A 56,962-nucleotide genomic window follows, 5' to 3' on the forward strand; every position below is an offset into this window, starting at 1 on the left:
GCGGATGATCGGCATGGCCTCGGGCTGGCGGGCCATGGCCTCGATGGAGTGGCCGAAGACGACACCGATACCGATGCCGGGGCCGATCGCGGCGAGACCATAGGCGATGGCACCCATGCGGCCGGGGACGGTGGAGGCGGCGAGGTTGACGAGGTCGGCAGACATTTTCCTGTCTTCCTATGTGAAACGGTCCGCTTGGGGGGATTCCCAGTCGGAAGTGCGGTGGGCTGGGCAGGGTCAGTGACCCTCTTGCAGCGCTCCCTGGATGTAGATCGAGGCGAGGAGCGTGAAGATGTACGCCTGGAGGAACTGGATCAGGACTTCCAGGGTGGTCATGGCGAGTGCCAGGGCGAACGACCCGCCGGCGACGGCCGTCATGATCGACGGGGTCAGCAGGTACCAGCTCGCCACGCTGAACATCACGATCAGCATGTGGCCGGCGAACATGTTGGCCCACAGCCGCACCGCGAGGGTGAACGGACGCAGGATCACGTTCGAGAAGAACTCCAGCACGACGATCAGCGGAACCAGCGGCTTCGGCAGACCGTCCATCCAGACGAGGTTCTTGACGCCGCCCTTCAGCCCGTGCGTCTTGAACGTGAGGAACATGTACGTGATCCACACCAGCGCGGCGAGCACGGCCGGGTACGCGAAGCGTGCCGTCGACGGGAACTGCGCCAGCGGGATGATGGACATGATGTTCATGATCCACACGAAGAAGAAGATCGACGTGAGGAAGGGGACGTACTTGCTTCCCTTCTTGCCGATCACTTCGAGGGCGATGCTGCGCGCGACGAAGTTGTAGCCGATCTCGCCGACGAGCTGGAGCTTCCCGGGGACCAGCTTCGGCTTGCGGAACGCCGCGAAGAAGAAGCCGATCACGACCACCATGCAGATGATCGTGAGGAGCATCGGCTTGGTGAAGTCGAAGCTGCCGATGCTGAAGATCGGCTTGAAGTCGAACGAGTGGAGGCCCGGCGCGGGGAAGGCACAGTCAGCATTGATGTGGCAGCCGCTTTCAGCGAGCAGCATGTGGGCACTCACCCGTGACTCCTTCGTCGTGACGCATCAGTTACGGCAACCTTGTGTCTCAGTGCGGCTGGTGAGGCCGCTGATCGGCACTGGGGACATGGTGGTGTGACGGTGTCACCGCAGTCCGTGGGGCGCATCCGCCGCGGGCCCGGCCGCTCGGACTCCGTGTGGTGGCCACACGCGCCGGTCCGAGTCCGCCGTAGACCGTGGAGGCGATACTCTCCCCCGCCCGAGAAGCGGCGGGATCCTCCACCGGAAACGCTCCCGGACGATAGCAGATCGGGATGTATCGCCTTTACGCGCCCCCTACGCCGCATCGCGGGACTCCGCCTTGACCGGGTCCGCCTCCTTGGCAGGTACGGACGGCTCGGGATTCACGTAGAGCATCCGGCTGGTGAGGCTGTGCTTCACCTGGCCGCCGACCCAGGCCAGGGCGGTGGCCAGCAGACTCAGGGCGAAGGCACGGCCGTTGAAGAGCGTGGTGTCACTGAAGGCCACGATGAAGACGCCGATGAGCAGCATCTGCACCGTGTAGACGAGCAGGCCGGCCATCATGGCGACCTGCGGCTTGTCCTGCGTGATGCGCATCAGTGCGGCGGAGCCGAGGCCGAAGAAACAACCGACCACGGCGATGGCCACCAGCGCGCCGATCAGACCCTTCTCACCGGCGACGAGCGCGCTGACAACGGCGCTGACGAGACCCACGGGGGCAGCGATGAGCGCTGCGCCCTTCAGGATCCGGACGTCGTTCGACTGCATGCGGACGGCTCCAACGAAGTGGGGGTGTGACTGGCGCGGTGACCCGGTGTCACCGACCGGTGCTCCGGTGTGGTGCAGAGGTTAACGCGGGGAGATGGGGGCGCTTCCCGGCCTGGAGGACCGTTCCATCGGGCCTTTCAGTGCATCACCCATCTGGTAGTGAACGCTATCACAAACTATTTGATGAGGTCTTTACCCAGTTGGTGTGCTGGCTGTCACACATGAGAGTGACCGTGCGCGTCTGTGCAGAAACTGGGGTGGTTTGCCTGGTATTAGGGAACTTTATTCCACCACGAGTTGGCAATGCTCTAGTCAGATTCTTACCTTGCGGCCCTTGGCCGTGCGCGAACGGGGGCCGATCGCCGTCGCCCCGTTGACGCCTGCCGTCCCGGCCGCCACAGCAGGCCGCTCCACGGCGTCGCCCGACTCGCTCCCGGACTCCCCGGCGGACTCGCCGGCGGCCTCCCGCGCGGGTGCCTGGACCGCGTCCGCCCCGGCGTTCCGGCGGCGCCGGCGGTAGCGCGGCGGCACGAAGCCCTCGGCCCACCCGGGCGTACGGGGCTTGAAGCGCGGGAGCAGCAGCAGGACGAGTCCGATCGCGCTGAGGAAGACCACGCCGAGCACGATCCACATCGACGCGGAGTTCACCGAGTACGCCAGCGCCCCGAAGCCGATCAGCGCCGACCAGAAGTACATGATCAGCACGGCCCGGCTGTGCGAGTGGCCGATCTCCAGCAGGCGGTGGTGCAGGTGGCCCCGGTCCGCGGCGAACGGGGACTGGCCGCGCCAGGTGCGGCGGACGATCGCCAGGACCAGGTCGGCGGCGGGCACGGCGATGATCGTCAGGGGCAGCAGCAGCGGGATGTAGACCGGGACCGTCTGGTGCACCGCCGCCTTCTCCGACCCCGTGAACAGGGCCAGGGCGTCCGGGTCGAGCTGACCGGTGATGGAGATCGCGCCGGCCGCCAGCACCAGGCCGATCAGCATGGAGCCGGAGTCGCCCATGAAGATCCGGGCCGGGTGCATGTTGTGCGGCAGGAAGCCCAGGCACATGCCCATCAGGATCACCGCGAACAGCGTGGCGGGGGCGGCGGCCTCGATGCCGTACGAGTACCAGATCCGGTAGGCGTAGAGGAAGAACGCGGCGGCGGCGATGCACACCATGCCGGCCGCGAGTCCGTCGAGGCCGTCCACGAAGTTCACCGCGTTGATGGTGATGACGACCAGCGCCACGGTGAGCAGGGTGCCCTGCCACTGGGTGAGCGCCACGTTGCCGACGCCGGGGATGGGCAGCCACAGGATGGTCAGACCCTGCATGACCATCACGCCGGCGGCGATCATCTGGCCGCCCAGCTTGATCAGCGCGTCGATCTCGAACTTGTCGTCGAGGACACCGATCAGCCAGATCAGGGCGGCCCCGGAGAGCAGGGCACGCGGCTCGTTGGACTTCTCGAAGACCTGGTGCAGGTTGGTCAGGTGGTCCGCGACCAGCAGACCCGCGCACAGGCCGAAGAACATGGCGATACCGCCGAGGCGCGGAGTGGGCTCACGGTGCACGTCACGCGCCCGGATCTCCGGCATCGCTCCGGCCACGATCGCGAACTTCCGCACCGGCCCTGTCAGCAGATACGTCACCGCGGCCGTGATGCAGAGCGTCAGCAGGTATTCACGCACGGGCTTCCCCACAGGTCTCGCTGGCCATCTCAGCCCCACACCCTAGCGACGGACGCATATGGATGAGGACTTCCGGGTAGCGATGATGGTTGCATGTGTGGCTGTGCACGACGTCCCGACGGGGTGCACCCGGATGCGCCTACCCCCGAGCGGCCGGGTTACGACGCCTGCGCGCGGCCGGAAAGCGCCGGTACGGGTGCGGTGCCGGTGCAGGTGCGGTGCCGGTGCGGGTGCGGTGCCGGTCAGTCGGGGTAGGGCGGGAAGGCGGCGGTCAGGCCGCGAACCTCGGCGCGGGCCGTGGTGGCGTCCGTCTCGTCCCGCAGGACCCCGGCCAGCAGGGCGGCGATCCGCACCATCTCCGTCTCCCCCATGCCCTGGGTGGTCGCCGCGGCCGTGCCCAGGCGCAGGCCGCGTCCGTCGCCGTGCGGCAGCACACAGCAGTCCAGGACGATGCCGGCGGCGGCGAGCCGGCCGCGCGCCGCGCGCCCGTCGACGCCGAGGGGGGCGGGGTCCGCGATGATCAGATGGGTGTCCGTGCCGCCGGTGGTGACGGCGAGGCCCTCGGCGGCCAGGTGACCGGCGAGGACGCGTGCGTTCGCGACCACCTGATGGGCGTACACGGAGAACGCCGGGGTTGCCGCCTCGCCGAACGCGACCGCCTTCGCCGCGATGGTGTGCATCTGCGCGCCGCCCTGGGTGAAGGGGAACACGGCCCGGTCGACGCGCTCGGCCAGTTCCGCGCCGCAGAGGATCATCCCGCCGCGCGGGCCGCGCAGCACCTTGTGCGTGGTGGCGCACACGATGTCGGCGTACGGCACCGGGTTCGGCGCCGCTCCCCCGGCGACCAGGCCGATGGGGTGCGCCGCGTCAGCGATCAGGCTGGCGCCCACCTCGTCGGCGACCTCGCGGAAGAAGGCGTGGTCGATGTGGCGGGGATACGCGATCGACCCGCACACGATGGCCTTGGGGCGGTGGGTGCGGGCCAGGGTGCGGACCTGTTCGTGGTCGATGAGGCCGCTCTCGGCGTCGACGCCGTAGCCGACGAAGTCGAACCAGCGGCCGGAGAAGTTCGCCGGGGAGCCGTGCGTGAGGTGGCCGCCGTGCGGCAGGCCGAGGGCGAGGACGGTGTCGCCGGGGCGGAGGAGGGCCGCGTACGCGGCGAGGACGGCCGACGAGCCGGAATGGGACTGCACGTTGGCGTGCTCGGCGCCGAACAGCGCCTTCGCGCGCTCAACCGCCAGGCGCTCGGCCACGTCCACGATCTCGCAGCCGCCGTGGTGGCGGGCGCCGGGATAGCCCTCGGCGTACTTGTTGGCGAGGGGTGAGCCGAGGGCCGCGAGCACGGCCGGTGAGGTGAAGTTCTCGGCGGCGATGAGCTGGAGCGTCGTCGCCTGCCGGTCGCGCTCCCCGAGCAGGATCTCGGCCAGCTCCGGGTCCCGCCGGCGCAGGACATCGGCCTCCTGGGCAACGCTGACCGACATGACGCACTCCGGACACTCGGAGGATGAGGTACGTCCAATGTATGCCGGGTCCTGGCGGACTGCCTGGCGCCGGTACGCCCCCGGGCGGGGGGTGCTGGTTCGCCGGCGACTACGGCCCGCCGTGGCCGCTCGCGCAGTTCCCCGCGCCCCTGACGGGGCACGCTGCAGCCGGCCGGCAGCACCCCCGGCCCCGGAGCTCGGGAGGTGCTCGTTCGCCGGCGACTGCGGACTTTCGTGGCCGATCCCGCAGTTCCCCGCGCCCCTGACGGGGCACGCTGTGCCCGGTCGGCAGCGCCCCGCCCCAGAGCTCGGGAGGTGCTCGTTCGCCGGCGACTGCGGACCTTCGTGGCCGATCCCGCAGTTCCCCGCGCCCCTGACGGGGCACGCTGTGCCCGGTCGGCAGCGCCCCGCCCCAGAGCTCGGGAGGTGCTGGTTCGCCGGCGACTGCGGGCCCGGCCCGCCGTGGCCGATCGCGCAGTTCCCCGCGCCCCTAGCGGGGCGTGCTGTGCCTGGCCGGGGCTGCGCCCGCGCCCCTGTCCGCCCGGGGTCGCGCCACCGCTCTCGGCGTGCGCGAGGCTCGCCGCCCACCGCCGTGGGCAGGCGTTCCGCGGGGCGGGACGGGTGGGCACGGCCTGCGGTGCCGGGTGCCGGTTCGACGCCGGGTAAGGGGAGCCGGGCAGTCGCCCAAGCGCCGCTAGGCCCTTGCTGAGACGCCGGTCAGGGCTGTTACCACCGGGTCCAGGGACTGGTGTATTTCCTCCCCTATGGAGCGGAAGAAGGGCAGGGGCGCGCCGTAGGGGTCGTAGACCTCGTCCGCCTCGGCCGTAGGCGCCAGCAGCCACCCGCGTAGAGCGGCCGCCGCACGGACGAGCGCGCGGGCGCGCATGACCACGCCCTCGTCCAGCGGCGGCAGCGTCGCGGGGTCGATGGCCCGCACCAGCCGGGTGAACTCCTTCAGCGTGAAGGTGCGCAGCCCCGCCGAGTGCCCCATGGAGATGACCTGCGCCCGATGGTCACGCGTCGCCGTCAGCACCAGGTCCGCCATGATGACGTGCTCGTCCAGCAGCTCCCGCCCCGTGAACCCGGAGGCGTCCGCGCCGAATTCCGTCAGCACCGTCTCCGCGTGGGACTCCATCGGCGCGCCCTCGTGCCCCCAGGTGCCCGCGCTCTCCACGACCAGCCCACCGCCGAGCACCCCGAGGCGCTGGGCGACGAAATGCCGGGTCAGCCGCTCGGTGATCGGCGAGCGGCACACGTTTCCGGTGCTGACATGGAGGATGCGGAAGCTGTCGCGCGGAAACCCGAACGTGGTCGTCTGTTCGGCCGCGCGTTCCCCGTCGCCTATGCCACGCCCCGCGTCAGGGGCCGTCAATTCGCCACCTCGAGGTCGGGTACGACCTTGCGCAGCTCGTCCGGCGACAGCGCGCCCTCGCGCAGCAGCACCGGCACCTCGCCGGTGACGTCGACGATGGACGACGGCACGTTCCCGGGGGTCGGGCCGCCGTCGAGGTAGACGGAGACCGAGTCGCCGAGCATGTCCTGCGCGGCGTCGCAGTTCTCCGGCGCCGGGTGCCCGGTCAGGTTCGCGGAGGAGACGGCCATCGGGCCGAACTCGGTGAGCAGTTCGATGGCGACCGGGTGCAGCGGCATCCGGATGGCGACCGTGCCCCGGCTGTCCCCGAGGTCCCATTGCAGGGACGGCTGGTGCCGGGCGACGAGCGTGAGGGCGCCCGGCCAGAACGCGTCGACGAGCTCCCAGGCCATCTCGGAGAAGTCCGTGACGAGCCCGTGGAGGGTGTTCGGGGAGCCGATGAGGACAGGGGTGGGCATGTTGCGGCCCCGCCCCTTGGCGGCCAGCAGGTCGCTCACGCCCTCGGAGGAGAACGCGTCGGCGCCGATGCCGTACACGGTGTCGGTCGGGAGGACCACCAGCTCGCCCCGGCGGACGGCGGACGCGGCCTCGCGCAGACCGGTCACACGGTCGGTCGCGTCGTTGGTGTCGTATCGCCGTGCCATGTCTAGCGGGCCTCCTCATACGCGTACTGCGGGACATACCGGTGCTGCGGGAACGACGACGTCCCGGCCGTACTCACGGCAGCGCCTTGCGGGCCGTCGCGAAGCGGGGCCGGTTGTTCAGGTCGGGGTGGTCGGCCGCGTCCGCCCAGCCGCGTTCCTCGGTGAAGATCCACGGCACCTGTCCGCCCTGGGTGTCGGCGTGCTCGATGACGACGACCCCGCCCGGGCGCAGCAGCCGGTGCGCGGTGCGTTCGATGCCGCGGATCAGGTCGAGGCCGTCCTCACCGGAGAACAGCGCGAGCTCCGGGTCGTAGTCGCGGGCCTCGGGGGCGACGTACTCCCATTCGGTGAGCGGGATGTACGGCGGGTTGGACACGACGAGGTCGACCTGGCCGTCCAGGTCGGGGAAGGCGGTGAGCGCGTCGCCCTGGCGCAGGTCGACCCTGGACCCGGCGACGTTCTTGCGGGTCCACACCAGGGCGTCCTCGGACAGCTCGACGGCGTGCACGCGCGAGCGCGGGACCTCCTGGGCGAGGGCGAGCGCGATGGCGCCCGAGCCGGTGCACAGGTCGACGATGCAGGGCTCGACGACGTCCATGGCGCGTACGGCGTCTATGGCCCAGCCGACCACGGACTCGGTCTCCGGCCGCGGCACGAAGACACCCGGGCCGACCTGGAGCTCCAGATAGCGGAAGTAGGCCCGTCCGGTGATGTGCTGGAGCGGCTCGCGCTGCTCGCGGCGGGCGATGACCTCCCAGTACCGGGCGTCGAAGTCGGCGTCCTTGACCGAGTGCAGCGCGCCCCGCTTCACGCCGTGCACGAACGCGGCCAGCTCCTCCGCGTCGGTGCGCGGCGAGGGCACGCCCGCGTCGGCGAGTCGCTGGGTGGCCTGGGCCACCTCCGCGAGCAGCACGCTCCGGGGGCCTGGGGGTCGCTCCCCAAAATGTTGCTGCACGCTGGTCCTCCGTTGGTACTCGTACGTCCGTTACGCGGCCGCGAGCTTCGCCGCCGAGTCCGCGTCGACGCAGGCCTGGATCACGGCGGCGAGGTCGCCGTCGAGGACCTGGTCGAGGTTGTACGCCTTGAAGCCGACGCGGTGGTCGGAGATGCGGTTCTCCGGGAAGTTGTAGGTGCGGATCTTCTCGGAGCGGTCGACGGTGCGGACCTGGCTGCGGCGGGCGTCGGCGGCCTCCCGCTCGGCCTCCTCCTGCGCGGCCGCGAGGAGCCTGGAGCGCAGGATACGCAGCGCCTGCTCCTTGTTCTGCAGCTGGCTCTTCTCGTTCTGGCAGGAGGCGACGACCCCGGTCGGCAGGTGCGTGATGCGCACGGCGGAGTCGGTGGTGTTGACGGACTGGCCGCCGGGGCCGGAGGAGCGGTAGACGTCGATGCGCAGGTCGTTCGGGTTGATCTCGACGTCGACCTCCTCGGCCTCGGGGGTCACGAGGACGCCCGCCGCGGAGGTGTGGATACGGCCCTGGGACTCGGTCGCCGGGACGCGCTGCACGCGGTGCACGCCGCCCTCGTACTTCAGCCGGGCCCAGACGCCCTGGCCGGGCTCGGTCGCGCCGTTGCCGCCCTTGGTCTTCACGGCGACCTGGACGTCCTTGTAGCCGCCCAGCTCGGACTCGGTGGCGTCGATGATCTCGGTCTTCCAGCCGACGCGCTCGGCGTAGCGCAGGTACATGCGCAGCAGGTCGCCCGCGAACAGCGCGGACTCGTCGCCGCCGGCGCCGGCCTTGATCTCCAGGATGACGTCCTTGTCGTCGCTGGGGTCGCGCGGGACGAGCAGCAGGCGCAGCTTCTCGGTCAGCTCCTCGCGCTGCTTCTCCAGCTCCTTGATCTCCGCGGCGAACTCAGCAGCGTAGTCGGGGTCGTCGGCGGCCAGCTCGCGTGCGGTCTCGATGTCGTCGCCGGTCTGCTTCCAGGAGCGGTACGTGGCGACGATCGGGGTCAGCTCGGCGTAGCGCTTGTTCAGCTTGCGCGCGTTGGCCTGGTCGGCGTGGACCGACGGGTCGGCGAGCTGCTTCTCCAGGTCGGCGTGCTCGGCGACGAGTTCCTCGACGGCCTCGAACATCTTTCGGCTCCTGATACTGCGGGTGTGGTGAAGGGGCGGGCGACCAAAAACGCCGGTCCCGGACGCACCCGGCGAGGGGCGCGGCCGGGGACCGGCGAAGAGGGGCTCGCTACTTCTTGGAGCCGGCGGCAGCCTTGCCGAAGCGGGCCTCGAAGCGGGCCACGCGGCCACCGGTGTCGAGGATCTTCTGCTTGCCCGTGTAGAACGGGTGGCACTCGGAGCAGACCTCGGCACGGATGGTGCCGGAACCGATGGTGCTGCGGGTGGTGAACGACGCGCCACAGGTGCAGCTGACCTGCGTCTCGACGTACTCGGGGTGGATGTCGCGCTTCAAGGTGTCTCCTAGGTATCGGGAGGGCGCCGGGTCGCTGCCGCGGGGCTGCGGGAGCGTGAACCGGGGCCGACGTACCAGTCTGCCAGGACTGGTGCCATCCCCCAAAACCGGGGGGCGGTGTTCTTTATTCCGGGCGGGCGTCCGTGCGGGTCTCCGCCCCTTAGGAGGCGCTCACCACGCCCTTGGCCTCCCCGGTGGCCGTACCCGCCGTGGCCGCCTTGGGGATGGGCTTGTCGTGCTTCAGGGCCGTCCAGACCAGGCGGGCCTGGGCCGGGGCCATGATCACGCGGTTGGGGTTGGCCGGGTCGTACTGGACCGGCATGGTGATCATCTTCATGTGGGAGGAGCTGATGCCCTTGAGGCCGCCCGCGAAGTCCATGAGGGAGTTCACCGAGCCGAGGTCGGAGTCGGTGGTGACGGCCTTGGTGGCGGTGTCGGCGAGGTCGTACAGCTTCTTGGGGTTGCTGAACACGCCGACGTGCTTGACCTGGTTGATCAGGGCCTTGATGAAGGCCTGCTGGAGCTGGATGCGGCCCAGGTCGGAGCCGTCGCCGACGCCGTGCCGGGTGCGGACGAGACCGAGGGCCTGCTTGCCGGTCAGCGTGTGCGCGCCGGCTTTCAGGTCCAGGTGGCTCTGGGGGTCGTCGATGTTCTTGGTCGTGGTGACCTGGACCCCGCCGAGGTCGTCGATCAGCTTCTGGAAGCCGGCGAAGTCGACCTCCAGGTAGTGGTCCATGCGGATGCCGGTGAGGGACTCGACGGTCTTCACCGCGCAGGCCGCGCCGCCCGTGGAGTACGCGGAGTTGAACATCACCCCGGACGCGGCCGGATACGTCGTGCCCTTGGTGTCCGTGCAGGCGGGGCGGTCGATCAGGGTGTCCCGGGGCACGGAGACCACGGCGGCCTTCTTGTGGCCCTTGTACACGTGCACGATCATCGCCGTGTCGGAGCGGGCGCTGCCGTCGTCGGTGCCCCCGCCGAGCTTCTTGTTGGCGCCCGAACGGGTGTCCGAGCCGAGGACCAGGATGTTCTCGGAGCCGTTGTCGACCTTCGCGGGCCGGTGCGTGCCGAGCGCCCCGTTGATGTCGACGCTCTTGAGGTTGCCGTTGAGCTTGAAGTACAGGTACCCGGCGCCGGTGCCGCCCAGCACGACCACGCCCGCGGCCGCCCAGGCCGTGACGAGCAGGGCCTTGTGGCGTTTGCTGCTCGCCTTGCGGCGGCGGCCCTTGCCCCGGTGGCGGGGGCCGGTCGAGGCCGGCTCCGTTATGCCGGGTTCCGGCGTGCTCTCGGCGGACACGTGACTCCTCGGGTTGTGATCCGGTCGGTTACCCCCTGCTTTCAGGGACAGGCATTGGCCGCGAAACGACGCGTACCCCACCATCGTGACCCCGCCAGGTCAGACGGAGAAACTCGGGCAAGGGTTGCACGACGCAAAGTGCCCGGCAGTGCGGCCAGAGTCACCAAGCGTAACCATCCGCTACCGCCCCAGCCGCACTCACCTGCACTTTCCCCCGGTGAACCCGCGCGACCACCGCCGGCCCCCTGTGGCAAACGTCTCTCCGGCCGCAAAAAAAAAGCTCGCCTCCTGCCCCAAAGGACAGAAGGCGAGCTTTTAAAACTCCCCGAGGCGCAGCGCCCCCGAAGGGGCGCGGGGCCCTATTGATGTGCGGCTCCGCCGCGTGGGCGCGATCAGCCACACCCGACCGGCAGCCGCCCGACGACAGTCACCTCAACGGCGCTCAGTCGCCATTGCCCGGCGCAGGCGTCGTCTTCTGAATCTGCATCAGAAACTCGACATTCGACTTCGTCTGCTTCATCTTGTCCAGCAACAACTCGATCGCCTGCTGCTGATCCAGCGCGTGCAGCACCCGCCGCAGCTTCCAGACGACCGCCAACTCCTCGCTGCCCAGCAGAATCTCTTCCTTACGGGTACCGGACGCGTCCACGTCCACCGCCGGGAAGATCCGCTTGTCGGCCAGCTTGCGGTCGAGCTTGAGCTCCATGTTGCCCGTGCCCTTGAACTCCTCGAAGATCACCTCGTCCATGCGGGACCCGGTGTCCACGAGAGCCGTGGCCAGGATGGTGAGCGAGCCGCCGTCCTCGATGTTCCGCGCCGCACCGAAGAACCGCTTCGGCGGGTACAGGGCCGTCGAGTCGACACCACCGGACAGGATGCGGCCGGAGGCCGGCGCCGCCAGGTTGTAGGCGCGGCCCAGACGGGTGATGGAGTCGAGCAGCACGACCACGTCGTGGCCCAGCTCGACGAGCCGCTTGGCGCGCTCGATGGCCAGCTCGGCGACCGTGGTGTGGTCCTCGGCCGGGCGGTCGAAGGTCGAGGAGATGACCTCGCCCTTCACCGACCGCTGCATGTCGGTGACCTCTTCCGGACGCTCGTCGACGAGGACGACCATCAGGTGGCACTCGGGGTTGTTGTGCGTGATCGCGTTGGCGATCGCCTGCATGATCATGGTCTTGCCGGTCTTCGGCGGGGCCACGATCAGACCGCGCTGGCCCTTACCGATGGGCGAGACGAGGTCGATGATGCGGGTGGTGAGCACGCCCGGGTCGGTCTCCAGGCGGAGCCGGTCCTGCGGGTAGAGCGGGGTCAGCTTGTTGAACTCCGGCCGTCCGCGGCCGTGTTCGGGCGCCATGCCGTTGACGGAGTCGAGGCGGACCAGCGCGTTGAACTTCTCGCGCCGCTCGCCTTCCTTGGGCTGACGGACCGCACCGGTGACGTGGTCGCCCTTGCGCAGGCCGTTCTTGCGGACCTGGGCGAGGGAGACGTACACGTCGTTCGGACCCGGGAGGTAGCCGGACGTCCGGATGAAGGCGTAGTTGTCGAGGATGTCCAGGATGCCCGCGACGGGGATCAGGACGTCGTCCTCGGCGACCTGCGGCTCGGCGATGTCGTCACGGCCCCGACGGCCACGGCGGTCCCGGTAGCGGCCGCGACGGCCCCGGCGGCCACCGTCGAAGTCGTCCCCGTCCTCGTCGGCCCGACGGTCCTGGCGGTCCTGCCGGCCGCCGCCCTGCTGGCCCTGCTGGCGCTGACCGCCGCCGCCCTGCTGGTCGTCGCCCTTGTTGCGGCGGTCGCGGTCACGGTCACGGTCACGGCCGCGCTCACGGCGGTCACGGCGGCTGCGGCCCTCGCCGTCACCGGCGTCGCCCTTGGCCTCGCCCTGCGGCTGCTGGCCCTGGGACTCGTTCTTCTGCTCGCCGCGCGTCTCGCTCCTGGACTCGCCCTTCGCCTCGGCGACGACCGTCTCCGTGGCGTTCCCGGCGGGGCTGCCGGCCTCGGCGGTGGCGCGGCGACGGCGGCGCTCGGCCGGCGCGTCGGCGGCGGGGGCCGCCTGCTCCTGCGCGGCGGCGGCCTTCGGGGAGCCCTGGCCGGGGATCTCGATCTGCTGCTGCGCGGCGGTCTTCTCGGCGGGGGCCGCGGTGGCCTTCTCCGCCTTCTTGCCGTCGGCGTCCTCACCCGTACGGGCCTTGGAGGTGGCCCGGCGCTTGGGCTTGGTCTCGGTGGCGGCCTCGGCCTTGGGGGCGCCGCCCCCGGCCTGGGCCTCCTTGATGACCTCGATCAGCTGGCTCTTGCGCATCCGCGCCGTGCCCCTGATGCCGAGGCCCGAGGCGACCTGCTGCAGCTCGGCCAGCACCATGCCCTCAAGGCCGGTACCGCGGCGCCGCCGGGAGCCGGCACCGGTGGCAGGCGCGGAGGCGTCCGTGGCGGGCGCGGCAGCGGTCTCCTCGACACGTGCGCCCATCAGATCGGTGGTGTCGCTCACGAAGGGTCCTTCCCTGGAGCGGACGTCGGCCTGTCTGGCTCGGCGACCGGTTGTGCTGTCCGGCTTCGGTCCTGTCTTCGAGTGGTCCGAGCCGGGGCGGTGGTCCGCCAAAGCGGCGGAAGAGATTTGCTGGTGATGGCGCTTCCGCGTGGCACCCAGTGTCACGCGGCGTGGTAGCACCGATTCCGGAGCTCCCCCAGAGGGGGTACCCCCACCGGCGGCTCGCTCAGTGCCCGCATGCGACGTACTGCCCAGGTACGGCGCACGGAACACGGAGTGGCTTGGGAGGCTCCCGGAAGAATGTCTGTCCCGGACGGGGACACGAAGCACCTCGCCATGGTGAGGTCGGGTGCAGACTTGAGGTTAACACTACCGGATCCAACAAACATTCCCCCTCTCCAAAACATCCGGCATCCGAGCTACCGCGTTTCAGGTCGCGAGCGGCAGCACGCTCGCTCCCTGTACGTCGAGGTCGAGCCGGTTGGCGGCCCATTCGGCGCCCGCCAGGGCCTGGACCTTGTCGGCCGTCCCGGCGTCGGCCAGGGCCATGACGGTGGGCCCGGCGCCCGAGATGACGGCCGGGACGCCCTCGGCGCGCAGCCGCTCCACCAGGGCGGTGCTCTCCGGCATGGCCGGGGCGCGGTACTCCTGGTGCAGGCGGTCCTCGGTGGCGGGCAGCAGCAGCTCGGGGCGCCTGGTCAGGGCCTCGACGAGCAGGGCGGCGCGGCCAGCGTTGGCGGCGGCGTCGACGTGCGGCACGGTGCGCGGGAGGAGACCGCGGGCGGTCTCGGTCAGTACCGGCTTTCCGGGTACGAAAACCACCGGAACGATGGAATGGTGCGGCTCCATCCTGATCGCCCGGGCGGCCCCCGATTCCATCCAGGACAGGGAGAAACCGCCGAGCAGGCAGGCCGCCACGTTGTCCGGGTGGCCCTCGATCTCGGTGGCGAGCTCCAGCAGGGCGGCGTCGTCGAGCCGGGCCTCGCCGCCTATGGTCACCGCGCGCGCGGCGACGATGCCGGCGCAGATGGCGGCGGAGGAGGAGCCCAGGCCACGGCCGTGCGGGATGCGGTTGGCGCAGACGATCTCCAGGCCGCGGGGCTGTCCGCCCAGCAGGTCGAAGGCGGTGCGCAGGGAGCGGACCAGGAGGTGGCTCTCGTCGCGCGGGAGGGTCTCGCTGCCCTCGCCCGCGATGTCGACGTCCAGTCCGGAATCGGCCACCCGGACGACGACGTCGTCGTAGAGCCCCAGCGCGAGGCCGAGGGCGTCGAAGCCCGGGCCGAGGTTGGCGCTGGTGGCGGGAACGCGCACCCGTACGGCGGCGGCGCGGAACGCTGGACCGGCCATCGCTCGTTGACTCTCCTTGAACTCGAACTCGAACTCGAAGTGCGTGCCGCCGGATGACGCGAAAGGTCTTCGGCGGACATTCGGTGGGGACATTCGACGGATGGGGAAACCGGGGCCGGCCGCGGACGTGGGCCGCGGACACGACGCGGCCCGTGCCACACGCGGAGGCATATGCGGTAGGCGGGTTCACCACAGCCTATCGAAGGAAGGTTCCGTGGCGACATAGGGCGCACCGGGGGCGCACGATGCGTGTCATAAGCCCCCTGTGCACCCCTGTCAGGGATTCTCCCGGTGTCGGGGAATCCCTGGAATTCCCCCTGTCAGGGACTCCCGGGGATTCCCCGCGGCTCAGGCCAGGCCGAGGCGCTCGGCCGCGGTGGCCGCGTCGACCGGGACGGTGACCGGCTGCGGCGCGCCGGCGACGGCCCAGTCGGGGTCCTTCAGGCCGTTGCCGGTGACCGTGCAGACGATCCGCTGGCCCGGGTCCACCTTGCCCTGTTCGGCGGCCTTGAGCAGACCGGCCACGGACGCGGCGGACGCGGGCTCCACGAAGACGCCCTCCTGCGCGGCCAACAGGCGGTAGGCGCGCAGGATCTCACGGTCCGTCACCTCGTCGATGGCGCCGCCGGACTCGTCGCGGGCGGCGAGGGCGAACTGCCAGGAGGCGGGGTTGCCGATGCGGATGGCGGTGGCGATGGTCGAGGGGTCCTTGACGACCTCGCCGCGCACGATCGGCGCGCTGCCGGAGGCCTGGAATCCCCACATGCGAGGGGTCCGCGTGGCGATGCCGTCGGCGGCGTACTCCCGGTAGCCCTTCCAGTAGGCGGTGATGTTGCCCGCGTTGCCCACCGGGAGGACGTGGATGTCGGGCGCGTCGCCGAGCATGTCGACGATCTCGAAGGCGGCCGTCTTCTGGCCCTCGATCCGCACCGGGTTGACCGAATTGACCAGCGCCACCGGGTAGTTCTCGCTCAGCGAGCGGGCGAGGGTGAGGCAGTCGTCGAAGTTGCCGTCGACCTGGAGGATCTTCGCGCCGTGCACGAGGGCCTGGCCCATCTTGCCGAGCGCGATCTTCCCCTGCGGGACGAGCACGGCGGAGACCATGCCCGCGCGTACGGCGTAGGCGGCGGCGGAGGCGGAGGTGTTGCCGGTGGAGGCGCAGATGACCGCCTTCGCCCCCTCCTCCTTCGCCTTGCTGATGGCCATGGTCATGCCGCGGTCCTTGAAGGAACCGGTGGGGTTGGCCCCCTCCACCTTCAGGTGGACCTCACAGCCCGTGCGCTCGGAGAGCACCTGCGCGGGCACGAGGGGCGTGCCGCCCTCGCGGAGCGTCACGACCGGCGTGGTGTCGGATACCGGCAGCCTGTCCCGGTACTCCTCGATGATTCCGCGCCACTGGTGGGTCATTGCTGGTTACTCTCCTTCAACCCGCATGATGCTGGCGACACCCCGCACGGTGTCGAGCTTGCGCAGCGCCTCGACGGTCCCGCTGAGGGAGGCGTCGGACGCGCGATGGGTGACGACGACGAGGGAGGCCTCGCCGTCCTTGCCCGACTGGCGCACCGTATCGATCGACACGCCGTGCTCCGCGAACACGGTCGCGACCTGGGCGAGGACACCCGGTTTGTCGGCGACGTCGAGGCTGATGTGGTAGCGCGTCACGACCTCGCCCATGGGCGAGACGGTCAGGGCGGCGTACGCCGACTCTCCGGGCCCCGTTGCACCGTTGAGCCGGTTGCGGCAGACGGCGACGAGGTCGCCGAGCACGGCCGAGGCGGTCGGCGAACCGCCGGCGCCGGGGCCGTAGAACATGAGCTGTCCGGCCGCGTCGGACTCCACGAAGACGGCGTTGTACGCGCCGCGCACGGAGGCGAGCGGATGGGTCAGCGGGATCATCGCGGGGTGTACGCGCGCGGTGACGGAGGCGCCGTCGGCCGCCCGCTCGCAGATGGCCAGCAGCTTGATGGTGCAGCCCATCTCCTTCGCCGAGCGGAAGTCGGCGGCGGTGACCTCGGCCATGCCCTCGCGGTAGACGTCGTCGAGGCGCACGCGCGTGTGGAAGGCGATCCCGGCGAGGATGGCGGCCTTGGCGGCGGCGTCGAAGCCCTCGACGTCGGCGGTGGGGTCGGCTTCCGCGTATCCCAGGGCGGTGGCCTCGTCGAGCGCCTCCTGGTACCCGGCGCCGGTGGAGTCCATCTTGTCGAGGATGAAGTTGGTCGTGCCGTTGACGATCCCCAGCACCCGGTTGACCTTGTCGCCGGCGAGGGACTCGCGCAGCGGCCGGATCAGCGGGATGGCACCGGCGACGGCGGCCTCGTAGTAGAGGTCCTTCTTGTTCTCGATCGCCGCCGCGTGCAGGGCGGCCCCGTCCTGGGCGAGCAGGGCCTTGTTCGCGGAGACGACGGACGCGCCGTGCTCGAACGCGGTGGTGATGAGGGTCCGGGCCGGCTCGATGCCGCCGATCACCTCGACGACGACGTCGATGTCGCCGCGTTTGACGAGGGCGGTGGCGTCGGTGGTGACGAGGGCCGGGTCGATGCCCTCGCGCACCTTGCCGGTCCGCCGGACCGCGACCCCGGCGAGCTCGACCGGGGCCCCGATCCGGGCCGTGAGGTCGTCGGCGTGCGTCGTCATGATGCGCGCCACCTCTGAGCCGACGACCCCACAGCCCAGCAGCGCCACCTTCAGCGGACGCGTACGCATCATCCGACCTCGTTTCCTCATACCGTCTACGGTTGGACCAGTCTCACTCACCGGACGGGAGTTTCTACCCTTCGTCCGGATCGTGAGACATCTATTTCATTTCCACGGACCCGCCGGACAGGAGATCTTCCGGACCCCTTGTCGGCTTCCGGGCCCCTTATGGGCTTCCGGAACTCACCCCACGTCGAGGCGCAGCAGATCCTCCTCCGTCTCACGCCGGACGATGACCCGGGCCTCGCCGTCCTTCACCGCGACGACGGGCGGCCGGAGAGCGTGGTTGTAGTTGCTGGCCATGGACCGGCAGTACGCACCGGTGGCGGGTACGGCGATCAGGTCGCCCGGCGCCAGGTCCCCCGGCAGGAACGCGTCCTTGACCACGATGTCCCCGCTCTCGCAGTGCTTGCCGACGACCCGCGTGAGCATCGGCTCGGCGCTGGAGGTCCGGGACACGAGGGCGACGCTGTACTCGGCGTCGTACAGGGCGGTCCGGATGTTGTCGGACATGCCGCCGTCGACGGAGACGTACGTCCGCAGCCCCTCCAGCGGCTTGACCGTGCCGACCTCGTACAGCGTGAAGGCGGTGGGCCCGACGATGGCGCGGCCGGGCTCGACGGAGATCCGGGGGGTCCGCAGCCCGGCGCCCTCGCACTCGCGGGTGACGATCTCGGTCAGCGCCTTGGCGATCTCGTGCGGCTCACGCGGGTCGTCGTCACTGGTGTAGGCGATCCCGAGGCCGCCGCCGAGGTCGATCTCGGGCAGCTCGACCCCGTGCTCGTCCCTGATGTCCTTCAGCAGCCGCACCACCCGGTGCGCGGCGACCTCGAACCCGGACATGTCGAAGATCTGCGAGCCGATGTGGCTGTGGATCCCGATGAGCTCCAGCCCGTCGAGCTGCAGCGCCCGCCGTACGGCCTCGGCGGCCTGGCCGCCCGCCAGCGGAATCCCGAACTTCTGGTCCTCGTGGGCGGTGGCGATGAACTCGTGCGTGTGCGCCTCGACGCCCACCGTGATCCGGATCTGGACCTTCTGCCGCTGCCCCAGCGACTGGGCGATGTGCGCGACCCGCACGATCTCCTGGAACGAGTCGAGTACGATCCGCCCGACCCCGGCCTCTACGGCCCGCCGGATCTCGTCGCCGGACTTGTTGTTCCCGTGGAAGGCGATGCGCTCGGCGGGCATCCCGGCGGACAGCGCGGTCGCCAGCTCGCCACCCGAGCACACGTCCAGATTCAGCCCCTCCTCCGCGAGCCACCGTACGACGGCGCGCGAGAGGAAGGCCTTGCCGGCGTAGAACACGTCGGCGTCGGCCCCGAAGGCGGTACGCCAGGCCCGCGCCCGGGCCCGGAAGTCGGCCTCGTCGAGGATGTAGGCGGGAGTACCGAACTCCTCGGCCAGCCGGGTCGCGCTGACGCCTCCGACAGTCAGCACCCCACCCTCGTCCCGCCCCACGGTCTGGGCCCACACCTTGTGGTCGAGGACGTTGAGGTCGGCGGGCGGGGCGGAGTAGTGCCCCTCGGGCAGGACATCGGCGTGGCGGGGCCCGGCGGGGTGGGCGGAACGGCTCATGACGTGACTCTCAGACTCTCTGTCTCTCTCCGCGGCGGCCCGGGGCCGCCTCAGAGGTGTTCGGGTGCGTCGATGCCGAGCAGGGACAGGCCACCGGCCAGCACCGTCCCGGCGGCTTCGGCGAGGGCGAGCCGGGCACGGTGGGCGGCCGAGGGTTTCTCCTCGCCACTCGGCAGCACGGTCGGTACGAACGGCAGCACGGCATCGGCGACGGTGACGAGATGCCGGGCGACCCGGTCCGGGGCGCGATGGGTGGCGGCCGCGGCGAGGATGCGGGGGTGGGCGGCGAGGGCGGCGACGAGGGGGCGTACGAGGGCGACGTCACCGGTGCCGGTGGGGTTGGCGTCGGTGTCGGCGAGCGGGCCGGCGTCGGCGTCGAACCCCAGGCGGGCGGCGTTGCGGCTGACGGACCTGACGCGGGCGTGGGCGTACCGCACCCGGAACAGCGGATTGCTCTCGCGCTGCACGAGGTGGTCGGCGGTGATCCGGGGCCGGTCGTGCGCGGCCGGGTACAGCAGGGCCCACTGCGCGGCGTCGGCCCCGAGCGGGGCGGGGTCCTCGGCCGCCGGAACGGGCCGCAGATTGACGGGCTCCCCGTGCTCGACCTCGGCCCGCCCGCCCTGGGTGGCCACGATCCGCGCCACCGCGTCGGCGACGACCTCGGCACGGACGTCGTACGGCACACGCAGCACGACGACTTGCCCGGCGAGCTCCTCACCGCACCCGTAGCCGGCGCCGAGCTCGCGAATCTCACGGACGACCCCCGGCGCGGGATCGGCGCTCCGACTGAGGCTGATGTTGAGGAACCCGGGTCCGGTGATGACGACGTCCCGGATCCCGTCCACCTCGACAAGCCGCGCACGCAGCACCTCGGCGACCTCAAGAGGCTTCCGTCCGGCGGCACCGGCGATCCGCAGCGCGACGTTGGTGGCGTAGTCCCCGCACCCACCGGGCCCGGGCTCCCCCACCACGACCCGCTCCGGCACAGTCACCTTCAGCTCCCCCGCGTCCACAGCACGACGCACCGCGTGCAACACGGTGCGGGAGAGCTCGACGGGGGTCACGGGACAAGCGTAGGGGAGGAGGGGGGTGGGTATGCGAACCGGTTTCGGGTGGTGGGACGGCGGGGCCGAGGGAGCTACACAACAGGAGGGGAGGAGCTAGGCAACAGAACCGGCGGACACGGACTAGGCAACAGGCCCGGAAACGGGCCCGGAAACGGGCCCGGAAACGGGCCCGGAAACCTCCCCGATCACTTCCCCGTCCTCACCACCGTCTTCTCCCTCACCCTCATCACCCTGCCCACCATCACGAGGCCGAGACCCCTCACAGGCCCCTCCCCCTCCCCGCCCCCGTCCCCCACTGCCACGCTCAAGCAGCTGCTTCACGAGGCGGACGAGCTCGGCCGGCTCGAAGGGCTTGGCCAGAAAGGCGTCGACACCGACGCCGATCCCGGCCTCGACCTCGTACTGCGTGCAGGCGCTGATGATGGCGAGGGGAAGATGACGGGTCCGGGGATCCTCACGCAGCCGCTCCGCGGTACGCAGCCCGTCCAGTCGCGGCATGACGACATCAAGAGTGACGACGTCGGGGCGCACCTCGTGCACCACATCCAGACACTCGGCACCATCGGCCGCGGTCACGACCTCAAGCCCCTCAAGCTCAAGGTTGACCCTGATCAGCTGCCGGATGACCTTGTTGTCGTCCACAACAAGCACCCGGCCCGACGCCCCTGGCACAACTCGAGACTAGGTCCGGACCGGCCACCGCGTCCGGGTTTTCCCCACTTCCACCCCGTCCGGGGGACCCACCCCGCCTGCCCGTGGAAACCCGTTCCTGATCACCCCGCGGAACCTGCTAGGGTTCTACCCGTCGCCACCGAGCACCAGCTCAAAGCCTGACACGCCCCCGTAGCTCAGGGGATAGAGCAACGGCCTCCGGAGCCGTGTGCGCAGGTTCGAATCCTGCCGGGGGCACTCGCCAGTCAGCCAGCAAGAATCATGCTCTGACCAGTGCGGATGCCGACATGAGAGAGCGGGAGTCAGTCTCACTGACTCCCGCTCTTTCTCGTTGTCTCTCACCGTTCGCGCACCATCTGCGATACACGCGACACAGCTCCGATACACCCACGCGCTCCTCACGCGGAGGGCACCCCTGACGACGTCAGGGACTGTACGGAAGGATGTCGACATGCCCACAGCAAAGAGCTTCACAGCGTGGTTGAAGACCCAAACCGATCGGGAGAGTGGCATCGGCGACCTCGCCCGCGACGTCTCCAATGATCCCGACTGGCCTTCACGGAAGGGGCAGTCGGGGCAGCGGGCCTACCTCGAAGAGCGAGGCGCCATCCCAGCCGCCATCGAGATGTTCGAAGACGCATGGGTTCGATACGAGGCGTACCGGGCGCAGTCAGGCGACGCCTGATCCGGTAGCGAGTGGCCAAAAGGGTTTTGGCCACTCGCTACACGCGGCGTACTTGCCACCGCTGGTTCTACAGGAGCGTCACCATCTCCCGGAGGACGGCGTTGAGGCGGATGGGGGTCGGAATGTCATCCATGGTGATGACGGGCACGCTCAGGCCGATGGGCCGGTGCATCACGTCGTCCCCGATGGTCTTGTAGTTCGCGAGGAACTGGGCGTGCGCCTTGTCGGTCTGCTTCATCTTGAACGTGTGCTGGGACGCGACTTGCTTGAAGTCCGGCTGCCCGAATACCGGCGGAATGTGGTCCATGACGGCCCGAATCATCGCAGCGCAGACATACGGGTTACCCGCCTTATAGGCGTCATTAAGGCCCTGACACAGGGCGATGAGCTTGTGCACCTTCCACTTGGTGCCCGCGGCCGCCTGTTCCAGGTCGTCGAGGAGGGCGAGGTCGACGTACGGCCCGCGCCCGAGAGCAGCGGCCGGCGGCGCCACCGCGATGGCGGGAGTGCCGTACTGGCCTGCCGTCGTGAAGACGATCTCGCAGGTCTTTTCGACGTACTCCTCCACGGTGCTCACCCCGCGGTACTGCAACACGCTCCGGGTGACCTCCCTCTCCCAGGAACCGTCGCCAAGGCCAGCACCGCTGCCGCTCAGGAGCGGCTCGACGTTGATCAGGTCGGGCAGCACCTTGACGAACCACGGCTTGAGGTGGGGAAGTGCGTCTGCCAGCTCACCGGAACGCAGCATGACAGTGGGCACCGTCTCGAAGTGCATCGGTCGGCTGGTGTACAGGTCGATCATGTGGCGGAGGGCCTGCACGAACGGCTCCCCGGCTGCCATCCGCACCTCGTTGAGCTTGATCGAGGCGGCCATAGTCAGCCGGACCCTGTCGTTCGCGCTGATGGGGGCACGCATGGGGGTGGTGAAGCCGTACCCGGCGGCGTACGGCGCGTCGAGCCCCACGCGCGGCAGCGAGTGGAAGATAGCATCGGCGTCCTGCCCGCGCATGTCGAAGTGGTGCTGGATGTTGGCCCACAGCGGCCACTCGCCTCGGTTGAGCCACGGGTGGGCAATGGCGGTGAGAAGACTCCGCTGGTCCAGCGTGAGCTCCACCTTGAAGAGCGTGTCCAAGGAAACCTCTTGGTGCGAAGCGAGGGAGACGGGCGACCATGGATGCGTCCGCGTCCGACAGAGCGTCAGGCCGTTCATCGTACCGAGCCCCGCCCCCCACTCGCCTCGCATAATTTGCGCCTTCATCTCATCCGGAAGATGCGATGACGCCGACGGCTATACCGTGTCTCCGTCCTCCTCCAACGCTTTTGTGATCTTCGCGTTGGCGGCTTCCTCGTGACCGTCGATGCAGCCGTGATAGCGACGGTGGATCACCTCCGGCGAGTTGCCAACCCTCCGGGCAACCTCAGCGATCGGGACTCCCGCATTCAGCCACCGTGTGATGCAGGCGTGCCGCAGGTCGTACGGGCGTCCGGCCAACGGAGAAGCGACGCGCTCAGGCGGGAGCGCATACCCCCGCGCTTCCTCCCACACCCGCCAGTAGGTGGAAGAGCCGACCACTCCCCCGCGCTCGTTGCCGAACACACGCCCTTCCTTGGCCGTGCCGAATGTGTCCAGGTGCGTCCGCAGGATCGCAACCAGGACGGGCGGGATGGGCACCGGTCGGTCACTCTTAGCCTCTCGCGCCTTCAGCCCTCGCCGGTCGTGACGCTCGCCGGAATCGGTCCACTGCTTCCCGGAGACGGGGCGCGTCTCCCGGAGCGTCAGCGTGCCCCATCCCGCATCTGGGAGATCGCAGTCAGACAGTCTCAACCCGACCGCCTCAGCCGGACGCAAGCCCGCGTAGTACAGGACCGCGTAGAAGGCCGTCAGACGCCTGCCACGGCACCGATCCCACGATCCGACGTAGGAGACCCCCGCGAGCAACTGACGGGCCTGTACGGCGTTCACGAGAACGCGCCGGTCCACCACGTCGTTGGAACCGACGTGCTTCCGGCGGGCGCGCTGAAGCGGGTTCTCCGGGAGTTCCCCCGCTACCACCGCGTGTTCGAGGGCGGTGTTCAGGGCCCGGCGGCGACGCCTGTACGTGTCGCCCGCCGCCGGGGTGCCGTCCAGCTTGTACCCGATGCGGTACAGCACGTCTTCGAACACTTCGGCACCGGTCACATCGAGGACCGGCCGATCCGCCGTCGTGAGCCAGTCGTACGCGGCCTTGAGTTCGGCCGGTGGATCCTCACCCGCGTTCGCGGGCACGATCCCCCACCGGAACGCCAACCGCAGTTGCTCATCCGGGGGAACACCGTCCCCCCGCTGGACCATGGCGAGACTCACGGCGGCAAGACCGTCCGCCATGCCCTCACGGGTCTTGGCCGCGCTCGTACGCCACCGCCCGGCGACGTACTTGCGGCAGAACTCGAACCACCTCACCGGCTCCTCAGCCGCCGTTTCGGCCGCTTCCGCCGCCGCGCGGACTTCGGACTCAGGCTGTCCGCTTGCAATCTTGAAAGCCTCGCCGCGCCGCATGGCCTGCCGCAGTTCCGAACGTCGGCTCTCGGCAAGTGCCGACGTGGCGAACGTTGCGCTGCTCACCTTCCCGCCTACGACCCATCGGAGTTGGTACGGACGCGCCTTGCGGTTGACCTTCGTGACCTTCCACAGTCGGATGTCGAGGGAATACCCCGGCCGCGCCTCCCCGTGCGGACGGCGGACCGGCGTGTCGTCAGTCGTGCTCACGCAGCGTCCTCCCGCTCCGCAAGCCAACGGTCATACTCCGACCGCCGGATCCGCACGTCGCCGTTCGGGAGCTTGATCGAGCGGGGCCCCTTCCCGAGTTGACGCCACCGGTAGAAGGTCGACGGAGCTACCTTCAGGTCGGCGATGACCTCTTTGACGGTCATCTTCTCGTCCTGCGTACGGGCGCTCATTCCCTCTCCCCCTCGGCTTCGTCCGCACCGGACAGGCCGGACAGTTCCAATTCCGGCTGTCCGGGGTGTTGGTGCTGGTCAGATGGCGTAACCGGACAGCCGGACAGCGCGGACACCTCTGGCATGCCCTCTGTCCGGGTGTCGGTGTCCGGGTAGTACCGGCCGCCGGGGTCCTTGGTGAGCTGTCCGGCGTCGGCCATGCGGTTGCAGGTGCGCCGGATCGTGTCCAGGTCGACGTTCGGCAGCTCGCCCGCCATGTCCTTCGGCTTGGCGCCGGGGTGAGCGCGGACGTAACGCAAGATCGTGGCGCGGGTGTCGCCGACGGTGTGGTCGGACACCGGACCGTCCAACAAGTGCCAGGCCCCGGAGGCGGGTTGGAAGCTGAGGGCGTACTCGGCTTCGTCCACGTCGCGGCCGGTGACGTGCAGGATGCCATCTGCCTGTCCTCGCGCCCGCTTCAGTACGAGGGTGGCGTCAGCGGCTCCGGCGATGCCGTTGGTGCCGGAGACCTCGGTTAGGAAGTCCTCGGAGCCTGCCTTGCGAACGTGGTGGACGAGGATGACAGCCACGCCGTAGTGGTCGGCGAGCCGCTTGGCGTAACCAACGGCCACATAGTCCGAGTCGTAAGCCGAGACGCCGGCCGGAGCCTGGCCTCGCATCTTGGCAAACACGTCGATGACGACCATGCGCGCATCGGGGTTGCGCTCCAGCCACTGGGCAATGGCCTCGATGCCGCCCTGAGGGAAGGGCGGACACTCGGTGACCAGGGTCAGACCGGCGGGCGCTGGCTGGCCCCCGAGTAGCTTGCCCATGCGAGTCTGGAGACGGCGCGGGGTGTCTTCCAGGGCGAGGTAGAGCACCGGTCCGCCCTGGACGGGGACGGAGTCGAACGCGCTGCCTCCGGCCGCGACCGAAAGACCCAGTCCGAGGGAGAGCCAGGACTTGCCGACCTTGGGCGGTCCGGCGAGCACGCTGACGCCCTCAGCGAGGATGCCGGGTACGGCCCATTTCGGCTCGGGGAAGTGAGCGGCCATGAGCTGATCGGCCGTCCATGCGGTCCGTGGGCGCTCCCGCTTCGGCAGCGCCGCGGGTGCCGGTTCGGAGTCGCTAGGCACCGAGTACAGGTGCAGCGGTGGGATGGGGTTGGCGCTCATGCCGCGACCCTCCGGGGGCGCCGGGCTCCGGCCCTCAGGCCGGAAGCGATGGTGCGCCGTGCCTCGCGCTCGCCCTGCCCGACTTGGAGCGCGGCGGTGACGAGCCAGCCGGTGACGTCGGCCTCGCTCAGCTCACCCCCAGAGACGAGCTGTCCCAGAGCAACGGCGGCGATGTAGAGCGCGTTGTTGTGCTCGTGCGGGCCGGAGCCCGTGACTCGCTGCACTTCCCCGTTGATCGCGGAGCGGAGGAAGGCGGTGCGCCGTCCGTGGCCGGAGAGGGCGACCGTCATGGGCCGCTGCGGGGGCAACGGGGCCGGGCGCAGGAGTTCGGCGAGCCAGCCCGGCAGAGGCGCCACGGGGCCGTGGTTGGAAACCGCGTACGGGTGTCCGTCGTAGGTGCTGCCGGCGCCGACCACGAGTCCGCCCCACGCGCGGGTGTCGACCTTCCACCCCAGCCCACGAGCGCTGTCCCCGGCGGTGTTACGCAGGGGCTCGCCCTCCGGCGCGAGGAAGTACAGGTGGGTGCCGCCGCTCCATGTCCCGACCGTGTAGGTGTCGGCGGGAAAGGGCTGGCCGTGGCGCTCGCAGAGCACGGCCAGCACGTCGGCGCCGTCGGTGACGCCGTGCTCGGCCCAAGCGGCCGGCGGGGTGTCGCCGGGGTGCTTGGGCTTGTCCAGGTCGATCACGATCAGGCCGGACGGGCCGGTAGCGATGCCGACGTTGAAGGCGCCCACGGACCAGGCGCGGGTAATGCGGTCCGGATCGGCGGTGGCGCGGGTCTCCCACTCGGAGACGGCCGGGCGCTTGTCACTGGGGATGAGAGGGAAGACGCGCCAGTCACGCGACGCTGCGTCAAGCGCTGCGGTGAGCTGGGCAGAGCCGTCCTGGTGCGGCATGCTGGGGGTTCTCCTGTTCTGTCTACGGATGGGCAGGGAGAACCGCGGCGGCGGGCGACCTTGCTGGGGAGTCCCGCCGCCGCGGCGTTGCTACTGGTTCTTGGCCCAGCGGGCGTACTGCTGGCGGACGTAGTGGCGCGGGTCACCGATGGTGGCCGTGTCGTCCAGCTCCATCAGCCGCTGCGCGGCCCGGGTGGCGAGGTCGACCGCATCGCTGGCGTCACTGTCCGCTTCGTTGCTCAGCGCGATCCGGTCCAACAGCGCGGCCTTGCGGAGCCAGAACTCCCGGTCCTGCCCGTCGTAGGACGGCCTGTCGGCCGCGGTCCGGGCGGTCCATCCGATCTCGCTGATGATGCTCGGGGCGAGCGCGTACGCCTCATCCGGTGTGGGCCAGGGCCCCGGCTCGGGCCGGTGATGGGCGGTGACATACAGCCGAGTGCGCTTGCCGTCCCGGGTGGGGTACTGGCGTGCCGAGCTGGTGTCGAACGCGACGGCCAGGGCGTGGCTGACGCGGTCCCTGTCGGCCGGGTCGCAGATGACGCGGATCTCGAACATGGCTCAGTGCTCCTTGCTGATGTGGGCGGAAGGGAGTTCGGGCAGTCCGGCGGCTTCCAGGGCCTTGTAGTCGAAGCCGGGCAGGGCGGCGCGGGTGATGAGGGCGTGGGCGAGCTGTTCGGCGTAGGCGGCGCCAGTGCGGGCCGCCTCGATCTGGGCTCCGGCGCGCAAGGCCTCGACGCGCTCGATGTGGGCGTGTTCCTCGCGGCGTGCGCCGGTCTGTCGCTCGTAGGCGATCCGATCGCGGCAGTCGGTGCGCCAGTACCGTGCGGCGAGCCCGTAGGCGATGGCGGTGGCGAGCACCCAGAGGAGCAAGGGCAGGGACAGCCCGTCGGTGTATCCGGCGATCCCGGCGAGGGCGAGCCCGCCAGAGGCGGCGAACGCGGTTCCGGCGATCACGGAATCTCCGGCCCTGCCGACGCTCGCGCACACGCCGGCCGCCGCGGCGGCGAGGGACAACGCAGTCATGAGCACGGCGTTGCCGACGGAGTGTGCAGCACCGTTGGCGTTCCAGATGCGGGCAAGGATCAGTACGGTGGACGTGGCCAGCGCGGGCGCCGCCTTGGGCGCGATGATGGCGAGCCAGTGCCGGGCGATGATCTGTTCGTTCATGGCCGGACTCCTCACAGGTGCGGGATGGCGTCGATGACAGCGGCGGCGAGCTGGTTGATGGGGCCGGCGGCTCCGGTGGAGGCGAGGAAGAAGCCAAACCCGGCGGCGGTGAACGCGGCACCGTAGCTGACGGAGTTGGAGCGGAGCAGGAAGAACAGGACGAGTCCGAACAGGGCCACGAGCGAGACGGTGACGGCCACGGGGCGGAACTCCCTTCGGGTGTGTGGTGAGGGTCAGCGGGTGCCTTCGCGGTAGATCCGCTGTGCGCGATTGAAGAGCCAGCGCCCGGCGCGTATGCGCTTACCGGTGGCCTTGCAGCGACGGCAGCTCTTGCCGCGCTTGGGCCGTCCCTTGCGGTCGGTGTCCATGGCGAAGCCGAAGCCGTTGCACTTGCGGCAGGTGCCGAATGGGCTGCCAGCACATACAGCGCTGTAACCAAGCGTGACGATGAACAGGCAGGCGACAGCAAGCACGATGGGGGTCATGAGGAGCCCTTCCAGGCGGTTTCCGGGGTTTCCGCAGGTGGGGTGCTATGCACTAGATCGCAGATCAGGTGCTATGCGGGGTGCTAGCGAGGGTGCTACCGGTAGCAGGGCGGCGTGCTACCAGTAGCACCTTCCAGGGCTAGGCGGCGCCCCGCTTTTCATCACGCTCCGCAATCGACCTGGTGAGGTCGGCGCGGGCGATGCCTCGGCGGGTGGTGCGGGTTCCGTCGTCGGTGGTCCCGGCCACGTCGCGCGTCTTGATGCCGTGGGGCTTGAGCGCGCTGGTGACGTTCTCGCCCTTCCAGCCGCCATAGACCTCTGGCCGCAGTTCGGCGAGCCTGGCGGCGATCCGCTCGTTCCACACACGCTCCTCGGTCGGCGGCACGATGGCGGCGACGTCGGCGAGCAGGTCGTAGGACGGGGCCGACGTGCTCTCGGCTTCCTCGCCAAGCGCGTGCCCGGACAGCGTGCCCTCTGCCTTGCGCGTCGCGTGCGCGCGCTGAGCGATGGCGTGGGTGGCGTTGTCGTCCAGGTAGGCGGTGCGGACCACGACCGGCAGCGCGGTGGCCCCGGCGAGGTAGCCGTTACCGGCATCGATCTCCGGGCGGAACGAGGTGGCGCGCACGCCGTTCTTGTACGCGGACGTGCCGAGGATCATGTCGTTCTCGACCTGGCCAGCGACCTTGAGGGCGAAGCGGATGGACACGTTGCCGCTGATCCCGGTGGGCAGCGAGTCCTTGTCCGGGCGCTGGGTGGCCAGGACTAGGATCACACCGAGAGCGCGCCCCAGCTTGATGATGAACTCGGCGTCCTCGCCTGCCTGTTTGCCGTACTTGGGGTGGCCGAACAGGTTCTGGCACTCATCGAACACACCCACCAGCGGCCACAGCTTGAGCGAGCGCTTGTCGGCAATCTGCCGGGTGATGCGCTTGTCCGGGCACAGGTCCCGCGGCAGCTTCTTGATCGCCGCTGCGCGACGCATGACCTCCTCGCGCAGCAGCTTCAGGGAGTCGGCCGCGTACTTGATCGAGTCGTCGTCGATGCCGGAGACGAACCGGTGCGAGACGCATTCCAGGGAGTCCAGGTCGCCGGTGCCCTTGTTCTCGTGGAGCCACAATTCCACGGACGGATCCAGGGCGGCGCCGCAGGCCAGCACACGCACCGAGGCGGTCTTGCCCTGGCCGGGCAGCGAGCCGATAAGGATGTTGTGCTGGATCATCGGCACGGACTGGGCCCGGCCGCGCGGGTCGATACCGAACGGGTTCCGCTTGAAGATGTCGTGCTTGCGGGCGGTGGCGAGCGGCCACTTGACGATGCCGGTCTTGGACAGGTCCCGGTCCCCTACCCAGAGGATGAGCCGCCCCTCGTGCTCGCTGGGGTCGGCGTCCGGCCACACGCAGCCGAGGGGGCGGCGCAGGCCGGAGGCGAGTCGGGCGCGCCGGTCGGCCACGTCCGCGACCGTGACGCCCAACGGCAGGTCGATGTCCGCGCGCCAGCCGGGCCCCTCGCGGGTGATCGGGGCGACGAACTTGATGCCGTCCTGGCCCTTGGCCACGGCGGAGGCGATCTGACCGATGCCGATGGACGCCATGGCCTTTACGACGATGTCGCTGGTCAGCTTCTGTACCTCGGTCTTGATGACCGCGCGGGTGGCCAGCGGCGCATCCGCCGGCGCACCCAGCCAGCCCAGTGTCAGCACGGTGACCATTGCGGCGACGGCCTGTGTGAGCGGCGCCGCGCCGAACACCAGGAACAGACCCATGACCAGGGCGGCCACGGTTCCGACGATGCTGACGATCATCCGCAGCCGTACCCGCCGGTCACGCTGCCGCGAGAGCTTCAGGTACAGCTCAGAGTTCTCCCGGCGCGCCTCGGCCTGCCGCAGCGGCTCGCCCTCCGCGTCGACCGCCCACCGGCTCACGCGAGACAGGGTGTTGGCCAGGCCGCGCGGCGAGCGCCAGACGAGCTTGGGCACGTACAGGAACGGCACGCGGACCGCGTGGAAGGCGATGGTGTGCCAGACGTGCCCGGCCAGCCATCGCATCGCGTCGGTGAACTCGGGACGCGACTTCACCCACGCCGGGAGAACATCCAGCCGCTTGGAGTCGCGGATGCGGTCGATCAGACCGGGACCCGACTGAGTCGGCGTCGGACGGTCGACCAGACTCGGGCCAGAGTCGTCCGACTCCCCGTCGCCGGGGTCGGCCGACTCGGTCGGCGCCGGGGCACCCGACCGATCGGGCCCGGAGTCGGGCGACGCGTCGGGCGCACGGTCGGCCGACTCGGTACGGGCCGACCGGGCCTTGCCCAGGTCGACCACGTCGCCCGCCGGGTCACTGGCCATCTCAGCTTCCAGCCGGTTGAAGAGTTCGTTGTCGTCGTCGGGGTGTTTCACTGAGGGTTCCTTCTCTCGGGAGGGATGGCGGGGCCCGGCCGCTGCTTTGGTCGGTTGAGACCGGGCCCCGTACGGATCAAGCGGCGCGCTGTTCCTCGGGGTAGGCGCAGAGGATGCACACCCCAAGCGAGGTCGGGATGCAGTAGCTGTAGGTGATCCGGCACTGCGGGCAGGTGCGACGGGCGAGCATCGCCAGGGCGAGCGCACCCCACTTGCGCGAAGTCATCGGCCGTACCGGCTTCGCGCGGTCGACGCGGTAGAGGTGGGCGACCTGGACACCTGCCTTGCGGCCCCGGTGGCTGCGCATCACCTGCGCGGCGACAGGCTGTCCGCCGGGCCGCAGCCCGATCGCACGCAACTGACGCCGGGTGGCGTAGCCGTCCGGGGCGAACCGCCACGGGTACGTGGGAATGCCGAACCGGGCGCCGGACGGGTCGAAGCACTTGCCGTAGGCAGACATCAGGCCACCACCTCTACGACCGGAGCATCGGTCCTGGCGCCGGAGCGGCCGGCACGCCGCCCGGTAACCGTGGCGAGCAGCCGCCCCAGCCCCGCCCGTCGGGTGCCAGCGCTTGACTGCTTGGCCGCGTACATCGCCTCATCCGCCCTCCTCAGCAGGGCGGACAGGTCGTCGCCGGGGAAGTCCGCGGCGCGCACCCACCCCAGCGAGACGGTGGTGTGTACGGCCGGGTCCTGGCCGTCGACCGGACGGGCGAGCACGCCGTGCAGGACGGCGAGCATGTCGGCGGCGGTGCCGTGGTCGTCGATCAGAACGGCGGCAAACTCGTCGCCCCCGAGCCGCCCGGCGACACCAGAGCGTCCAACGTGGTGGGCGAGCCGGTCCGCGGTCGCTTTCAACAGCGAGTCTCCGGCCGTGTGGCCGAACGTGTCATTGATCCGCTTGAAGCGGTCGACGTCGGCCAGCACCACGACCGCACGGGAGTCCCGCAGCACAGCGGCAGCGCGACGGGTGAACGCGTCGCGCGTCCGCAGGCCGGTCAGCGGGTCACGACGGGCGACGTTCAGACGCCGTCGCAGCCACAACGTGTGTGCCGTCCAACCGGAGGCGACAGGAGCCGCTGCGGCCAGCATGGTCAACATCGTGTTCATGCCGCCGCCCCCTCGGTTCCCTCGTGGTCACCGTCGATGGACTGCAGGCGGTGCCCCTCCGCTCGCTCGTTCAGCAAGAGGTCCCGCAACACGCGCGAGTTGGCAGCCGAACAGTGCAATGTGGTCCGGATGGCCTCTGCGTTGATCGCGTCATCGGCCCAGTCGGCCGTAGCCTCGCGCCCCTCGGCGAGTAGCTCCGCAGGAGTACGCGGCGCCTTGGCCGCCTTGGCCTTGCCCTTGGTGCTGGCCGCACGCTTCCGCGGCGCCTTGGGCGCTTCCGGCTTCGGCTTCGCCGATTCCTGGGGAAGCACGGGCGGGAGGTCCTCGCTCGCCGGGGCCAGCTCGCCCAACTTCAGCAGCACGCGTTCCGGGCGCGGGGTCTTCGACCGCCACCGCCGGCCGTGCCGCTCGCGCAGTGCCGCGCGGGCCAGTTGCCGTTCACGCTCGCGCTTTAGCGCGTCGGAGTAGGAGGTGATCTCCCACAGCGTCATCCGCCGCCACAGGGCGAACGTCGACACCGGGGCAAGCATCCAGCGGGAGAACCGCACCTTCTCCATCCGCCTGCCGGTCGCGGCGCCGATCCGTACGGCGTAGACGTGGGCGCCGATCTCGGAGAACACCACCCACAGCAGCGGCATCGTGCCGTGCGCGATCTTGGCCCACAGCGAGTGCCCGGCCGCGACGTTCAGCCCGCATGTGACCAGCGTCAGAGCCCACGGCACGAAGCGCACCCACGCCAACGCCATGTCCATCCGGATCAACAGCAGGTTGGCCACGGTGAACACAGGAATGGCCACGTCGATACCGACCGGCAGCATCCACGGCTCGCCGAAGCCCCACCGGGCAGCAGCAGAGGAGACCGCGTCGAACGAGGCGATCAGTCCCAGGGCGCCGACCCCGGCCGCAGTCAGCGCGCCCAGTCCGGCAAGGCCCATCTCCGGCTTCGTCAGCGGTGGCACCGCCGGCCGCATCGTCTCGGTTGCGGTCGTCATGCCGCCGCTCCCTTCCGGGCAGACCGGCGGCACCGGGCGGGGCGCGCCAGCGGGAGGACGTTGAACAGCTCCGGGGCGTGCGCCTCGATCACCTCGGCGGCGATGCGGGCCAAGTCATCCGGCAGACGGCTGTACTCGGAGTCGGCGAGGATGTCGCGCCCCGCGTCCAGGCGGGCCGCGCGCTCCATCTCGCTCTCGCCCTCCACCCCAAGCCACAGCTCAACCGGGGTGCCAAGGGCCAGCTCCACGAAGTCTTCAGCAGACACGGCCTGCTGATGACCGACGTACGTACGCATGGGTGCTCTCCTGAGTCGAAGGAACAGGGAGAACCGCGGCGGCGGGCGACCTTGCTGGGGAGTCCCGCCGCCGGGCAGTCGTTGTGCATGTCGGGGCAGCCGTGACCGCCCCACCAGGCATGCGATACATGCTTGAGCATGTCCCTCACAGTGGCGTGCCCGATTACGGCTGTCAAGCCCTTCGCTGCGTTCGGGTGAGCCCCTGTGACGTGACATCAGGTTGCCCCTCAGGGGCAGGACGAAGTGACCACGCTGCTGGACGACTTGGGACGTCCTAGCTAGCGTTCTGTGCGTCACGCGCGTCCCTAGACGTCCCCGGGAGGGTGAGATGGCGAACGAGCGCCTACGATCAGCGATGCTGACGCATGGCATCACGGTCGACGCCATGGCAGCCCACATCGGGGTGGACCCCAAGACTGTCGAGCGCTGGATTACGCAAGGGCGCGCGCCCTACCGGCGGCATCGCCTTGCCATCGCCGCACACCTACGGGAAGACGAGACGTACCTTTGGCCGGATGGCCTCTCCAGCAACCAGCGCCAGGACGCAGCCGACGCCGAGGTCCTCAAGGTGTACCCGCACCGTTCCTACGTCCCCCCGGAACTCTGGTTACAGCTCTTCAGCCGGGCACAGGGCGAAATCGGCGTACTCGTCCACGCCGGCGTGTTCCTGGCGGAGAATCCGCGATGGCCCCAGCTGCTCAAGCAGAAGGCATCGTCCGGCGTGCGGGCCCGGATCCTCCTGGGTGACCCCAACAGTCCAGAGATCCAGCGGCGAGGGGAAGAGGAAGAGATCGGCGAGGGCGTCGCGTACAAGGTGCGGGAGGTCATGAAACTCTATCGTCCGCTGTACTCAGTCGACGGCATCGAATTCCGGATGCACAGGTCGACTCTCCACAACTCACTGTACCGCGCCGATGATGAGTGGCTGGTCAATACCCAGGTATACGGGGTGAGCGCCCCCATGGCCCCGGTGCTCCATCTGCGGCGCGTCGCCGGAGCGGAGCTAGTCTCGACATACCAGCAGAGCTTCGAAAAAGTGTGGTCCGAGGCAGTCCCCATCGAAAGGCCCTGATGAGTCGCCGTACCGACTACTTCAATGATCCCGCCGCGCCGAAAGCCAACAGCATCGTGCCCGCGGTAACCGCGTTCGTCCTGAACGACTCGGGCGAGGTACTCCTTGAGCGACGGTCGGACAACGGCCGATGGGGGATGCCGGGAGGTGTCCAAGAGATCGGGGAAAACATCGCCAGCACGGTCGTCCGGGAAGTCATGGAAGAGACCGGCATCCGGGTTGAAGTGGTGGGCATGGTCGGTACGTTCACAGACCCTGGACACGTCATCGCCTTCGCAGACGGAGAGGTGCGTCAGGAGTTCTCGTTGTGTTTCCGTGCTCGCCCGGTCGGCGGTGAGATCAAGGTGAGTTCGGAGTCCTTCGCAGTACGGTGGGTCCCCAGAACGGAGCTGGACTCTCTTGACATCTCGCCGACTACGCGTCAGCGTCTCGAACAGGGATTCCGCAATTCTGAAATTCCCCTGATCAACTGAGCTTTGCCGCCGCCGCCTCGGCCCGTTGCCGTACCCGGGCCACCCTTTCCATGAGTTCAGGCCGGGCAGCGGACACCGCTCGAAAGACGACGTGCTCGGGACCGTACCGGTTCAGGACTTCGGCGAGCCTTTCGGCCGGGTCCACTAGGTCCCCGACCGGGCTACTGGTCAGGTCGCAGTAGGTGATCGCGTCGACCAATTCCGGCTCAGGGGGCCCGAACTCATCGAGTGCATCCCCCAACCCGAGTTCGGATGCCTCCCAAAACGACGACGTATGGAAAGCCACGATGCTGCATAGTCGGGGGGCGGCTCCCACAACGTCGCGCAGGTACCGCGCCCCGTCGATCATGTGCTGTCCCGTGTCCACAGCGACCTGGGCATAGCCGACGTCGTGAGCGATGGCCGCGGCCGCCAGTACCTCGGCCTCTTCCTCGCCCATGATTGGCGCCAGAGTCAGCGCCTGAGAGTAGACCCGCTGGGAGTGAGCCCACCGTCGCGGCAAGCTGTCGGCCAACAGCGACTCAGCAAGGTCATGGGCCCACCTGGCCAGTTGCATCTTTCACTGCCTCCGAGGCAATCGGGAGTTCAGGAAGGAAAGCTGACGAACCGGCCGACTCCGTGCCTCGCCTCGACGTGGCCGGCCGTCTCCAGCTCGCGTACGGCGCGGCGAACCGTGCCGCGAGCCACCCCGTACTTGTCGGCAAGGTCCGCCTCGCTCGGCAGACGCGTACCGGGCGGCAGTTCGCCCCTCCGGATCTGCTCCAACAGGTCGGTCATGATCTGCTCGTACGGTGCGGTCCCCGCGCCCCCGGCGACACTGCGGCCAACGCCAGCGACGGTCTTGATGTCCCCCGACTCTTCGAGAGCATGCAGAGCACGCCGAACTGTCGTCCGGGCCACCCCGAACTCGCGCCCGATCTCGGCCTCTGACGGCAAGCCGTCCACGTAGGCCCCAGCGGCAATCCGCTCGCGCAACGCCTGAGAGATCACCTGATACGTCCCGCGTGGGCTGGGGCTCGGCACGCTTTCCTCCTTCTCACACCGTCGCATCCCAGCTTCCCACGCCCACTCGTGTAGGTGGGGTGTCCTAGCTGTCCGGCTGTCCGGATATTCATTTGACCTGCGCAAACAGGCCGGACAGCTCTAAGTACCGCTGTCCGGGCTGTCCGGTCACAGACGGCTGCAACACCCAGGGTGTGTTGCAGCCTGTCGGCGGAGCCGCCCTCTCAATGAGCACAGAATCCGGAGGCGACTTCCGATCTCTTTGATTCACAAGACGTCCGCAGCCGGGGCTCAGCGTTTCACATCGAGAGGAGAAACCATCTGTGGCTGGGGCGGTCGGCTCCGCGACTTTATCCAGCCACTTTGGCGCGAGCCTCGAAGATCATGGCCCCAACGTCGTGCTTTAACGGGCAGGTCCACAGACTGCCCGACTCGCCATCAGCTTACGGGGCCACGATCACTCGCACCAAAGCAGCTACACCGACCGCGTGTGTCAGCCCGTGGCTTAGGAAGCCCCGGGTGGTCTAGATATTTGTGCAGACGACGAGGCTGCGGCTCCCGGTAACACCCAGCCCAGCCGAGCGATTCTTGGCTACTTCGTGTTTTCTTCCGCCGCGAGTTGCGCGGCATAGGCGTTCAGCGTCGTCACGTACTTGCTTGCGGCGCCCAAATCCTTGGGCTTCACGGTGCAACTAGTGACAGATCCATTAGCGACTTGGACATTGATCTGCGCGATCCCCTTGTTCTTACGACCCGACATCATAAGGCCCCCGCTGGCGACGCCGAGTGTGGCATTCGACATGAGTCTAGTAGCGGTCCAGGCCTTGTGTGCATCGGCGTTGAACAGCTCTGCATGTGCCCCGCTTACTGGCCCATTGGATAATTGACCGTGAGAGGCCTTGGGCCAGAGGTGAAGCATTGCTATCCTGTTCAGCTGAGTTTCGAGCGGGTGAGCAGCACGATACGCCGCCAGCTCTTCCTTCATGCGGCGCCGCTCCCCGTCTTGAGCTTCCTTCGCGACGCGCTGTGCTTCGCCCTGCCTAGCGAGTACCTCAGCCTCTTGCCGAGCCGATGATGCTCGCTGCCTATATTCGGCTGCCTTCTCAGGGTTCCTGTCAGCAAGCTTTGCTGCCTTGCGTTCAAACCGCTGGGCCTTACTGCGCTCAGTGCCCGCCTGCATTCTCTCTGTGAAGCCCATGGGAACTCCCTGGTGTCCAACCAGGTGATTATGAATCACCTGTATAGAGTGAAGTGTGAACCGGTTTCCTTGCCAGCGCTAGGGGTAGTTGACCACTTCCGGCGGCCACGCCTGGCTGCAGTTGGCGGCGCTGCTGTACAGCAGCGAGTACAGCAACTCGCGCGACCACTGCCGACCGGCAGCGACTCCAGACGCACGACGGACCAGTCCAGGAGACCTCAGCAAGTGCCCTTAGTTCGCATCGGGGGGCGACCTGACATCCACGGCTGATGTCACCGACGCCGGACGAGGGCGTACGCGAGCGCTTCCCTCCGAACGCAGGCGACGCCAGGCCACCACGTCGAGGCCAGTTCTAGATCGAACTCCCAAAGCGGCTGTCAGGCAGGAGCCACTAGGCGTTATGGCCGACCGTCAACTCTAGTCAGTCGAGCAGCGCGAACCAAGGCTGTCCAGTCACAGACGGGCTGTACCACCACCAGAGGTGGTGGTACAGCCCGTCGGCGAAAGCCGACCTCTCAATGGGGGTAGGAGCCGGAGGCGACTGCCGATCTGCTCTGCCTTTACGAGGGGTGCCGCAGCGCCGCTACCAGCCCGCTTCCTGCCAACTCGCACTATCTGCGATACAGGAGGGCACCGTACGGCCTCTGCGATCAAGGAACCTGCTGGTCAGTGCCCATTCGCAAGCCGAACACTGATTGTGCTCCGGAGCCGTGTGCGCAGGTTCGAATCCTGCCGGGGGCACCCAGCATGAGGTGCCCAAAGACCCCGTCACCAGCGGAAACGCTGAGGCCGGGGTCTTCGCGCATGTGCAGCTGTATGCCGCCCTGAGCGACCGTATGTCGGGGTCCGTGGACTATTTGTGGACACGATCTTGAGGCAACGTCCCTGGTCAGCCCCGAGAACGGCGAAGGCCCCCGGACGAATCCAGGGGCCTGAAGCGTAGCGCGGCGCGTGTGGGATCACTCGTACTCGCGCAACAGCTCTTCGATCTTGCGGTTGGCGATCTCCTGCCGACCGTCGATGCACTTCGCGTAGCGGCTCAGCAGGACCTCGACGCTGTTGCCCGCGCGCTCGGCGACCTCGGTCGCGTCGACACCGGCGTTGAGCCAGGTCGACAGCGCCGAGTGCCGCAGGTCGTACGGACGGGCGGCGAGCGGCGAGCGGCGAGCGGCGAGCGGCGAGCGGCGAGCGGCGAGGCAACAACGGCCGGCGGAAGAGCCAGCGCGCGAGCCTCCTGCCACACGCGGTAGTACGTGGACGAGCCGACCACTCCCCCGCGCTCGTTCGTGAACAGCCGCCCGTCCTTCGCAGTTCCGAACGTGTCGAGGTGATCTCCGAGAATCGCCACGAGTTGAGGCGGGGTCGGCACGGGCCGGACCTCTTCGACGGGCCGGTTCTTGAGCCCGCGATCGTCGTGCGTCTCGCCAGAGTCGGTCCATCGCTTGCCGACGCTGGGGCGGGTGCGATTCAGCAGAGCCGTTCCCCAGCCCGTTTCCGGCAGTTTCAGGTCTGCCTCTTTGAGGCCGACAGCCTCAGCCGGGCGAAAGGCGCCGTAGTACATGCAGGCGAACAAGCCGACAAGTCGCCGGCCGCGCGCACGGCCATATCCGCCGACGTACGAGATAGCAGTCAGCAGAGCACGAGCCTGTTCGGGGTTCGCCACTACTCTGGGATCTACTTCCTTGACCACCTTCGGTTTCTTCCAGCGAACCGCAGTGATCGGATTCTCTTTGAATTCGCCGAGATCCACCGCGTAGTGCATGGCGTTGACCAGAGTCCGCCGCTTGCGCCGTACGGTTTCTGCCGCAGCCGCCGTTCCGTCGAGCTTGAGCTTCAGGGAATCCAGAACGGCCCTGCCGACCACGGCGTCAGCGAGGTCCGAGAGAGGGCGCGATGCCTTGGCCACCCAGTGGAGGGTGTTCGCGATCTCAGTCGGCAACTCGCGGTCGTCCGGGCCGGGAAGGACGAAAGCCCAGTTACGAAGCGCCTTCCTGAGGAGGCCATCAGCCGGCCGCCCAGGACGATCGTCGAGGAGAGCCACGGTGACAGCGGTCAACGACTCGTTGATCCCGTCGCGGGTGTTCGGCGCAGCGTGCGGCCACTTCATGGCTAGGTACTTCAAGGCGAAGGCGTACCACGTCATCGAGGGCGCCCTTTCGACCATCGTGTCCGGCAGCCCGGTAGCCGCGTCGAACTCCTCGCCGTCACGCATTGCACGCAGGAGCTTGGAACGGTAGTTGTCCGCGAGTCCCTTGGTGCGGAACTGTTCGGAGAACACGTTCCCGGAGACGATCCACCTCACGTCATAGGACGGTTTTTGGTGTTCCTTTTCCGGACACCCCAGACCTTCACGTCGAGTGATTTCACGCCGCTACCTCTGCCCCGGAGGGCCCGTTCCGGTTGGAGGGACGGCTAGCGGTAGAAGACGGCCACGCCGCCGTGGTGTGAGCAGGCTCCTTGGTGGTGGGCGGCGTACGAGTACGTGCCGTCGTTGCAGAGGGCTGTCGCGCCGCCGCCCGCGGAGCTGGAGCCGCCGGAGGAGGTGGAGCCGCCGCTGGACGAAGATCCGCCGGACGTCGAAGAGCCGTTCGTGCCCGAACCGGTGGCAGCGGCGTGTGCGGTGACCGTCACCCTCACCTTGACCGTCTTCGTCACTGTCGGCGCGGGTTTCGGCTGTGCTGTCTCCGTCGCCGTGGCGGTCGCGGTGACCGTGGCCGTGACGGTCGGTCGCGCCGTGGCGTTGGCGACCGTCTTCGTCGTGTCCGTGTTCTGGCCGTCGGCGCCGGCGCTGCCTATGCCGATGAGGAACGCGAGGCCCAGGGCGGGCAGTACGAATCGTTTGCGGGCCCACTTGGGTGCGGGACGCACGACCGGCGGTCCGGGCGGAGGCTGGAACGGCGGTTGCGGCTGGTAGTAGCTCACAGGTCCCCCCTGCTTCAGGTACGTGAGGGGTGAAACTACCTGCGCCAGGGCGTCAGATGTGAGGGATCAGTGAAGACAGTGATTCAGTTGTGACCTCGGCCTCGACCTCCCAGCTTCCGGCGCGTGCCCGCTCCTCGCGATCGATGAAGCTCCGTCGCAACAGGGGCAAGAGCCTCAAGAGCGCGTAACCGTACGGCTCGTCCGGGCGAGGTGGTCGTCGATCAGAGCGAAGGTCTCCTTGGGGCGCTCCAGTTGGGGAAGATGGCCCGCTTCGGGGATGACGGTGAGTCGGCCGTCGGAGAAGGCGTCTGCGTATGCCGCGCCGTAGGCAGGGGTGACTACGCGGTCGCTTTCGCCCCAGAGGAGCAGGGTGGGCTGGTGGACGCGGGCGAGGCGGTGGCGCAGCTTCGGGTCGTGCATGTAGGGGTCGCCGGCGAGCACCCGCATGGTCGCCATGTTGTCCCGCATGGTGGCGCGCTGGTCCGGTGGCAGGTCGGTGGGGTCGCGGTAGAAGCGGTCGGGGTCGTGCCAGCTGCGCTCGGCGAGGCCTCGGGGGTCGAGGGCGTAGACGTCGGCGATGGGTTCGCCCTCGACCCGTATGCCCACCGCGTCGACCAGGACGAGGCCGGTGATGGTGCCCGCGGTGTCGCGTACGGCCATTTCGGCGGCCGCCCAGCCGCCGAGGGAGGAGCCTACGACCAGTACGTCCGTCAAGTGCCGGTCCTGCAGGTAGTGCAGGTAGGCGAGGGCCAGGTCGTCGACGCCGGTGAGCCAGTCGGGGCGGTGCGTGCCGTTCCAGCCGGGGTGGACGGGGGTGAGGGTGTGGGCGGTGGCGGCCAGGTGATCGGCGAGTCCGGCGACGGTCGCGGGGCCGCCTCCGCCGTGCAGGATCAGGACGGGTCGGCCGGTTCCGGCCTCGGACAGGGTGAGCGAGAGGTCGTGCGAGACGACCGCGGTGTGGTCTGACACGCCGAAGACTCTAACTCAATATCTTTATATAAGCTAGCTTAGTTATGGGTTAGGATTCCCCTGTGAACGCTGAGCTGCAGGCCCTCGGCAGGGCGATCAAACAGGCGCAGTACCGTCAGCACCGTTCCCTCGACACGGCGTTGGCGGCGGCCGGGACGACCCTGGCCCAGTGGGATGCCCTGCGCGCGATCGACCGCTCCCCCGGCGCCTCGGCCCGCGCCCTGGCGGCGGCCACCTTCCAGAGCGAGCAGGCGTTCGGCACACTCGCCGGCCGCCTGCTGGCCCAGGGCCTGGTCGAGCGCCGGGCGGCGCACGGCCGGCGCAACGCGCACCACCTCACACCGGCGGGCGAGCGGGTCCTGGAGGCCGGCCACAAGATCGCCGACGAGGTGCTCGCCGACCGCTTCGCCCCCCTGCCGGACGAGGATCGGACGACCCTGCTGGAGCTGCTCCGGCGGCTTGCCGAAACGTGAGGGCGCCGGGCGGCCTCTCGGTGACCGCCGGTGGCTCCGCTTCCGAGGGCCTCTGTTACGCGTCCAGCGCGTCGAGTTGGCGGTGCAGGAGGCTCTCCACGCCCTTGCGGTCCAGGGTCGCGGTGTCTTGCGGGGTGGGGCACGGAAGCCGGGCCCGGTTCACTCGGGAGGGTGGAAATCGTCCCGGGCGATCCTGGTACGCCTACGCCTACGCCTACGTCCTACGCCTGCGTTCTACGCCTGCGCCCGCGCCCCCTCCTTGGCCCCTCGCCTACGCCTGCCCCGGTCCGCCCGCCGCCCGCCGCGCCGGCGGCCTGGTGTGGACGTACAGCTTGCGGCGGTCGCCGACGTCCAGGTGCTGCGGCAGCGGGAGTTCGTAGCGGACCGGACGGGCGTGGTCGGAGAGCTGGCGGCCGGAGTTGTAGACGCGGTTGAACTTCCACAGCATGCGGGCGAAGTTGGTCTGGCCCCGGGCGAGGTTGCCGCCGAGGACGCGCAGGGCGCCGAAGGCGGTGCGCAGGCCCAGGTGCTTGCGGTTGATCACGGCCTGCGTCCTGACCAGTTCGCGGTAGAAGACGTCCAGCGGCAGGGTGGTGGGGACCACCGCGTGCTGGATGTCGAACAGGCGGTAGTCGCGGGTGGTGAGCCGGCGGGACTCGGTGTGCCAGATCTCCGTACCGGGGTAGGGAGTCATGACCGTGAGATGCACGATCTCCGGTACGGACATCGCGAACTCCCGCACGATCCGGAAGCGTTCCTCGTCCCACGCCGGGTCCACGATGAGGTTGATCGCCACGCTCAGCCCGAGCCGGCGCGCCACCTCCAGGGCGCGGAAGTTCTCGTCGGGGCTGACCCGTTTGCGGAACTGGTCCAGGCCCTCGGCGTCGATGGCCTCCATGCCGAGGAACATGTAGCTCAGGCCGAGCCGGGCCCAGCGCTGGAAGACCTCCTCGTTGCGCAGCAGGACGTCGCTGCGGGTCTCCAGGTAGTAGCGCTTGCGGATCTTCCGGCGTTCCAGTTCGGCGGCGATGGCGTGACCGTGTTCGGGGCGGATGAACGCCACGTCGTCGACGATGAACACGTTCGGTTCCCGGATGCTCGCCATCTCGGCGCCGGCCGCCTCGGGGGACGCCTTGCGGTAGCTGCGGCCGTAGAACGTCCAGGCGGAGCAGAAGGAGCAGTCCCAGGGGCAGCCCCGGGTGAACTCGATCGACGCGCACGGGTCGAGTTCCCCGATGAAGTACTTGCGCCGGTGCCGCATCAGGTCGCGTGCGGGCAGGGGGCTGTCGATGCTGTGCAGCAGCTTCGGCTCCGGGCCCCGGCCCGAGGGGGTGACGATTCCGGGTACGTCGTCCAGGCCGCCGTCCCGCAGCGCCGCGAGGAGGGCGAAGATGCCCGGCTCGCCCTCGCCGCGCAGGACCGCGTCGAGGTTCCCCTCGGCCTGTACGAGCACGTCCTCCGCCACGAAGGACACGCTGTGCCCGCCGAAGAAGACGAAGCAGTGCGGGGCGTCGCGCTTGGCCGCGCGGGCGATGTCGATGGCCTCGGGGATGTTGGCGAGGTAGTTCAGGGAGATGCCGAGGGCGTCCGGCCGGAAGGAGGCGAACTCGCGGGCCAGTTCGTCGATGCCGGTGACCTGGAGGTCCACGATCCTGACCTCGTGCCCCTCCGCCCGCGCCGCACCGGCCACCCGCTCCAGGCCGAGTGGCTCCAGACGCAGGAAGATCTCCGAGTACAGCAGGGCGCTGGGGTGGACGAGCAGCAGGCGCATGGTGACCTCGGCGACGTAGGGACGGGGGGCGAGGGACGGGGGCGAGGGCTGTACGAGGGGTGTGCGAGGGATACCGGTGACGCCGGGGGCCGGGCACACCGGACGTGCCGGGGGTGCGGGCGTACCGGGGTTGCACGGCCGCGTGCACCTGCTTCACACGCGCTCGGCGCCGCACCCGAGGGCCGGTCCCGGCACCCTCATCCTCACCGCCCTTCGCCACCGGCGCCGGTCAGCGCGTCCGGACGAGTGAGAGCCGAGGGTCAAAAGAGCAGAGGGGCGGTGTGTCACACCCGCCTCGTCCGCTCAAGCCGAGCGCTTGCGGGACGACGTCGTCTTCTTGGCCGCTGTCTTCTTCGCCGCCGCCTTGGCGGTCGGCGTCGCCTTGGCAGCCGACTTGGCGGTGGACTTGGCGGCCGGCTTGGCCGTGGAGCCGCCGGTGGACTTGGCCGTGGACATCGACGAGGAGGACCTCGCCGCCGTCTTCTTCGCGCCCCGTTCCGGCTTGGCCGCCGTCTTCTTGGCGCGCGCCGCGGGGGCCGCCTTCTTGCGGGCCGTCTCCTTCGCTGCGGAGCGGCCCGCGTGCAGGCGTCTGACCTCGGCCCCCTCCTCCGGCTCAGGCTGCTCATGCTCCGGCTCCGCGCCGCCGCGCGACTCGCGGGCCGCGCGCACGCTGTTCTCCAGGGCCGCCATCAGGTCGAGGACCTTGCCGCCGGTCGCCGGCGCGGGGCTCTCCGGCGGGGCCTCGCCCGCCGCCTTCGCCGCGATGACCTCCTCCAGCGCCTCGCGGTACTCGTCGTGCAGCTCGGTCAGGTCGACCTCGCCGAGCGTGTCCATCAGGGCGTCCGCGAGGTCGAGTTCCTTGTCGCGGACAGTGACGTCGGCGTCCGGGGCGACGCCCTCGGGGGCGCGGACCTCGTCGGGCCAGAGGAGTCCGTGCATGGCGATGGCCTCGCCGACCACCCGCAGCATGCCCAGGCGTTCCCGGCCGCGCAGCGCGTACTTGGCGATGGCGACCTTGTTGCTGCGCTTGAGAGCCTCACGAAGCAGGGTGTACGGCTTCGCCGCGGGCGCGCCGCTCGCCGCCAGGTAGTAGGCGGCGCCCATCTGGAGGGGGTCGATCCGGTCGGCCGGTACGAAAGCGACGATCTCGATGGTGCGCGCGGTGGGGATCGGCAGGTGGGAGAGGTCCTCGTCGGTGATCGGGATCATCGAGCCGTCGGCGTCCTCGTACGCCTTGCCGATCTCGGCCTGGGTGACCTCGCGGTCCTCCAGTTCGCAGACCTTGCGGTAGCGGATGCGGCCGTTGTTCTCCGGGGGTCCCAAATATGTTGCGTGACGTTGCAGTGTGCTTCGTCGTTGAGGGTGCTGCGATGGTTCTCTGGGGGTGTTGCTCTGTGGTGGACCGTTGCGGTCTGTCCGTGGAGCAAGGAGATCAAGAGGTGCGTGCTTTCCCGGTCCGGATGCCGTCCGGTGCTGCGTACTGGACAGTGGTCGATGCCGACGTGCAGGTGGTGAACGAAGCCGACCGGTATCTGCGGGGTCTCAGGTTGGGCAAGGACCGCGCCGAGTCGACGACGAAGGCGTACGCCGGAGCGATCGCGCTGTTCCTGCGCTGGTGTACGGCTACAGGGCGGGACTGGCGTACAGCCGCCCGCGATTTGAGCTCCTTCATCCTCTGGCTGAAATGGCAACCGGCTGGGGCGGAGGGGCAGGCGACGGTCGTACCAGGGCCCGGCGGGAAGCCCGCCCGGGATGCACGCCGGATCAATGGCGTGCTCACAGCCGTTCGCGGCTTCCTGGCCCACGCGGTGACGGAGCGAGAAGTCCCGGGCTGGGTGCTGGAGCAGCTCTACCAGCTCGGCGACAGCTTGGACCTCCCCCTTCAGGCGCAGTCGGAAGATGGCAGGCTCCGCTACCGGCTCCAGGCTCAGCATCGCCTGCCGGAGGCTGAGAAGGCCGTGGATCGGGCCAGCGATGCGGAGATCGTGGCGATGTTCCGGGCCTGTCGCTCGGCACGCGACAGGTTGCTGATCCTGTTGCTGTCCCGGGTGGGTCTTCGCCGCGGGCAGGCTGCGGGCCTGCGTCGGGGCGACGCTCACCTGCTCGTTGACTCGACCACTCTGGGATGCCGCCTGGAAGGCGCTCACCTGCATGTCGTACGGCGGCAGAATCCGAACAACGCCTGGTCGAAGTCCCGCCGTCCCGTGGCGTTGCCTGTGGATTTCCTGGTGGTGCAGGCATTCGACCACTACGTATTGGAGCGGCACGATCGGCTCGGGCCGGAGGGCAGTGATTTCCTGCTGGTGAACCTCTTCCGTGAACCGTTGGGATCGCCGATCACACCTGATGCGATCGGCGAGACCGTGGAGGCCCTGGCCCGTCGTGCCGGGCTGGACCGCAAGGTCACCCCACACATGATGCGGCACGCTTTCGCCAGCAATGTCGCGGACTCCGGCGGCTCGTTGGACGAGATCCAGTCTCTCCTGGGCCATAAGCACCCGGACTCGGCTCGTCCCTACCTGCACCCCGCGCAGTCCCGGTTGCGCGAGGCGATCAGCCGCGTTCCCTCGCCGAGGGATCTGGGCAAGGAGTCGGGTCGATGACGCTCAGCGTGGTCCGCACCCAGCCTCTCGGGCAGGAGGTGGGAGAGGACGGTGCCGCGGCCCTGTGGGCGGCGGTGGACCTGGAGTTCCTGGCCCTCTTCGACTGGTCTCCGGAGACCGGTGTGCTGTTCTTCCCCGCGGATCACCCGCTGTTGGGCACACCGCTGTGCCGAGTGAAGGGCTGCGTGCAGACCAGTGTCACCAGGCACTTGTGTTCCGGCTGCCGATTCCGGTGGAGGCAGGCGGGGAAGCCCCCGCTGGAGGAGTTCGCCGACATGGACCGCGGCTACTGGCGGCAGGTCGGGGTCGAGGACTGCTCGGTGTCCGGATGCCGGCGGCCGTTCTCGTCTTGGCGGCGGCCATTGTGCTCAACTCACCTCGCGCAGCTCAAGCGCCGGGGCGTGACTCTGGAGGAGTTCCTCGCCCTCGACGATGTCGTCGCACTGCCCGCGTTCGGCCCCTGCGAAGTCGCTGCCTGCCACCGGTACCGGGACGGCGTATCTCCGTACTGTCACGCCCACCGGGAGCGCTGGCGGAACGCTGTCGCCCGCGGACGGAGCACGGAGGACGAGGAGCTGTGGCGGCGCACAACAGCTCCCGTGTCCGCGAACCACGAGGTCAGCCTGCGCGGACTGCCCGATCGTGTGGTTGCGGAGATCCTCTACGGAGTTCAGGCCCGAACACGCGAAGGAATCCACACCACGCAGTTCCTGCTCCGCAATCTGACCAATCGTCTCCGCGAACTCCAACTGCCCTCGCTGACAGCAGTGGACCCGGCACATGTCTCCCGGGGTACGCGCGGACTCTGCGGCAGCCTGGTCACCCTCGTGGGTCGGTTCGGACTGACGCCGGAGGGCGAGCGGGGCAAGGACGTGTGGAACGGTGCCGCGTTCGGACACTCCGGGCATCTGCGTTTCACCGCGATCCACCAGTCCTGGCTGAGGACCGCGGCCAAGGAATGGGCGTTGTTCTCCCTGCCTCAGCGGCGTGGCAATGTCATGAGCAGCATCCAGGACATCCTCAACGCGTTCGCCCTTCTGTCCGAGAGCCTGAGGCTTCAGCGCGAGGATCACGGCGATGACATCCGCGCGCTCAGCCGCCGGGACATCACCGCGTTCACCAACCGTCTGGCCTTCCTGCACCACAGCGGGGAGATTTCAGTGCACAGACGGGTCGTGGTCGTCCGCTACGTCCGTGCCCATCTCGCCCGCATGCGGTCACTGGGACTGACCCGGCCCGGTCAGCCGCTGCACGGGCTGCCGGATGACTTCGCGATCCTCGCGGAAGACGTTCCCGACGACCCCGAAGACGCAGAAGCCGGCAAGGACCTCCCTGCCGAGATCATGCGGCAGATCTGCGAGCAGTTGCCCTCCCTCGTCGGCCAGGCCCGGAACGGCAACGAGAACCGAGTGGCCGTCGAACTGCTCATCGACACCGGGAGACGGCCTCAGGAGATCTGCCAGCTGCGCTGGGACTGCCTCAAGCAGGACGCCGACGGGCAGCACGTGCTGATCTACGACAACTACAAGGCCAACCGCCACGGGCGCCGACTGCCGATCTCCCAGGCCACGGCAGGAGTGATCACCAGACAGCAGGAACTGGTCCGCGCCGACTTCCCAAGCACACCGACCGACCGGCTGGTGCTGCTGCCCACGCGGGTGGCCAGCCCTCACGGCCTCAAGCCCATCACACCGGGATGGCTCTCCGGCCGCCACCGCGAGTGGGTACGGTCCCTGCCCGAGTTCCTGGTACACACTCGTGTCGAGATGGACGGTCTGCCGGTCACCAAGATGGTGCCCTTCGACAAGTCCAAGATCTTCCTTTACGCATACCGGCACACCTACTGCCAGCGACACGCGGACGCCGGGGTCGCCGTCGACGTTCTCAGGGCGTTGATGGATCACCGGCGTCTGGACACCACTCAGGCCTACTACCGTGTCACCGAAGAACGGCGCCGCGAGGCCGTGGACCGTGTCACCGAGATGCAGTTCGACCGACACGGCAAGCGTATCTGGCGGCAGGCCAAGGCACTGCTCGACTCCGAGCACGCCCGTCGGGCCGTCGGCGAGGTCGCCGTCCCTTACGGCGTCTGCACCGAGCCATCGAACGTGGCAGCGGGTGGACACGACTGTCCCGTCAGATTCCGCTGCGTGGGCTGCGGTCATTTCCGTACCGACGTCTCCTACTTGCCCGATCTGGAGGCCTACCTCGCGGACCTGCTGCGCAACCGCGAGCGGATCGCCGCCGCGCTGGACGCGGACGACTGGGCCAAGGCCGAGGCGATGCCGTCGGACGAGGAGATCAGCCGCGTGAGACGGCTCATCAAGCGGGTCAAGGAAGGCCTGGACGATCTCGACGCGAGCCAGCGCGCCGAGGTCGAGGAGGCCGTCTCCGTGGTCCGCCGCGGGCGGCAAAGCGTGCTGCTGGGGATGCCTCGGGTCCGCCAGCCTCTTCCCGATCTGCGTCCAGAAGGGCAACTGTGACCAGCAAGAACAGTCTCCCCATGGCCGAAGGACGACGAGGCGACTCAGCACGCCGACGGCAGCGAGTCGAGAACGCCATCAGAGCCGCGGTCAAGGACGGCGGAGAGATCACCGCATCCAGCATCGCCCGAACCGCCGGAGTCGACCGATCCTTCCTCTACCGCCACCGTGATCTGCTGCAACTCGTCCATACCGCGGCAACAGCGCCGTCGTCCAGCCAAGGCCCCGCCCAGGTCAGCAGGGCCTCCCTGCAAGCCGACCTGGCGAACGCCCTGGAGCGCACCGCCCGGCTCACGGCCCGCGTCCGGCAGCTGGAGAACCGGCTCTCCCAACAGCTCGGTGAAAAGGCCTGGCGCGACTCCGGCCTCGGAGCGCCCACCGACATCGACAACCTCCAGCGGCAGGTCACCACTCTGGAACAGCGCGTGGTGGACCTCCAAGGCCAACTCGAAGACCGCGCCGAGGAACTACAGGCCGCACGTGCAGCCAACCGGGAGCTGACCCGAACCCTCAACCAGAACCACCACTGACCGCTCCACTCCGAACCGTCCAGGTGGCGCCTGCCGGGATGCGATCAGCGGCAGACGGAGGTGCCATGGGCTAACAGGAGGTGGGAAGGCCATGGCCCGAGCGGTCTGGAGCGGTGCTCTCTCATTCGGGCTCGTCGCCCTGCCGGTGCAGCTGTTCACGGCGACGGAAAGCCACACGATCCGATTCAACCAGCTCCAACGCGGAACGTCGGACCGAGTGCGCAACAAGCGAGTCAACGAGCGCACCGGCGAGGAAGTCCCTATGGAGGAGATCGTCAAGGGCTTCGACATAGGGGACGAATACGTGGTCGTCGAGCCCGGCGAACTGGACGAGATCGCCCCTGGCCAGTCCAAGTCGATGGAGATCACCGGGTTCGTCGACCTGGACCAGGTCGAGCCGGTCTTCTTCGACAAGACCTACTACCTGGCGCCCAAGGGCAAGGAGTACGCCAAGGTCTACGCACTGCTCCACAGCGCTCTTGCCCAGGCGAACAAGGTCGGTATCGCCACCGTCGTCATGCGCAACCACGAGTACCTGGTCGCCGTGAAGGCAGAAGGCGATGTCCTGGCTATGCACACCATGCACTGGGCGGACGAGGTCCGCGATCCGCACCGGGAGATCGGGAGCCTCCCGGAGGAGACGCAGGTCGCCGACAAGGAGCTTCAGACGGCGGTGCAGTTGGTCGAGGCAATGAGCATCGACTGGAATCCGGAGGAGTACCACGACACCTACCAGGAGAAGGTGCTCCAGCTTGTGGAGGCCAAGCGCACCGGTCAGACGGTGGAGAAGGGCGAGTCGGCACCGCGCTCCACCAACGTCATCGACCTCATGGATGCGCTGCGTGCCAGCGTCGAGCAGGCCGAGACGACAAGGGAAGGAGGCGGGAAGGGGCCACAGAAAGCCACAAGCACCAGCCCTCCTACACCGTTGAAGACAGCGGCTGAGAGACGCGCGGGCCGTTCGGCAGGAAAAGCGGCGCAGTCCTCGAAGGTTTCGGAGCTGGAAGGAATGAGTAAAGCCGAGCTCTACCAGCGCGCCTCCGAGGCCGACATTCCCGGTCGTTCTTCGATGACCCGCGGGGAACTACTCAAAGCCCTCAGCGGCAAGAAAGGGCGGCGCACCGCACGAGCTTCCTGACGCAGGGTCTCGGGGCGGTAGCCCCGCCAGGACCAACCACGGCAGGGACGCGCTCCAGATCGTCGGAGTCGACGCCTGCAGAGACTTTCGCGTGGCTTGCGAACCCACCATCCACCACAGTTGTTGCAGTTGACATACCCAGAACAGCCGCTCCGACCTGCACCAACACCGTTCTCACCGCACCTGAACGCCTCTCACCCCCCAGAGAACCCATGTCCTCGGTGTGGACCTGGCGGAAGGCGATGGCGTGGCTCTCGGTGGCGTTCACCAGCTTGATCGGGATGCTGACGAGACCGAAGGAGATGGCGCCGTTCCAAATGGATCGCACGTTCCGACCCTTTCCTGCCGATATATACTGTTACATCACTAATTCTCTGAGATTGTCATCCTATGATGCCTATCACAGAGGTGGAGGGGCGCCGGGTCCCGCTGAGCAACCTGGAGAAGGTGCTGTATCCGGCGACCGGCTTCACCAAGGGGGAGCTGCTGCACTACTACGCGACGACCGCCCCCGTCCTGCTGCCGCACCTGCGCGACCGGGCGTTGTCGTTCCTGCGGTATCCGGACGGGCCGGACGGGCAGCTGTTCTTCGCGAAGAACGTGCCGCCGGGTACGCCCGAGTGGGTCATGACGGCTGAGGTCCCCCGGTCGGAGGGGCCGGCCCGGATGGTGGTGGTGCGGGATCTGGCGAGCCTGGTGTGGGCGGCGAACCTGGTCACCGAGTTCCACACGCACCAGTGGCTCGTGCGGTCCCCGGACGAGGCCGACCGGCTGGTCTTCGACCTCGACCCCGGGGCGCCCGCGACGATCGTGCAGTGCTGCGAGGTCGCGCTGTGGCTGCGCGAGCGGCTCGCCGCGGACGGGATCGAGGCGTACGCCAAGACGGCCGGGTCGAAGGGCCTGCATCTGCTGGCGGCGGTGCGCGGGGGCTCGTCGGAGGAGACGTCGGAGTACGCGAAGGCGCTGGCGATGGAGGCGGAGCGGGCGATGCCCCGGCTCGTGGTGCACCGGATGACGAAGAGTCTGCGGCCGGGCAAGGTGTTCGTCGACTGGAGCCAGAACGCGGCTCGCAAGACCACGGCGGCGCCGTACACCGTGCGGGCCCGGCGGACCCCGCTGGTGTCGGCGCCGGTGACCTGGGAGGAGGTCGCGGACTGCGGGGCACCGGCCCAGCTGGAGTTCGTCGCCGAGGACCTCGCGCCGCGGATCCAGGACTACGGGGACCTGCTGGCCCCGCTGCTGGACCCCAAAGGGGCGGCACGGCTGCCGTGAGCGGACCGGCTGCCGTGAGCGGACCGACCGGCGTGAGGCGAGGGCCGAGCCTGAAGCGAGGCGGGGAGAAGCGACGCGGGGAGAAGCAAGGCCGGAAGACCCTACGCCCACGTGTTCCGGTCGCGTGCCATCGCGTGCAGCGCCTCCACGTCCGCCGGTTTCAGCACGGCGCCCAGCCCGGTCAGCCCCGGCAGCTCGGTGTCCCGCAGGACGTGCAGGGAACGCGGGGGTGCCGTGACCATGAGGCCGGCGGGGCTCGCCAGCGCGAGGACCGGGCGGACCTCGGCGGTCAGGGCGTGGGAGGCGCGGTCGGCGTCGGCGCGCAGGCGGCGCAGCAGCGGCTCGGCGTCGTGGCGGCCGACGGTGACCAGCGGGTCGTCCACCCTGACCCGCTGCTTGCGGGCGTAGAGGGCGTGTACGGCGAAGAGGCCGCCGGGGCCGATCAGCAGGTGGTGGACACGGTCGCCGCCGGGGAGCGGGAGGGAGTGCAGGGTGTGCCAGCCGGCGCCCTCCATCCGGTCCAGGGCCTCGCCGACGGTCTGCTCGGCGGCCAGGGCGTGCCGGCGCGGGTCGGGGCGGAACCGGTGGGCGGGGCCGGGGTCCCGGTCAAGGGCGACGAGCAGGGCCTCGCCGGGGCGGTTGGGCGCGAGGTCGTCGTCCGGGTGGAGGGTGAGCCGCGCCATCTCCGCGGGTGTGGGGACGGGCGGCGGGCCCACGGCCACCGGCCCGGCCAGGAACGGTTTCAGGGCTTCGAGTACGGCCTCCCGGTGGTCCTCGCCGAGCAGGTTGACCCGGCCGGACTCCGGGTCGTACCAGGCGACGTTGCTTCCGTCCCGGCGGCAGACGTACAGCCGTTCGCGGCCGTGCCGCCAGGTCGGCACCACGCGTAGTGCGCTCATGCGCCATCACCCCTCGACCATGGGAACAGGCGGGGCGCTCCCTGGGCAAGAACCCGGCCAAGAACCCGGCTACCGTGGAACGCGCCCGGTGAAACGGGGCGAAACGAGGCCGCCTGGAGGCGCGGCGTACCGGCGGGCCGGCGCGCGGACCGCTCTGCTGCCGGGAAAACCGGCCGAGTAGCCTCTTCCGGAGTACCGCCTGCGGTGCGCAAAAAGGACTTCCGTACGAATAATGTGTACGGGCCGTTCTGCCCTCCCCTCAGCTCAGGAGCCCCGTGCCAGCCCGTCGCCCCGCGCGTACCGCCCTCGCCGCGGCCGCCGTCGCGTTGCTCTCGGCTACGGCTGTGGCCTGTGGGGACTCGGGGGGCCTCCAGTCTGCGGGGGCCACGCCGACCGCCGTCAGTCCGGCCAAGCTGTGGCCGGACCTGCGCCCCGCGTCCAGCCCGGCCTGGCCGTACGACGAGGCGGAGCGGGAGGTCGTCAAGGGAATCCGCGTGCCCGGGGACGACATCCGGAAGGTGGCCCCGGTGGACGTCGTACGGGCGGAGATCTCGGCGCATCCGGACGACTACGGGTCGAAGGGGGCGTACCACGCGACGGTGGACCGGGTGAAGGAGTGCGAGCCGGGCGGGGACCGGGCGCGGTGCCCGGTGCTGAAGGCGTACTACCGCGATCTGACCGGTGACGGCCGGGACGAACTGGCGCTCGGTTTCCGGCTGTACCCGACCAACCAGACGGCGGTGCGGATCTACACGGTCGAGAAGCACCGGCTGGTGCAGGTGCTGGCCGACAACGACGCGATCATCGGGGTGGAGCTGGCCGGGCGCGCGGTGATCGTGCGCTCCCCGGCGGGGATCACCGGCTACGAGTACCGCACCAGCTGGGCGTGGGACCCCGAGCAGCGGGCGATGGTGTTCTCCCGCGACGAGTTCCTGCGCACGGGCGGCGGCCGGCACACACGCAGGCCGTCGGCGTCCCCGTCACCGTCGTTGACGCCTTCGCCGTCCCTCACCCCCTCGTCGGCGGTTACGCCCTCGTCGGGTACGACCGCGTCGGCGGGCGAGTGATGGGGCTCGCGCTGCCCCGGTGGGCGGGGACGCTCGCCGTGAAGTCGGCCGCGTTCATCACGGTGATGTGCTGTGCGCTGGCCGCGCTGCTCGGTGTCCTGGTGCATGTCTCGGTGACCGACCAGACCGTGAGTCAGGCCCGTGACCAGGCGCTGAGCCGGCTGGCGGATGCCACGGACGCCTATCAGGCGGGGGACGCCCTGCGACCGGGCGCCGGGGTGGACCCGCCGGGGCTGCCCGCGCCGCTGCGGAGGCTGGCGGTGTCCGGGAAGCGCGCCACGATGGTCTCCTCGCAGGACGGGCGCCCCACGATGTGGGCGGCCGGGCCGGCCGACGGGCACCGGGCGCTCGCCGTGCGGGTCGACTACGGGCAGCAGTCCCGCACGATCGAGGGGCTGGACACGTCGATCCTTTGGTCCTCCGTGCTGGCCATCGGGGTGACGGTGCTGGTCGGGTTGTTCGCGGTGACCCGGGTGACGAGGAGGCTGCACGGCACGGCGCGGGTGGCCCGGCGGATCAGCGCGGGGGACCTGGACGCCCGGGTGAACGACCCGCGGACCCGGGACCCTTCGCGGCCGCAGGACGAGGTGGCCTCGGTGGCGGCGGCGCTGGACGGCATGGCGGCGTCGCTGCAGGGCAAGCTGCTGAGCGAGCAGCGGTTCACGGCGGACGTGGCGCATGAGCTGCGTACGCCGCTGACGGGGCTGCACGCGGCGGCCGAGCTGCTGCCTCCCGGCCGGCCTACGGAGCTGGTCCGGGACCGGGTGGCGGCGCTGCGCACGCTCACCGAGGACCTGCTGGAGATCTCCCGGCTGGACACCGGCCGTGAGACGCCGGCGGTGGACACCGAGGAGCTGGGTGCGCTGGCGGCGCGGGTGGTGCGGGCGTCGGGGACCGACACCGACGTGCGGGTGGTGCGGGACGCCCGGGTGGAGACCGACCGGCGGCGGCTGGAGCGGGTGCTGGGGAATCTGGTGGCCAACGCGCACAAGCACGGGCGGGGGCCGGTGGTGGTCACGGTGGAGGGGCCACGGGTGACGGTGCGGGACCACGGGGAGGGGTATCCGGAGTACCTGGTGGTGCATGGTCCCCAGCGCTTCCGGACGGAGGGGGGTGCCCGTGGGCACGGGCTGGGCCTGACGATCGCGGTGGGGCAGGCGGAGGTGCTGGGGGCGAGGCTCTGCTTCTCGAATGCGGCCGACGGAGGCGCGGTGGCCTCCCTGACCCTCCCCACCCCTCCGCCGCAGACCGTCCGTACCTGATGCCCCTGAGGGGCCGTACCCGCCGCCGTCAGCCGCGGGCCCGTCGTGGCTCTTCGCGCAGTTCCCCGCGCCCCTAGGGGGTGACACGCGCCGTCGTCAGGCGCAGGCCCGTCGTGGTTACTCGCGCAGTTCCCCGCGCCCCTTTGGGGCGCCCCAGCGGGCCGGTGTCGCATCCACATGCCCGACAGCCGAACAACGACCGAACACCCCCAAGGGGCCCGAGGAAGCACGACCACCCCCCAAAGGGGCGCGAGGAACTGCGCGACCAGCCCCGGACGGGCCGCACCCGACACACGACCGCAACCACCCCGGAAGGGGCGCGGCGAACTGCGCGATCAGGTTCGGGCGGGCCGCGGCCGACACACGACCGCGGCACCCCGAGGGGCCCGGGGAAGGTGGCCGTACTCGCGCGTCACCCGTTGGCCCACTGTGAGGGGCGTGTCGGCCGGGCTCCTCCTAATGTGGCGGTCAGTCAGACCGAGTCCGCCCCCGGGAGGCCCCATGTCCCTGCGTTTCGCCGTCACGGCTGCCGGCGACGACCGGCACCCTCGGCTGCACCAGGGCATCCTCACCGCCAGGAACGGCATGCAGCTGCGGGACCGGCCGGGCCGGGGCAGCCGGCGGATCCGGTTCGGGCGGCAGGGCGAGACCGTGTCGATCTTCCGCAGGACCCGCGGCCCGAGCGTCCGCGGCAACCCCCGCTGGTACCTGCCGGCCGACGGCACCCGGGCCTGGGGCGCTGCCCGCTACATCGACAACGTCGCCCCCGCGCCACGCTGGTGCTGATCAGCACGGCACACAACACGACCTATTTGGGTAGGTTCCGGACATGACGAAGGCCGGAACCACCCTCACGGCGACCCAGGCCCCGCCCCCCGTCGTACGGCTCCCCCGCCGCCGCGGCATCGAACTCGCCCTGATCGTGCTGGCCGTCGTGCTGTCGGTGTACGGCTACTGTGCCGTCGGCCTCGCCCGCACCGGCACCGTCCCGCCCGGCGCGGTCGGCTACGGCGCCGGACTCGGCGTCCTCGCCCTGTGCGCGCACATCGCCGTCCGCATCCGCGCGCCGTACGCCGACCCCCTGCCGCTGCCCATCGGCGTGCTGCTCAACGGGCTGGGCCTGGTGCTGATCTACCGGCTCGACCTGGAGACCCCGCACGACCAGGCGGCCCCCACCCAACTGGTGTGGTCCACCCTCGGGGTGGGCCTGTTCATCGCCGTCGTCCTCGTGCTCCGCGACCACCGGGTCCTCCAGCGCTACTCGTACGTCTGTGTGGTCGCCGCCCTCGCGCTACTGGTCCTGCCGATCCTGTTCCCGGCGGTCAACGGCGCCCGCATCTGGATCCGGATCGCCGGATTCTCCATCCAGCCGGGCGAGTTCGCGAAGGTGCTGCTCGCCGTGTTCTTCGCCGCCTATCTGGCCGCCAACCGCAACGCGCTGGCGTACACCGGCCGCCGGGTGTGGCGGATGCAGTTGCCGACCGGTCGCGTACTGGGCCCGATCGTGGCGATCTGGCTGCTCAGCGTCGGCGTCCTGGTGCTTGAGCGCGACCTCGGCACCTCCCTGCTCTTCTTCGGCCTGTTCGTCGTCCTGCTGTACGTCGCGACGGGCCGGACCGGCTGGATCGCGGTCGGCCTGCTGCTCGCCACGCTCGGCGCGGTCGCCGTCGGCCACCTGGAGCCGCACGTGCACGGCCGGATCGAGGACTGGCTGCACCCCTTCGCCACGATCGACGCCGGTCAGGGCCCCAACCAGGTCGCGCAGTCGCTGTTCGCGTTCGCCGCGGGCGGCATCCTCGGGACCGGCCTGGGACTGGGCCACTCCGTCCTGATCGGGTTCGCCACCAAGTCCGACTTCATCCTGGCCACGGCGGGCGAGGAGCTGGGGCTGGCCGGCCTCTCGGCGATCTTCCTGCTGTACGCCCTGCTCGTGGAGCGCGGCTACCGGGCCGGCCTCGCCCTGCGCGAACCGTTCGGCCGGCTGCTCGCCGTCGGCCTCGCCTCGATCGTCGCGCTCCAGGTGTTCGTGATCGCGGGCGGCGTGACCGGGCTGATCCCGCTGACGGGCATGGCGATGCCGTTCCTCGCCCAGGGCGGTTCCTCGGTCGTCACCAACTGGGCGATCGTGGCGCTGCTGATCCGCGTGAGCGACTCGGCCCGCAGCCAGTACGACGGGCAGGTGGCACCGTGATCACGCTCGCCAGGCACCGGACGACCACGACCTACCGAACAGGTGGCCGATGAGCACGTACATCAAGCGCGCGTCCGCGTTCTGCGTCCTGCTGCTGGTGGCGCTGCTGGTCAACGCCGCCCGCGTACAGGTGGTGCGGGCCGGCGACTACGACCGCAACCCGGCCAACCGGCGTGCCACGATCGCCCGTTACAGCCAGCCGCGCGGCGACATCGTCGTGGACGGCCGGGCGGTCACCGGCTCCGTCGACACCGGTGAGCAACTGCGCTACGAACGGAGGTACCTCGACGGCCCGTTGTACGCGCCGGTCACCGGCTTCGCCTCCCAGCTGTACGGCACCACCCTGCTGGAGCACACCTCGGACGGGATCCTCTCCGGCACCGACTCGATCCTCTCGCCGCTCCCCCTGTGGAACGACGTGACGCGCGCGCAGAACCCCGGCGGCGACGTCGTCACGACCCTGAACGCGGACGCGCAGGAGGCCGCGTTCCGGGGCCTGGACGGGCGCAAGGGCGCGGTGGCGGCGATCGAGCCGGCCACGGGCCGGGTGCTGGCGCTGGTGTCGAGTCCGTCGTACGACCCCTCGGAGCTGTCCGGCAACGGCGAGGCGGTGACGTCGGCGTGGGCGCGGCTCGGGCACGACCCGGAGAAGCCGATGCTGGACCGCGCCGTACGGCAGACCTATCCGCCGGGGTCGACGTTCAAGGTGGTCACCGCGGCGGCGGCGCTGGACTCGGGGGTGATCACCGACCTGGACGAGCCGACCGACTCCCCCGACCCCTACCGGCTGCCCGGCACCACCACGCGGCTCACCAACGAGACCGACGGCTGCGCCGACGCCTCGCTGCGCACGGCGTTCGAGTGGTCCTGCAACACGGTGTTCGCCAAGCTGGGCGTGGACGTCGGAGTGCGGGACATGGCGGCCACGGCGCGGGCGTTCGGCTTCAACGACGACCGGCTGCGCGTCCCGTTCTCGGTGGCCCGCTCCACGTTCGACACGCACGTGGACGACG

General features: G+C 69.5%; 54 protein-coding genes, 1 tRNA gene and 2 pseudogenes (2 of these 57 cut by a window edge). 15 read left to right on the forward strand and 42 right to left on the reverse strand.

Going from position 1 to position 56,962, the window contains the following annotated elements; genetic code table 11:
• From atpE to DBP14_RS09375, 18 genes are all read right to left on the reverse strand, one after another.
• On the reverse strand, window positions 1-165 hold the 5' portion of the coding sequence (gene atpE, locus DBP14_RS09290; RefSeq protein ID WP_129306547.1) for an ATP synthase F0 subunit C. It extends 81 nt beyond the left edge of the window; only the first 165 of its 246 coding nucleotides appear in the window; its start codon is at window positions 163-165; the stop codon falls past the left edge of the window.
• Between the two features lie 72 nt (window positions 166-237).
• Entirely contained in the window at window positions 238-1,044 is an 807-nt protein-coding gene (atpB, locus tag DBP14_RS09295; protein WP_129306548.1) for a F0F1 ATP synthase subunit A, read from the reverse strand.
• 294 nt (window positions 1,045-1,338) lie between these two features.
• Window positions 1,339-1,791, reverse strand: coding sequence for a hypothetical protein (locus DBP14_RS09300; protein WP_129306549.1), 453 nt, complete (start codon window positions 1,789-1,791; stop codon window positions 1,339-1,341).
• Between the two features lie 312 nt (window positions 1,792-2,103).
• The gene (locus tag DBP14_RS09305; RefSeq protein ID WP_129306550.1) at window positions 2,104-3,465 is read right to left on the reverse strand and encodes an MraY family glycosyltransferase; all 1,362 of its coding nucleotides are present in this window, start codon (window positions 3,463-3,465) and stop codon (window positions 2,104-2,106) included.
• Between the two features lie 242 nt (window positions 3,466-3,707).
• Window positions 3,708-4,946 carry a serine hydroxymethyltransferase gene (gene glyA, locus DBP14_RS09310; RefSeq protein WP_129306551.1) on the reverse strand — a complete coding sequence of 413 codons (1,239 nt, stop codon included), beginning with the start codon at window positions 4,944-4,946 and terminating at the stop codon, window positions 3,708-3,710.
• 694 nt (window positions 4,947-5,640) lie between these two features.
• The gene (locus DBP14_RS09315) at window positions 5,641-6,318 is read right to left on the reverse strand and encodes a protein-tyrosine-phosphatase (RefSeq protein ID WP_129306552.1); all 678 of its coding nucleotides are present in this window, start codon (window positions 6,316-6,318) and stop codon (window positions 5,641-5,643) included.
• Window positions 6,315-6,962 carry an L-threonylcarbamoyladenylate synthase gene (locus DBP14_RS09320; RefSeq protein ID WP_129306553.1) on the reverse strand — a complete coding sequence of 216 codons (648 nt, stop codon included), beginning with the start codon at window positions 6,960-6,962 and terminating at the stop codon, window positions 6,315-6,317. Before DBP14_RS09320 ends, DBP14_RS09315 begins: the two co-directional genes overlap by 4 nt.
• A gap of 73 nt (window positions 6,963-7,035) precedes the next feature.
• On the reverse strand, window positions 7,036-7,875 hold the full coding sequence (prmC, locus tag DBP14_RS09325; RefSeq protein WP_129306554.1) for a peptide chain release factor N(5)-glutamine methyltransferase: 840 nt from the start codon (window positions 7,873-7,875) through the stop codon (window positions 7,036-7,038).
• 72 nt (window positions 7,876-7,947) lie between these two features.
• The gene (prfA, locus tag DBP14_RS09330) at window positions 7,948-9,036 is read right to left on the reverse strand and encodes a peptide chain release factor 1 (protein WP_129306555.1); all 1,089 of its coding nucleotides are present in this window, start codon (window positions 9,034-9,036) and stop codon (window positions 7,948-7,950) included.
• A gap of 109 nt (window positions 9,037-9,145) precedes the next feature.
• Complete coding sequence (gene rpmE, locus DBP14_RS09335) at window positions 9,146-9,370, reverse strand: 50S ribosomal protein L31 (RefSeq protein ID WP_129306556.1); 225 nt, start codon at window positions 9,368-9,370, stop codon at window positions 9,146-9,148.
• A 160-nt stretch (window positions 9,371-9,530) separates the two neighbouring features.
• Window positions 9,531-10,667, reverse strand: a complete 1,137-nt coding sequence (locus DBP14_RS09340) for an LCP family protein (RefSeq protein WP_129306557.1) — start codon at window positions 10,665-10,667, stop codon at window positions 9,531-9,533.
• Between the two features lie 442 nt (window positions 10,668-11,109).
• Window positions 11,110-13,152, reverse strand: a complete 2,043-nt coding sequence (rho, locus tag DBP14_RS09345) for a transcription termination factor Rho (protein ID WP_129306558.1) — start codon at window positions 13,150-13,152, stop codon at window positions 11,110-11,112.
• 429 nt (window positions 13,153-13,581) lie between these two features.
• Entirely contained in the window at window positions 13,582-14,499 is a 918-nt protein-coding gene (gene thrB / locus DBP14_RS09350) for a homoserine kinase (protein WP_129306559.1), read from the reverse strand.
• Between the two features lie 348 nt (window positions 14,500-14,847).
• Entirely contained in the window at window positions 14,848-15,906 is a 1,059-nt protein-coding gene (gene thrC / locus DBP14_RS09355) for a threonine synthase (RefSeq protein WP_129306560.1), read from the reverse strand.
• Window positions 15,907-15,912: 6 nt separating this feature from the next.
• Window positions 15,913-17,205, reverse strand: a complete 1,293-nt coding sequence (locus tag DBP14_RS09360; RefSeq protein ID WP_129306561.1) for a homoserine dehydrogenase — start codon at window positions 17,203-17,205, stop codon at window positions 15,913-15,915.
• A gap of 171 nt (window positions 17,206-17,376) precedes the next feature.
• Window positions 17,377-18,768 (reverse strand): diaminopimelate decarboxylase, encoded by a 1,392-nt coding sequence (gene lysA / locus DBP14_RS09365; protein WP_129306562.1) that lies wholly within the window; start codon window positions 18,766-18,768, stop codon window positions 17,377-17,379.
• 50 nt (window positions 18,769-18,818) lie between these two features.
• Window positions 18,819-19,832: an ArgS-related anticodon-binding protein NrtL gene (gene nrtL / locus DBP14_RS09370; protein ID WP_129306563.1), complete on the reverse strand. Its 1,014-nt coding sequence runs from the start codon at window positions 19,830-19,832 to the stop codon at window positions 18,819-18,821.
• Between the two features lie 123 nt (window positions 19,833-19,955).
• A complete protein-coding gene (locus DBP14_RS09375; protein ID WP_129306564.1) occupies window positions 19,956-20,507 on the reverse strand; it encodes a response regulator in 552 nt (183 codons plus the stop codon).
• A 165-nt stretch (window positions 20,508-20,672) separates the two neighbouring features.
• Here DBP14_RS09375 and DBP14_RS09380 point away from each other — a divergent pair.
• Window positions 20,673-20,744, forward strand: a tRNA-Arg gene (locus DBP14_RS09380).
• 214 nt (window positions 20,745-20,958) lie between these two features.
• Window positions 20,959-21,192: a YozE family protein gene (locus DBP14_RS09385; protein WP_129306565.1), complete on the forward strand. Its 234-nt coding sequence runs from the start codon at window positions 20,959-20,961 to the stop codon at window positions 21,190-21,192.
• Window positions 21,193-21,259: 67 nt separating this feature from the next.
• Here DBP14_RS09385 and DBP14_RS09390 read toward each other — a convergent pair whose 3' ends face one another.
• The 14 genes from DBP14_RS09390 to DBP14_RS09455 form a co-directional block, all read right to left on the reverse strand.
• Window positions 21,260-22,324, reverse strand: coding sequence for a hypothetical protein (locus DBP14_RS09390; protein ID WP_129306566.1), 1,065 nt, complete (start codon window positions 22,322-22,324; stop codon window positions 21,260-21,262).
• Window positions 22,325-22,480: 156 nt separating this feature from the next.
• A complete protein-coding gene (locus DBP14_RS09395; protein ID WP_206739235.1) occupies window positions 22,481-23,938 on the reverse strand; it encodes a tyrosine-type recombinase/integrase in 1,458 nt (485 codons plus the stop codon).
• Window positions 23,935-24,129, reverse strand: coding sequence for a helix-turn-helix domain-containing protein (locus tag DBP14_RS09400; protein WP_129306567.1), 195 nt, complete (start codon window positions 24,127-24,129; stop codon window positions 23,935-23,937). The genes DBP14_RS09395 and DBP14_RS09400 overlap by 4 nt, the downstream gene beginning before the upstream one ends.
• A complete protein-coding gene (locus tag DBP14_RS09405) occupies window positions 24,126-25,283 on the reverse strand; it encodes an AAA family ATPase (RefSeq protein ID WP_129306568.1) in 1,158 nt (385 codons plus the stop codon). Before DBP14_RS09405 ends, DBP14_RS09400 begins: the two co-directional genes overlap by 4 nt.
• The gene (locus DBP14_RS09410) at window positions 25,280-26,179 is read right to left on the reverse strand and encodes a bifunctional DNA primase/polymerase (RefSeq protein WP_129306569.1); all 900 of its coding nucleotides are present in this window, start codon (window positions 26,177-26,179) and stop codon (window positions 25,280-25,282) included. The genes DBP14_RS09405 and DBP14_RS09410 overlap by 4 nt, the downstream gene beginning before the upstream one ends.
• 90 nt (window positions 26,180-26,269) lie before the next feature.
• Window positions 26,270-26,734, reverse strand: a complete 465-nt coding sequence (locus DBP14_RS09415; RefSeq protein WP_129306570.1) for a hypothetical protein — start codon at window positions 26,732-26,734, stop codon at window positions 26,270-26,272.
• Window positions 26,735-26,737: 3 nt separating this feature from the next.
• The gene (locus DBP14_RS09420) at window positions 26,738-27,346 is read right to left on the reverse strand and encodes a hypothetical protein (protein ID WP_129306571.1); all 609 of its coding nucleotides are present in this window, start codon (window positions 27,344-27,346) and stop codon (window positions 26,738-26,740) included.
• An 11-nt stretch (window positions 27,347-27,357) separates the two neighbouring features.
• Entirely contained in the window at window positions 27,358-27,546 is a 189-nt protein-coding gene (locus DBP14_RS09425) for a hypothetical protein (RefSeq protein ID WP_129306572.1), read from the reverse strand.
• A 33-nt stretch (window positions 27,547-27,579) separates the two neighbouring features.
• Window positions 27,580-27,831: a hypothetical protein gene (locus DBP14_RS09430; protein WP_129306573.1), complete on the reverse strand. Its 252-nt coding sequence runs from the start codon at window positions 27,829-27,831 to the stop codon at window positions 27,580-27,582.
• Window positions 27,832-27,970: 139 nt separating this feature from the next.
• Window positions 27,971-30,226, reverse strand: coding sequence for a cell division protein FtsK (locus DBP14_RS09435; RefSeq protein WP_206739236.1), 2,256 nt, complete (start codon window positions 30,224-30,226; stop codon window positions 27,971-27,973).
• Window positions 30,227-30,302: 76 nt separating this feature from the next.
• Window positions 30,303-30,686, reverse strand: a complete 384-nt coding sequence (locus tag DBP14_RS09440; RefSeq protein ID WP_129306574.1) for an RRQRL motif-containing zinc-binding protein — start codon at window positions 30,684-30,686, stop codon at window positions 30,303-30,305.
• The gene (locus tag DBP14_RS09445; protein WP_129306575.1) at window positions 30,686-31,336 is read right to left on the reverse strand and encodes a GGDEF domain-containing protein; all 651 of its coding nucleotides are present in this window, start codon (window positions 31,334-31,336) and stop codon (window positions 30,686-30,688) included. Before DBP14_RS09445 ends, DBP14_RS09440 begins: the two co-directional genes overlap by 1 nt.
• Window positions 31,333-32,328, reverse strand: coding sequence for a DUF2637 domain-containing protein (locus DBP14_RS09450; protein WP_241740851.1), 996 nt, complete (start codon window positions 32,326-32,328; stop codon window positions 31,333-31,335). The genes DBP14_RS09445 and DBP14_RS09450 overlap by 4 nt, the downstream gene beginning before the upstream one ends.
• On the reverse strand, window positions 32,325-32,624 hold the full coding sequence (locus DBP14_RS09455; RefSeq protein WP_129306576.1) for a hypothetical protein: 300 nt from the start codon (window positions 32,622-32,624) through the stop codon (window positions 32,325-32,327). The genes DBP14_RS09450 and DBP14_RS09455 overlap by 4 nt, the downstream gene beginning before the upstream one ends.
• Window positions 32,625-32,952: 328 nt before the next feature.
• Between DBP14_RS09455 and DBP14_RS09460 the strand changes: the two genes are divergently transcribed.
• Window positions 32,953-33,696 carry a helix-turn-helix transcriptional regulator gene (locus DBP14_RS09460; RefSeq protein WP_129306577.1) on the forward strand — a complete coding sequence of 248 codons (744 nt, stop codon included), beginning with the start codon at window positions 32,953-32,955 and terminating at the stop codon, window positions 33,694-33,696.
• Window positions 33,696-34,169, forward strand: coding sequence for an NUDIX domain-containing protein (locus tag DBP14_RS09465; RefSeq protein WP_129306578.1), 474 nt, complete (start codon window positions 33,696-33,698; stop codon window positions 34,167-34,169). The genes DBP14_RS09460 and DBP14_RS09465 overlap by 1 nt, the downstream gene beginning before the upstream one ends.
• Here DBP14_RS09465 and DBP14_RS09470 read toward each other — a convergent pair.
• The 6 genes and pseudogenes from DBP14_RS09470 to DBP14_RS09495 form a co-directional block, all read right to left on the reverse strand.
• Window positions 34,162-34,725 carry an HD domain-containing protein gene (locus DBP14_RS09470; protein ID WP_129306579.1) on the reverse strand — a complete coding sequence of 188 codons (564 nt, stop codon included), beginning with the start codon at window positions 34,723-34,725 and terminating at the stop codon, window positions 34,162-34,164. The genes DBP14_RS09465 and DBP14_RS09470 overlap by 8 nt on opposite strands.
• Before the next feature lie 29 nt (window positions 34,726-34,754).
• Window positions 34,755-35,192 (reverse strand): GntR family transcriptional regulator, encoded by a 438-nt coding sequence (locus DBP14_RS09475; protein ID WP_129306580.1) that lies wholly within the window; start codon window positions 35,190-35,192, stop codon window positions 34,755-34,757.
• Window positions 35,193-35,763: 571 nt separating this feature from the next.
• Window positions 35,764-36,369, reverse strand: coding sequence for a hypothetical protein (locus DBP14_RS09480; RefSeq protein WP_129306581.1), 606 nt, complete (start codon window positions 36,367-36,369; stop codon window positions 35,764-35,766).
• A 959-nt stretch (window positions 36,370-37,328) separates the two neighbouring features.
• Window positions 37,329-38,736: pseudogene (locus tag DBP14_RS09485) on the reverse strand (site-specific integrase).
• Window positions 38,737-38,781: 45 nt separating this feature from the next.
• On the reverse strand, window positions 38,782-39,291 hold the full coding sequence (locus tag DBP14_RS09490; RefSeq protein WP_129306582.1) for a DUF3761 domain-containing protein: 510 nt from the start codon (window positions 39,289-39,291) through the stop codon (window positions 38,782-38,784).
• A gap of 174 nt (window positions 39,292-39,465) precedes the next feature.
• Window positions 39,466-40,260, reverse strand: coding sequence for an alpha/beta hydrolase (locus tag DBP14_RS09495; protein ID WP_129306583.1), 795 nt, complete (start codon window positions 40,258-40,260; stop codon window positions 39,466-39,468).
• Between the two features lie 62 nt (window positions 40,261-40,322).
• Here DBP14_RS09495 and DBP14_RS09500 point away from each other — a divergent pair, with 62 nt between their 5' ends.
• The gene (locus DBP14_RS09500) at window positions 40,323-40,733 is read left to right on the forward strand and encodes a MarR family winged helix-turn-helix transcriptional regulator (protein WP_129306584.1); all 411 of its coding nucleotides are present in this window, start codon (window positions 40,323-40,325) and stop codon (window positions 40,731-40,733) included.
• A 271-nt stretch (window positions 40,734-41,004) separates the two neighbouring features.
• Here the strand turns inward: DBP14_RS09500 and hpnR are convergent, their stop codons facing one another.
• Window positions 41,005-42,504 (reverse strand): hopanoid C-3 methylase HpnR, encoded by a 1,500-nt coding sequence (hpnR, locus tag DBP14_RS09505; RefSeq protein ID WP_129306585.1) that lies wholly within the window; start codon window positions 42,502-42,504, stop codon window positions 41,005-41,007.
• 303 nt (window positions 42,505-42,807) lie between these two features.
• The gene (locus DBP14_RS09510; protein WP_241740853.1) at window positions 42,808-43,827 is read right to left on the reverse strand and encodes a Ku protein; all 1,020 of its coding nucleotides are present in this window, start codon (window positions 43,825-43,827) and stop codon (window positions 42,808-42,810) included.
• 116 nt (window positions 43,828-43,943) lie between these two features.
• Here DBP14_RS09510 and DBP14_RS09515 point away from each other — a divergent pair, with 116 nt between their 5' ends.
• The 4 genes from DBP14_RS09515 to DBP14_RS09530 all read left to right on the forward strand — a co-directional run bounded on the left by DBP14_RS09515 (window position 43,944) and on the right by DBP14_RS09530 (window position 49,258).
• Window positions 43,944-45,107, forward strand: a complete 1,164-nt coding sequence (locus DBP14_RS09515) for a tyrosine-type recombinase/integrase (protein ID WP_241740854.1) — start codon at window positions 43,944-43,946, stop codon at window positions 45,105-45,107.
• Entirely contained in the window at window positions 45,104-47,590 is a 2,487-nt protein-coding gene (locus tag DBP14_RS36365; RefSeq protein ID WP_206739238.1) for a site-specific integrase, read from the forward strand. The genes DBP14_RS09515 and DBP14_RS36365 overlap by 4 nt, the downstream gene beginning before the upstream one ends.
• A 20-nt stretch (window positions 47,591-47,610) precedes the next feature.
• Window positions 47,611-48,120, forward strand: coding sequence for a DUF6262 family protein (locus tag DBP14_RS09525; RefSeq protein ID WP_129306587.1), 510 nt, complete (start codon window positions 47,611-47,613; stop codon window positions 48,118-48,120).
• 91 nt (window positions 48,121-48,211) lie between these two features.
• A complete protein-coding gene (locus tag DBP14_RS09530; protein ID WP_129306588.1) occupies window positions 48,212-49,258 on the forward strand; it encodes a Ku protein in 1,047 nt (348 codons plus the stop codon).
• Window positions 49,259-49,460: 202 nt separating this feature from the next.
• Here the strand turns inward: DBP14_RS09530 and DBP14_RS36745 are convergent.
• A pseudogene (locus DBP14_RS36745) lies at window positions 49,461-49,586 on the reverse strand (Ku protein); the annotation flags it as partial.
• 62 nt (window positions 49,587-49,648) lie between these two features.
• Here DBP14_RS36745 and ligD point away from each other — a divergent pair.
• A complete protein-coding gene (gene ligD / locus DBP14_RS09540) occupies window positions 49,649-50,530 on the forward strand; it encodes a non-homologous end-joining DNA ligase (RefSeq protein ID WP_129306589.1) in 882 nt (293 codons plus the stop codon).
• A 101-nt stretch (window positions 50,531-50,631) separates the two neighbouring features.
• Here ligD and DBP14_RS09545 read toward each other — a convergent pair whose 3' ends face one another.
• Window positions 50,632-51,429 (reverse strand): nuclease-related domain-containing protein, encoded by a 798-nt coding sequence (locus DBP14_RS09545; RefSeq protein ID WP_129306590.1) that lies wholly within the window; start codon window positions 51,427-51,429, stop codon window positions 50,632-50,634.
• Between the two features lie 275 nt (window positions 51,430-51,704).
• Between DBP14_RS09545 and DBP14_RS09550 the strand changes: the two genes are divergently transcribed.
• The 5 genes from DBP14_RS09550 to DBP14_RS09570 all read left to right on the forward strand — a co-directional run.
• Window positions 51,705-52,496 (forward strand): hypothetical protein, encoded by a 792-nt coding sequence (locus DBP14_RS09550; protein WP_206739239.1) that lies wholly within the window; start codon window positions 51,705-51,707, stop codon window positions 52,494-52,496.
• Window positions 52,496-53,758, forward strand: a complete 1,263-nt coding sequence (locus DBP14_RS09555) for a HAMP domain-containing sensor histidine kinase (RefSeq protein WP_129306592.1) — start codon at window positions 52,496-52,498, stop codon at window positions 53,756-53,758. Before DBP14_RS09550 ends, DBP14_RS09555 begins: the two co-directional genes overlap by 1 nt.
• Before the next feature lie 501 nt (window positions 53,759-54,259).
• Window positions 54,260-54,544 (forward strand): SH3 domain-containing protein, encoded by a 285-nt coding sequence (locus DBP14_RS09560; RefSeq protein ID WP_129306593.1) that lies wholly within the window; start codon window positions 54,260-54,262, stop codon window positions 54,542-54,544.
• 43 nt (window positions 54,545-54,587) lie between these two features.
• The gene (locus tag DBP14_RS09565) at window positions 54,588-55,949 is read left to right on the forward strand and encodes an FtsW/RodA/SpoVE family cell cycle protein (RefSeq protein WP_129306594.1); all 1,362 of its coding nucleotides are present in this window, start codon (window positions 54,588-54,590) and stop codon (window positions 55,947-55,949) included.
• Between the two features lie 49 nt (window positions 55,950-55,998).
• Window positions 55,999-56,962: the 5' portion of a penicillin-binding transpeptidase domain-containing protein gene (locus DBP14_RS09570; RefSeq protein WP_129306595.1), read on the forward strand. The gene runs 497 nt beyond the window's last position; 964 of the gene's 1,461 nt are visible here — the first part of the coding sequence; it begins with the start codon at window positions 55,999-56,001; its stop codon lies off the right edge, out of view.

It is taken from the genome of Streptomyces sp. L2 (assembly GCF_004124325.1).
In the GTDB taxonomy this organism is placed as follows: domain Bacteria; phylum Actinomycetota; class Actinomycetes; order Streptomycetales; family Streptomycetaceae; genus Streptomyces.

Coding starts and splice junctions, on each gene's coding strand:
- DBP14_RS09545 (WP_129306590.1), bottom strand. CDS start 51,429: ATGAGCGCACTACGCGTGGTGCCGACCTGGCGGCACGGCCGCGAACGG.
- DBP14_RS09525 (WP_129306587.1), top strand. CDS start 47,611: ATGGCCGAAGGACGACGAGGCGACTCAGCACGCCGACGGCAGCGAGTC.
- DBP14_RS09460 (WP_129306577.1), top strand. CDS start 32,953: ATGGCGAACGAGCGCCTACGATCAGCGATGCTGACGCATGGCATCACG.
- DBP14_RS09450 (WP_241740851.1), bottom strand. CDS start 32,328: ATGACGACCGCAACCGAGACGATGCGGCCGGCGGTGCCACCGCTGACG.
- prfA (WP_129306555.1), bottom strand. CDS start 9,036: ATGTTCGAGGCCGTCGAGGAACTCGTCGCCGAGCACGCCGACCTGGAG.
- DBP14_RS09530 (WP_129306588.1), top strand. CDS start 48,212: ATGGCCCGAGCGGTCTGGAGCGGTGCTCTCTCATTCGGGCTCGTCGCC.
- DBP14_RS09440 (WP_129306574.1), bottom strand. CDS start 30,686: ATGTCTGCCTACGGCAAGTGCTTCGACCCGTCCGGCGCCCGGTTCGGC.
- DBP14_RS09560 (WP_129306593.1), top strand. CDS start 54,260: ATGTCCCTGCGTTTCGCCGTCACGGCTGCCGGCGACGACCGGCACCCT.
- hpnR (WP_129306585.1), bottom strand. CDS start 42,504: ATGCGCCTGCTGCTCGTCCACCCCAGCGCCCTGCTGTACTCGGAGATC.
- DBP14_RS09300 (WP_129306549.1), bottom strand. CDS start 1,791: ATGCAGTCGAACGACGTCCGGATCCTGAAGGGCGCAGCGCTCATCGCT.
- DBP14_RS09410 (WP_129306569.1), bottom strand. CDS start 26,179: ATGCCGCACCAGGACGGCTCTGCCCAGCTCACCGCAGCGCTTGACGCA.
- DBP14_RS09480 (WP_129306581.1), bottom strand. CDS start 36,369: ATGGGCTTCACAGAGAGAATGCAGGCGGGCACTGAGCGCAGTAAGGCC.
- DBP14_RS36365 (WP_206739238.1), top strand. CDS start 45,104: ATGACGCTCAGCGTGGTCCGCACCCAGCCTCTCGGGCAGGAGGTGGGA.
- DBP14_RS09405 (WP_129306568.1), bottom strand. CDS start 25,283: ATGAGCGCCAACCCCATCCCACCGCTGCACCTGTACTCGGTGCCTAGC.
- DBP14_RS09455 (WP_129306576.1), bottom strand. CDS start 32,624: ATGCGTACGTACGTCGGTCATCAGCAGGCCGTGTCTGCTGAAGACTTC.
- ligD (WP_129306589.1), top strand. CDS start 49,649: ATGATGCCTATCACAGAGGTGGAGGGGCGCCGGGTCCCGCTGAGCAAC.
- DBP14_RS09555 (WP_129306592.1), top strand. CDS start 52,496: ATGGGGCTCGCGCTGCCCCGGTGGGCGGGGACGCTCGCCGTGAAGTCG.
- DBP14_RS09430 (WP_129306573.1), bottom strand. CDS start 27,831: ATGACCCCCATCGTGCTTGCTGTCGCCTGCCTGTTCATCGTCACGCTT.
- DBP14_RS09420 (WP_129306571.1), bottom strand. CDS start 27,346: ATGAACGAACAGATCATCGCCCGGCACTGGCTCGCCATCATCGCGCCC.
- glyA (WP_129306551.1), bottom strand. CDS start 4,946: ATGTCGGTCAGCGTTGCCCAGGAGGCCGATGTCCTGCGCCGGCGGGAC.
- DBP14_RS09400 (WP_129306567.1), bottom strand. CDS start 24,129: ATGAGCGCCCGTACGCAGGACGAGAAGATGACCGTCAAAGAGGTCATC.
- thrB (WP_129306559.1), bottom strand. CDS start 14,499: ATGGCCGGTCCAGCGTTCCGCGCCGCCGCCGTACGGGTGCGCGTTCCC.
- DBP14_RS09465 (WP_129306578.1), top strand. CDS start 33,696: ATGAGTCGCCGTACCGACTACTTCAATGATCCCGCCGCGCCGAAAGCC.
- lysA (WP_129306562.1), bottom strand. CDS start 18,768: ATGAGCCGTTCCGCCCACCCCGCCGGGCCCCGCCACGCCGATGTCCTG.
- DBP14_RS09320 (WP_129306553.1), bottom strand. CDS start 6,962: ATGGCACGGCGATACGACACCAACGACGCGACCGACCGTGTGACCGGT.
- DBP14_RS09565 (WP_129306594.1), top strand. CDS start 54,588: ATGACGAAGGCCGGAACCACCCTCACGGCGACCCAGGCCCCGCCCCCC.
- DBP14_RS09470 (WP_129306579.1), bottom strand. CDS start 34,725: ATGCAACTGGCCAGGTGGGCCCATGACCTTGCTGAGTCGCTGTTGGCC.
- DBP14_RS09360 (WP_129306561.1), bottom strand. CDS start 17,205: ATGATGCGTACGCGTCCGCTGAAGGTGGCGCTGCTGGGCTGTGGGGTC.
- DBP14_RS09445 (WP_129306575.1), bottom strand. CDS start 31,336: ATGAACACGATGTTGACCATGCTGGCCGCAGCGGCTCCTGTCGCCTCC.
- thrC (WP_129306560.1), bottom strand. CDS start 15,906: ATGACCCACCAGTGGCGCGGAATCATCGAGGAGTACCGGGACAGGCTG.
- DBP14_RS09385 (WP_129306565.1), top strand. CDS start 20,959: ATGCCCACAGCAAAGAGCTTCACAGCGTGGTTGAAGACCCAAACCGAT.
- DBP14_RS09415 (WP_129306570.1), bottom strand. CDS start 26,734: ATGTTCGAGATCCGCGTCATCTGCGACCCGGCCGACAGGGACCGCGTC.